Genomic DNA, 48,697 nt, shown 5'->3' with positions numbered 1-48,697 from the left:
GCCAGGGATTCCGGCGCGCGCGTGCTGCTCGGCGGCAACCCGGCCATGGACCAGCCGGGCTACTTCTACCCCACGACGCTGGTCGCCGACATCGACAACGACAACCCCCTCGTGGCCGAGGAACAGTTCGGCCCGGCCCTGCCCATCATCCGCTACCGCACCGTGGACGAGGCCGTCGCCAAAGCGAACGGACTCGACGTCGGGCTTGGCGCCTCGGTCTGGTCCTCCGATCCGGCCCGCGCACGTGCGGTCGCAGCCCGCATCGAGGCCGGCACCGTGTGGATCAACAAGCACGGCGCCGTTGACCCCCGCGTCCCCTTCGGCGGCGCCAAACAATCCGGGTACGGCCTGGAATTCGGCGTCGAAGGCCTCAAAGCCCTCGGCATCCCCCAGGTCATCAACGGCTGAGTTGGCACTTCCCCACTGATCCGGGCTGTCTAGAGCGGCCGGCCGTACGGGTGGTCCACCCACGGTCCGGCACCCTCTTCCGGGCACGCAAGGTCGGCGCCCTTGCGCGTGCTCCAGAAGTCCGCGGGGCAGCGGGCTCCCTGCCCGGACGGCAATCGGCATTTGAGAACTCTTGCCTTCATCATCGCTTGTCCATTGGGTTCAGCCGCCAAGGCGGAGGGTGATCAGCAGGCTGATCAGAGCGACCACGCCGGCCATGAGTATCGCTGCTCCGGGATTGCCGAAGTTCAGGGTCCATCCCAGACCGAACCTGCGCGGAACAAGCAGTGTGTGGTCTTCCCGGTTGATGTAGATCAGGCCACCGCGCCAATACTTGTCGTCGTCCCGGTGCGTCAGGCCGGAGTCGCGCCCGCCCTGGTCCCGCTCCCTGGTCCAGACCCTGACATCCTCCGGCGGGCAAGCCACGGCCATGCCCGTCGACGTCACCGATGAGGACTCGGTGAAGAACCTGCTTGCAGGGATCAGTGAGCGGTTCGGGCGCCTCGACGCCGCGGTGAACAACGCCGCAGGCGGCGGCCGCACTCCGGCGCCCCTGAGCGACTGGGCCAGCGAGGACTTCGACAGCGCAATCGCCGTGAACCTCCGCGGAGTCTTTCTGTGCATGAAGTACGAAATCGAACTCATGCTCGCGACAGGAACCGGTGCGGCGATCGTGAACATGTCCTCCACCGCAGGCGAACAGGGCGTCGCCGGCCTAAGCGGCTACACGGCCAGCAAGTTCGGCGTCGCTGGCCTCACCCGCGTCGCCGCGCTCGACTACGCCGCCCACGGAATCAGGATCAACGCGATCGCTCCCGGACCAGTACTCACCGACCGGCTCGCCGAGGCGGGCCAAGCCGCCCAGGAGCGCGTGGCCGCAACTGTTCCGCTTGGCCGGATCGGCACCCCGGGCGATGTTGCCGCCGCAGCACTCTGGCTATGCTCGGACCAATCCTCGTTCGTCACAGGCACCGTTCTCACCGTCGACGGCGGCAGGCTCGCAGGAACGCCTGCCTTCAACACCAAGAACTGACGGCGCCGAGGAGACGTCACCGAGGCCGACGTCGAAGATGATCTCCGCGGCGAGACGGGGGTCCGCGCAGCCAAAGATGATGAGGCCGGCCCCCCGATTTGGTGTCCTAAGGCAACTTCTGTGCATTCGTTCCGATCTTTTCCCAACTTCCGGTGACCAGAATGGCGTACGTCCCGGGCAATGCCCCGTCAGGCCGAACCGTGGGACGGGCAGCCGGACCAGGCACACGCCCCAAACAGCGCCGGGCCCGGTTACCATCAAGCACGCCTACCAGCCTGAACCATCTGTTCAGCCGACATTGGAGCGCAGCATGATCAAACAGCTCAGCAGGTTTGGGGTTGTCGGAGTCACGGCGGTATCCCTGATTTGGGCGCTGGCGGTGGGAGCCGCTCCGGCCCAGGCGGCAACATGCCAGCCCGGAACCCCTGCCCCCGCAGACACCTATCCGGGGACGGCGGTGATGGCTAATAATCTCGAGTCCGGGACGCTGGCCGGGTTCACGCCAACGACCGGAGGCACGGGAACCGCCACCGTCTCCTCGGCCCAGTCCCATTCGGGAACCTGCGCCGCGTTCCTGCACGCCACCACTGATGCGGGCTCAGTGGCCAAGCTGTCCGTGCCCCTGCCGGCGGCCACAGCCACGGCCTATGCCGACGGCTGGTTTAACATCACCCAGGCCGGGGTGGCAGGCAACGACGTCCCGTACTTCCGTTTTTTCTCCGGCAGCTTACGGGTCGCCGATATTTACCGGTACAACTCCAACGGGCAGCTCTGGCTCCGCGTGACTTCGCCTACCGGATCCTTCGTCTATACCCGGCTGATCCCCTCAAGCATCACGCTCAGCGCCTGGCACCACGTTGCTATGCGGGTGACCGCGAATGGTCTCGGAACCGAAGTGCAGGTGTGGTTCGACGAGACATCCGTGTACTCCAGCAACCAGGTAGCCAGCGCGGCCACCACGCTCAACGCGGTCCAGGTCGGTGCGGAACATTTCCAGCAAATGGGCGACAGCTACATTGACGATGTCATCATCAACGCCTCGGATCAGACCAACCCCACTCCGCCTGCTCCCCCTCCGCCCAGCACCAGTTCATCGATCCGGAGCGCCGCGGACGTCGTGGCGGCCGGCCCTGACGGCGCGCTGTGGGACTACCCGGCAACCGGCCAGGGCGGGTTCCATCCCCGGCAAAAGATCGGCATCGGCTGGTCCGGGCTGGCCAAAGGGTTCGTGGCGGACTGGAACAGCGACGGCGTCTTCGATGTCATCGCGCAGTGGAAGGACGGCCGGCTAAGCTTCTACCCCGGAAAACCCGGCGGCGGATTCGCCGCGGCGCAGGCGATCGGCACCGGCTGGGGCAGCTACCACATCACCGTCGGCCACTGGCGCAAAACCGACCAATATCCGGGAATCCTTGCCTACGACGCCGCCGGGACCCTCTGGTACTACGGCAACAACGCCGGATCGTCGCTGTCACCCCGCATCAAGACCGGGGTCGGCTGGGGAGGCCTGTACCTCACCATGACCGACTTCGACCAGGACGGGGCGCAGGACCTGCTGGCCAAACGCAGCGACGGCAGGCTCGTGCTGTACCGCTCCACCGGAACCGGCGGCTTCGTCTCCGAAGCCAGGCGCACGGCGGGCGCCGGGTGGAACAGCATCAACAGCATCACCAGCGTGGCCGGATTCACCACGGGAAGCTCAGGGCTCATGACCCGGCTCAGCGACGGCCGTCTCGCCCATTACCCCTTCAGCAAGGGCATCTGGGGCGCGCGGACCATCGTCGGCACAGGCTGGAGCAGCTACAACATCTTCCGCTAGGACCACCGCCAGTTCCGGCAGAGCTCCCTCCTGCCGGGACGGGTCTTCGTATCGCCGGAAGATTTCGACGCCCAGCTCGGTCGGTGGCTTCGCAAGGCCTACTGGCCGTCCGTCGTTCCGCACTTCAGGCCGGTCACCACAGCGGCACGGCGACGTCCGGCGGCCCGGCTTTCGGGGAGTCGAGCTCGCCGTGGCGCAGCTCGGCTCCCTGGCCAGTGCATTGGGATCAGGAGGCGGCGAGCCGCGCCTCGGGAATCGTCGGCTCGAATAGTTCGATCGGATTGCCCGACGGGTCTTCGATCAGTACTTGATTTCCGCCCACACCCGTCACGATGTCATTTCGGAACTGCACGCCGGCGTCGCGAAGGGTCCGCACGACTGCCGCGAGGTCTGCCACCTCCAGCGTGAATCGATTCCAGCCGCCCGGGGCGGGAACGGTCCCGTCGGGCATGCTCTGGCCTCCTCCGCCTTGGCCGCTCGGAGCGCTGAGCAGCAGCCTCAGATCACCGCGGTCGAGCATGGCAAAGGGCGGCGCGGGATGCATGACGAGCGTGAATCCCAGATGTTCGCGGTAGAAGTTGACTGCGGCATCGACGTCATCGACGATGTAGCGCACGCTTACGGTGGCGATGGGGAGACCTCCTTGCTCTGAACTCAGAGATACGCGCCACGTCGCGGCGTGTCAACACGCGGAGTGTCTGATATGCCCGCGGGGTCACACTGGATCGATGCCAACCCAGCAGGGTAGGGCAAGATCGGTGATGAGGCGTAGCAGCCAAACGGGCACCGATGGCATGCCCGCTTCGCCCAGTCGATGTTTGCATTGCGCCGCTCTAGCGTGGCGCGCCCGAGGCCCGCCTGTCCCCCATCGGCGGGCCTCCGGTGGCGGGACGAGTGCGGCACCAATCTCGGGTAACTCTTGGATTTGTCCTGCACCTATCCTTTCCAACGGATTCCTACTGTTGAAACATGAAGACAAAAGCAGCCCTCGCACTGACCCTCACCGGCATCCTCCTCTCCGGATCCGATGACAGCGGCGGCCATGGCGGCCACGGCAGCGACGACTGAACTTCCGGCCACCTCCTGACCGCCGCACCATCCCCGCCACCACAGCGCGGCCCTCCTGTACATCACGTACAGGAGGGCCGCGCTCATTTCGATCCGTGCATGAGGCGATCCAGATAGTCCGGCCGGCCAAAGCAAGTACTCACGAGGTGTTACCAGTGGTTGGGGAGAAGTAATTGAGGTACTTGGTACTCATGTGAGAGCTGGGAATCGGGTTTAGCGTTGTCCTACGGTGCCAACCCGGTACGGAAACCATTTTCCGCAGGCCAAACCGGACCCGCACCAGTGAATCAGCGTTGATCGCACTGTGAAGGAGTGATCCTTATGGGGGAAATCCCTGCCCGCAGGTCGGCTACCAACACTCGACCCTGGCGGCTGTCCGCTTTCGTCAACGAAACCATAGCCCGAGCACGCACGGCGGCTGTTCCGTTCAAGGTCGGTGAGGTGGTCGTCGTCGACGATCCCTTCAACGGCCGCAGGGAAGGCCAAGTGGCCGTCAAGAACGGCACTTTGGTGGGCCTGCAAACCGCAGACCGCATCTTCTTCTACGACCATCGGCAGCTGAGACGGCCAGATTAGCTGCCCCTCCACAGTCCTGCCAATCCGCTCAACCATCCCCAACCATCGGCCCGAACCCCGGGAGCCTGATTGAAATGTCCATTGCAAACCTGCACTACCTGACAATTGCCGAAGTGGCCGCGGCCATGCGCGTGTCCAAGATGACCGTCTATCGGCTGGTCCGGGCCCACGCATTGGCCTCGGTGCGCTTCGGCAACTCGTACCGCATTCCCGAAAACGCCGTCGAAGAGTACATAAGGAAGGCCGGTGATTCCGCGGATTCCTGAGACCGATTCGCGGACATTCCGGTCCTGTCTATGGGTCATACTGGGCACAGGGCGGAATTCCACCCCATTCGGCCTAAAAATCATCACTTGGGCCATGGAAGACCTGGACGGCGGCTCTCCTTGGTGATGCTGCGCCGATCAAGCTGGGGAAATAGGGAAAGCCCCTCGGGAGGGGCTTTCATCGGGATTGGACAGTGTTGCTTGGATTGGCCAGCGGTGATGCGCTACTCCTCCCCGGGCTTTCTGTCGCCCATGCCGGTTTCAGTAGAAAAGACTGTAATACGCTCTCCGGATTTCGTCCAACCCCTCTCCGGGCCGCCGTCCGTGCGCGAAGTGCGGGCACTTCAGATTCTGGCCATGGACGGGACGCGAATGCTCATTGACTTCATCCTCCTATTAATCGATATCGCGCTTACGTTCCTGGAGCACCTGTTCCATCACGGATTGCCCGCACGCAAGGGTAAGGTCCGTAAGAGTCTGGAACGCCGGAAGGCTCAACGCTCCGAAAACCCGGAGCGCTGATTCTGCGCAGAGATTCTGTGCGACCTGCGGTTGGCCGGTTGATCGTCTATGTGGACACCCCGGCTGCACTCAAATTCGTCGTCGAGGAAAGCGAGCCCACCGCCTGCAGACGGACGTGCTGATTGCCTACGACGTCGGCCTGGTCACCGCAGCCACCGACGCCGGACTTGCCATTTTCCCCGGGCATACCGCGGCAGCACCCTCCCCACGAAGCCCCGAGGCTCAGCGCTGGCTGCCATCGACGCGGAGACCGCACGGCTGACTGACCAGTCCCGCACCCAGCGGCAGCCGTTCGAAACCTACGCTGCCGCCGCGAAGAACCTGGGACTGCGGCCGCCGGAAGACCGGGTGCTGTTCGACGCGAACCGGGCCCGGCTTGAGGAGGTCGAATCGCAGCTCGGCGCCCACTCCGATGAGCTTCAGGAGAGCCGCACCGCGCTGACCATCACCCGCACCGAACAGACGGCACGGCTGACCGAGATCGGAAACGAACTGCGCAGCCTGCAGTCCCGTCCCAACCTGCTGCCGCTCCCCCAGCTGGAGCTCCGCCGTCGGCTGTGTGACGGCACCGGGATCGCGGAGACTGCGCTGCCGTACGCCGGCGAACTGCTGCGGGTCCGTGATGGTGAAGGCGCATGGGAGGGCGCGGCCGAACGCACCCTGCACGGCTTCGCATTGTCCCTGCTGGTGCCGGCCGAACACTATGCAGCCGTGAGCAGCTGGGTGGATGCCAACAACCTGCGCAGACGGCTGGTCTACCTGAGAATCGGGGAATCGCCGGCACCCAGGGCGGCCGAGCCGGGCACCCTTGCTGCCAAGATCGCCATCAAGCCGGGCACGCCGTTCCGAAACTTCCTGCTGGATGAACTTGCCACCAGGTTCGACCATGTCTGCTGCGATACCGTCGAGGATTTCCGCCGGTATCCCAAGGCGCTGACCGTCAACGGCCAGCTCAAGGGCGGCCGCGGCAGGCACGAAAAGGACGACCGGCGGGAGCTCGAGACGGCCGAGGCTGAGATCGCGTTTGTTGGCAAAGCCCGAGAGGCAAAGCGGTTCCAGGAGCTGGCGGAGTGTCTTGCTGGGCTGGATCCGCAACTGGCCGTTTGGGCGGCGCGGCGCCCGCTGAAATTGCTTGAGCTAGACGATGACGTTCTGTCCGCCGCCCGGGCGGCGCTGTGGCTTCGGGACAATCCCACCCCGGGAATCTACGTCCGGCAACTGGGACTGCCCGGTGTCCACACGAAGTTCATTGAGCGGCACCGGCAGGTTATTGATCAGCTGCTCGCAGGCGTTGCGCCTGGCTCAGATATGGATGAGGTGGAGGCCGACACGGAACCGCCCATGGAGACGCCTGCGCCGGATGTTGCCCTGGACGATGGCGCCGGCCGTACTCCGGCGGCACGCTTCGCCCGCCGGCACGGGTTCCTGCATCCGCCGGAGCTCGTCCGGTTCCGTGTTCTGGATCCCGCGATTCTTGTTCTGGGCGATGCCCGGGACATCACCGTGACCGCCGAGGCATTCAGCGCGCTGCAGCTCCCGGTGCACACCGTGATCGCGACCGAGAACCTGGTCAACTTCCTCGCACTGCCCGAACGGCCCGGCACACTGGCACTCTACGGAGCCGGGTGCGGCTTTTCTTCGCTACGTGATGCCGCATGGCTCCGCGAGTGTGAGGTCCTGTACTGGGGCGATCTGGACACCCATGGCTTCCGGATCCTGGACCAGCTGCGCGCAGTGCATCCCCACGTGGCCAGCGTGCTGATGGACGAGGAGACGTTGCTGGCACACCACGATGCGTGGGGAAGAGAGCCGTCGCCGTCGAGGGCTGCACTAACAAGGCTGACAGCGGAGGAAGCCGCACTCTATGAAGCGCTTGGCAACGACACCTACGGATCCGCCGTCCGCCTCGAGCAGGAGCTGATCCGCTGGGACTGGGCGCTCAAACAACTCAGAGGATGAGCTCGTCGAACCCCCAGCCGGCCGCCTTCAGCAGACTTAACCGACCGGTTGGCTCCCGTCATACCCCAGCGCACGGCTGGCTTCCAGGCCTGCACGGGCCACCACCGGCCCTAGCCGTTCCACGTCGGCAGGCCCGATCCGCTGGGTCGGGAATCCCAGACCCATGGCACAGGCGAGCCGGCCGGCGTGGTCGAATACGGGTGCGCTGATTGAACCCACATCTTCATGCCGTTCCCCGAAAGCCGCATAGAACCCCTGTTCCTTGGCCACCTCCGCTTGCTCCCGGAGCATCTCGACGGATGCCGGGGTGTCGGGGGTGAAGCGGTCAAGGCCGTGGTCCTCCAGGGCGCCCCATGCCTCCGGATCAAAGGCCAGGAAAATCTTGCCCGGCGCCCCGGCGTGTAGCGGCATAACCATGCCCACCAGGAAGGGCCGCATCACCACGTGACGTGTCTCGGCCACGGCGACGATGGTCCGGAACGCCCCGTCCCGGACGTACAAGCATGCCGTTTCGCCGGTCTCATCGCGCAACTGCTGCAAAACCGGCTTCACGAGCCTGACCACGTCCAGCCCGAACGTCCCGGGGGTAGCCCATCGGACCAGCCCGATGCCGATCCTGTACCGGTCCCCGTCGCGGTCCAGGAAGCCCTCCCGCAGCATGTTCTGCACCAGCCGCTGGCACGTGCTGGACGGCAGGCCGGTCTTCCGGATGATCTGCTGCAGTGTCGGCTCCGGAGCCTCGACCGAGAAACAATCCAGGATCTCCGCCACCTTGTGTAGGACCAGCAGGGGTGGGCCCCCGGCTCCCGATTCCGTTGCCACCGTTGACGTCCCTTCACTTCACTGATTGACCTCGAGCAGCCTTCAGCTTAGTCAGCTGGAAGCTGGCCACGGGATCGTGACCTATTTGACATTCTATTCGCGAGACCCACATCATGGAAACCTAACCCACCAAGTGGGTTTCACTCGACCAGGCCCCAGCACAAAGACGTGGAGAAATCATGAGCACACCCCAAAGCACCTGCGAAACCGCGCCGGAACCCAAGCGCCCCGGCTCCTCCAGGGTGGGACTGATCGTTCCCAGCTCCAACACCACTATGGAGACGGAATTGCCGGAGCTGTTCCGCCGGCAGGCCCAGGCAACCGGCCACAACTACACCTTCCACTCCGCCCGCGCCGGCATGAAGAAAGTCACTCGGGAAGAGTTGCTGGCTATGGTGGGCAAGGCAGCCGACTGCGCCGAGGCTGTTTCCGACGCCGATGTGGACGTCATTGCCTACGCCTGCCTGGTCGCCGTGATGGCCCAGGGTCCCGGAGCCCACGAGGGCTCGGAGGAAGTAATCGCGGACGCCGCCGCCGGAAACGGGCACCCTGCCCCGGTGACCAGCAGCGCCGGTGCCCTAGTCCGCACGCTGCAGGAAATCGGCGCGCTTAAGGTGGCCATGATCACCCCCTACATGAAGCCGCTCACCAAGATGGTGGTGGACTACATCGAGGGCTCCGGCATCACCGTACTGGACGCCATCAGCCTCGAGGTGGCGGACAACCTCGAGGTCGGCTGCCTTGATCCGCAGAACCTGCCCGCGCTTGCCCGCAGCCTGCAGCGCGAAGGCGCGGACGCCGTCGTGCTTTCCGCCTGCGTCCAGATGCCGTCGCTGGCTGCGGTCCAGGCGGTGGAGGACGAGCTCGGCCTGCCGGTCATCACGGCGGCCACGGCCACCACCTACGAGATCCTCAAGGCGCTCGGTCACCAGCCCGCCATCACCGGAGCGGGCAGCCTGCTGTCTGGCGCCGGCGTCCTCACCTCCGCGAACTCCTAGGCGGCTGGCACCATGTCCCTATCACTCATCGCATTCCTGGTCCTGGTAGCCGCCTTCGCGATCGGATCCTTCACCAAGATCAACGCCGGCCTGCTGGCCACGGTCGCGGCGTTCGGCGTCGGAACCCTCCTGGCAGGCATGTCCATCAAGGACGTCATCGGCCAGTTCCCCGCCGGGCTGTTCTTCATCCTGGTGGGCGCCACACTGCTCTTCGCCATTGTGCGGATCAACGGGACCATCGACCTGCTGGCCTACTGGGCTGAACGGCTCGCCGGCGACCGGAAGATCCTGGTCCCCATCCTGATGTTCCTGCTGACGGCCGCCTTGGCTTCGGCCGGCGCGTTCACCCCCGCCGCTATCGCCATCGTGGCGCCGGTGGGCCTGGCGCTGGGCATGCGGTTCGGCATCAGCACCCTGGCGATGGGCCTGGTCATCGTCCAGGGCGCCAACGCCGGTGCCTTCTCTCCGGTCAACCCCTTCGGCGTGCTGGCCAATAAGATGCTGGACGGCGCCGGGGCCGCGGACGGTTCCTTCAAGCTTTACGCCTACTGCTTCGTCTTCAATGCCATCCTGGCCGCGATCGCCTACGTCCTGGTCCAGGCCGTCATGAAACGCCGCACGGCTCTGGCGGCAGGTCACCAGGCCGGTGTGGCCGGGGATGCAAAGCACGACGGCGGCGCTGCTGCTCCCGCTGGAAGCAGCGCGTCAGGTCCGTCCGGGTCCGGAACGGCTGTGCTCACCGCCCCGGCGCCCACTTCTGTGGCTGCCGTAAGCACCACCAGGACTGGCCCCGAGAAAGTAGCCGCAACGCCGATGCGGATCCTCACTTTGGTGGGCATCGCCTCCCTTCTGGTTCTCACCACGGTTCTGGGCCTGGACGTCGGAGTCGCTTCGCTGATCATTGCCACAGTGCTGATCGTCCTGGACTCGGGCGTGCAGAAGCCGGCAGTGGAAAGCATGCCGTGGTCTGCGATCATTCTGGTGACCGGCATCGTCACCTACGTAGGCATGCTGGAAAAGATGGGCGCGCTGAAGGATCTTCAGGAAGGTATCACCGGCCTTGGCAACAGTTCGCTTGCCGCCCTGGTCACCAGCTATGTGGTGGCCATAGTCTCGGCCTTCGCCTCAACCACCGGCACCCTCGGCGTCATCAGCCCGGTGGTCGCACCCATCGCTATGGATCCGCTGCTCACCCCCATCGGAGTAGTGACGGCCATCGCCATCAGCTCCTCGGTAGTTGACGTGAGCCCGATGTCCACCAGCGGCGCCCTGCTGATGGCGAGCGCGCAGCCCAAGGACGAGCGGATGTTCTTCCGGGCGCTCCTGCTCTGGGCCATCGCGATGATCGGCCTTGTGCCGCTCGTCGTGTGGTTCGTGTTCGTCCAGTTGGGCCTCGGCTGAGCACCGTACATCGAAGGGAAAGGGGTGTCCTGCGTGGCAGGACATCCCTTTCCCTTCTTAACGCGGCCTGGCTTCAGCGGCGTCCGGCCTTCGGGCGGAAAGGCCCCGGCCAGTCCTTGAGCCGGATCCGTTTGAGGTCCTGGATGGTGCCCAGCGTGCCCCACTCGTCCAGGCCCAGCCGGGTCAGCGGCTCGAGCAGGTCAATCCGAGGGTGGCTGCCGTCCAAAACCGCGTCGCTCACGGCAGCGTGCGTCACTTCGCCGAAGACCAGGATTGAGTCTCCCATCGGCAGGACCGAGTGCAGGCGGCATTCGAGCACCGCCAGCGATTCTTTTACCCGCGGCGCACCCACGGTGAGGCTTGGCTCCCGCGTGAGGCCAGCGGCGTCAAACTCACTGACTTCGGGCGGAAAATTGGTGCCGGTGGCGTTGACCTCCTCCAGCAGCGCGGCCGGGGCGAGGTTCACCACGAATTCTCTGGACTCGGTGATGTTGCGTAGAGAATCCTTTTCCCCCACCGAGGTGAACTGCACGATGGGCGGATTCGTGGACGCCACAGTGAAGAACGAGTGCGGGGCCAGGTTGTCAACGCCCTCCGCCGAGACACTCGATACCCAGGCGATGGGCCGGGGTACCACCACCGCAGTCAGCAGCCGGTAAAAATCACGGGCGGACGTCGCCTTGGGATCGAAATCAGTGCGCATGGTGCCAGACTATCGGGCAGGGAACATGGGAAGGAAACAGGATATGACGATCCAGCCATACCGGTCACCGTCAACCGGGTGCGGGATCCGCGCCGTCCTCTTCGACACCTTCGGCACGGTGGTGGACTGGCGTACCGGCGTCGCCCGGCAGGCGGCCGCCTTCGCCGCGACGCGTGGGCAGCACCTCGACGCCGAGGCGTTCGCCGATGACTGGCGCGCCCTCTACCAGCCGGCAATGGAGGCCATCCGCTCCGGCTCCCGCGAATTCGCCACCCTGGACACACTCCACCGCGAAAACCTGGACCAGGTGCTCCGCCATCACGGCTTCGATCCGGACCGGCTGGACGCAAGAACCCTGGAAGAGTTGAACACATCCTGGCACCGTCTGCCCCCATGGCCGGACAGCTTGGAAGGTCTGTCCGCGATCCGCCGTAGCTACATTGTGGGTCCCCTCTCCAACGGCAACACCTCGCTGTTACTGGACATGGCCAGAAACGCCGGCCTTCCGTGGGACGTGATCATCGGCTCGGACATGACGCGCACGTACAAGCCGCTGCCCAAGGCCTATCTTCGGACTGCGGAGTTCCTGGACCTCAAGCCCGGTGCTGTGATGCTCGTGGCCGCCCACAACAACGACCTGCACGCTGCCCGGGACGCGGGATTGGCGACGGCGTTCATCGCCCGCCCCACCGAATACGGCCCGGGCCAGGTCGCGGACCTGACGCCGGAGAGCGATTGGGACCTCTCGGCATCGAGCATCACCGAACTTGCCGGCGGGCTCGGAGCGGCAGAGGCGGGATGGGCGCCCTCTCGCCGGACGTCGCACCATAATGCTAACGCCCACGGCAAGGCGGCAAATGCCATCGTGAATCACGGGCTTCCGACGTCGTTGTACCCGGCCGCAGCGTCGGGGAACGCAGCGGCTCCCACGAATGGTCAGCCGTCCGGATCGGCAGGACCCTCATCAGCCGGAACATAGTCACCGTGGTGGTGGACGAACTTCCACTCGACAAGATCGAGCCCCGAAGGGCACCACGTCCGGTTCTCCACGGCATTGGCAGGGCCCAGATTCAGTCGCCGTCGTAACGGGCAAGTGCTTCCCTGTAGACGGCGGCGGTTTCATTGTCGCCCCTCGCGGTGTACTTGGCGATGATGTTCGCCAGGTCGCGTTTGATGACCCAATGCGCGTCATACGGTTCACGGGAACGGGGAACGTAGTCGTTCATGATTTCCCACTGCCTTGCGCCTCTTCACGCTCCAGCAGATAAAGCAGAAATGCCGCCTGATTGTCGATTTCCCTCTGTTTGCGCGGGGAAATCCAGTCCAGCAATTCTTGATCGTCAGCCATGATGTCCACTCCTTCCGGCTATGAATTGATGGTGACCCCGTTCGGGCAAGATCGGCGAAAGTTTCACGAAAGATAGGCGAAGGTCTTGCCTGCGGCAGCTTTGGCACGGCCGAACACGACATCGAGGGTGCGCTTTTCCCCAGTGGACGCGTCGCCTACATAGGTCCGCTGGCGTTGTCCAACAAACGCGTCACACCCCGCGGTACGCTGGACTTCCCCGACCAAACGCAAGCGAGGCATAACGTGCACGAGGACGCCGCCAGGTTCCTGTCCCAGCCGGTGGAGGCCAAGCCCGGCTCACCGCTCCGGGTTGCCGTCTACTCCCGCATCGCCGAGGCAATTCGCAACAACCTGCTGACGCCCGGCTCGATGCTGCCCACAGAAACCGAGCTCGGCACGGACATGAAGGTCAGCCGCACCGTGGTCCGCGAGGCGCTCATGCTCCTCGAGGAGGACGGCCTCATCCGGGCCCGCCGCGGCGTCGGCCGGTTCGTCTCCGACACCCTCCCCCGCATCGGCATCGAGCGGATCCGCCCCTTCGAGGAAGTCCTCGGCGGCCCCGGGCAGCACATCGAGATCAAACGCGTGCAGAGGGAGCGGCAGCCCGCCTCCGAGTTCGTCGCCCCCGGCATCGGCGTCGAACCAGGCGCCGACTGCTGGCTCTGGGAATCGGTCCTGATCCGCGACGGCGAGGCCATCGCCCACCTGCAGGAGAACATCTCCGCCGGGCCGGTCAGCTTCGGAAGCGGTTCCGCTGCCCTCTCGCCGTTGGAGCTCGACGACGACGGCGGGACCACGCTGCTCGCGGCGCTCTACAAACGCGGTGGCCGGGTAGTGGGACCCGGTGAATGCCAGATCGGCCTCAGCCAGGTAGGGCCCAGCCGGGCCAAGCTCCTGGACCTGCGGGCATCGGATCCGGTCCTCGTGCTGACGCAGTACGTCAGGCACGCGAACCGGCCCTTCTACCTGGCCAAATGCCTCATCCCGGACCGCACCGGGCACCTCTCGGTGATGCAGTCCCTCCAGTCCTGAGCCCGGCTCGGTCCGATTGAGCTTAGGCCGCCCTGGTCCGCTTGACACACAGGGGCCCCGGCCGTTCATGCGGGCCCCGGCCGTTCATACGGCCGCGGCTAAGGGCAGTTACCACCGACCGCCCTGCAAGCGTTCACGCGGCCATTGGCCCAGTAGGTGCCTGTACCGAAAATCGGGTCAGCGGTTGATTCGACTTTTTCGCGGACTAATGCGTTTGCGGTCCCGGCAGGTGAGCTCCAGACAAGCGCGGCAACGGCGGCGACAATGGGTGAGGCCATTGAGGTACCGCTGGCAATGTCATAACCCATGGACCGGCCGTTCTGCGTACCCAGGACGAAGGGGTGGATCGGGAAGGTCGAGTAGACATTGACACCCGGCGCCGCGATATCCACCCACTTACCGTAGGTTGAGAAGGATGCTTTGTCGTCCTTGTTGTCGGTTGCAGCCACGGCAATAACGTTGGGATACGCACCCGGGTAGATCTTGGCCTGGGTACCGGCGTTGCCGGCCGCAGCAACTATCACTACACCCTTATTCCAGGCGTTATTCACGGCAGTTTCGAGCGTGCGCGAAGAGACTCGCTGTCCGAGACTCATGTTGATCACCTTGGCGCCGTTTACAACCGCCCAGTCGATGCCCTTAGCAATGGCTGAGCTGGAGCCAGACCCGCTGTCGTTAAGCACTTTGGCATCCAGGATGGTGCAGTCCGGGCACACACCGGCGACACCGGTGGAGTTGTGGGCGGCGGCAACGATGCCGGCAACGTGGGTGCCGTGGCCGTATTTGTCGTAGTCCTCAGGATTAATAATTTTCGTATCGCTGAAGTTGGTCCGTGCGACGACCTTCTGCGAGATGTCTTCGTGGTCCATTGCGACACCTGAATCGACGATGGCAACCCTGATGCCGCTGCCGGTCGCGAACGTCCACGCTTCGACGGCGTCCACATCGGCGTCCACGTCACCTGTGGCTATGGTTTGCGTGTTGGCGGTGTTAGTGAATGACTGGCCAACGTTCTGCAGGGCGTACTGGCGGCCGAAATACTGGTCAGCTGTATCGGCAGTAACCAGCTCGTCCGGCTCGGCGTACTCAACTGCCGGGTTCCGGCTTAAGGCTTCGATGAGTTGAAGTTCTTTACCGGCCGGTACCTTGATGAGTTGAGCGCCGGTACTGCCGATACCGGGGCCTTCCTTGAGGCCGTGCTGGCGCAGTACGCCGGCTGCCGCACTCTTGTCGCGGAATTTGATCATGATTTGTCCCGCGATGTGTGACGACTGGGTCGCCTCGCTGCCCGTGGTCACTGCGTTGCTCGGGGCTGCCAATGTGATTGCGCCGCAGCCTATGACTACCGCCGCGAAACTAGCTATAACGATTCTTTTCATGGGGAGTATCTTGCTTCAATCTGCACCGGCTAGATAGTGTCTGCCGCCGCATGACGAAGCGGTCCGGCGACTGGAGCGCCAAACGACAGCAGCGTGTCCACCGGGGCGTACATTGCGGAGCATATCGCCGGGCGGTGAGGTCTGCACTGTCAGATTTGCCTCGAATGCGTTCCCTGAACCCGTCAGGGAGCGAGCAGTCCGTCAGCGACGATCGCAAGCATCGATGCCACTGATTCGGCGGGAAGCTCGCTGTTGTCTGCCACTGCAGCCATCCCGCCAACAAGCCGACTGATTTGCATTGCCTCGACGCCGGGGCGCAGGGCCGAGTCCAACCCGTCAATTAGGCGCTGATTCGCATTGACGTAAGTAGTGCATTTTGCTGCGAATGGAGACCCGGGATCGCCCAGCGCAGCAGTGATCCGCGCGGCTGCACCCTTGTGTTCTGTCAGCATCGCCGCATAGTCGGTCAGCCAGGTCAACAGCTGCTCCCGCGCGGGGGCGTCGAGCGAAAGCGCGCTGTCGACTGCCGCGTTGACCTTCTCCGCCCAGGCCTCAAGGACTGCGTCGTACAGGGACTCTTTGGTCGGGAAGTGCCGGTACAGCGTGCCGGGGCCCACCTCGGCCCCCTTGGCGACCTCGTCCATCGAAACCGCGTCGAAGCCTTTGGCGCGGAACAGCGCACGTGCAACCTCCACGATCCGATTGCGGTTGCGTTGGGCGTCAGCGCGCACAGAAACACCTTTCAAAACATTGTTGCCAAACGGAGAGCGTCTCCGTATAGTTCTAACCGGAGCATCTCTCCTCTTAGTGTACGTCAGCCCATCGGCTAGAACAGGACACCACCCCATGACATCCACAATCGCCACACGGGCGCCCGCCGGGATCGCGCCATCTGGCCGCCGCGCCGGCAGCATTGGCCTCTGGCTGGTCATGCTTGCCCAACTCATGCTTGTCCTCGATGCGACGGTCGTGAACGTCGCACTCCCCCACATCGCCACCGACCTCGATTTCACCCGCGCCCAGCTCAGCTGGGTCCTGAACGGCTACGCCGTCGCCTTCGGCGGCCTCCTGCTGCTCGGCGGACGGATCGGAGACGTCTTCGGCCGTCGCCGCACCTTCCTTGTGGGCGTCGCGGTCTTCACGGTCTTCTCGCTGCTCGGCGGCCTGGCCACCTCACCTCTACTCCTCGTCATCGCACGCGCCCTCCAGGGCCTCGGTGCCGCGTTCGCCGCCCCGAGCGTGCTCGCGCTCATCACCACGAGCGCGCGGGACGACGGCGCGCGGAACCGGGCGCTTGCGTTGTTCTCCGCTGTCGCCTCGATGGGCGGCGCGCTCGGGCTCATTCTTGGCGGCCTGCTCACCGACATGGCCAACTGGCGGTGGACCCTCTTCATCAACGTGCCGATCGGCGTCGTCGTCCTCCTTGCCGTGCCGCGCCTCGTCGCCGAAACTCCCCGGAGACCCGGGCGCTTCGACGTGCTCGGAGCGGTGACCGCAACGGGCGGCGCCGTCGCCATCGTGTGGGCCCTTATCCAAGCGGGCGACGACGGCTGGTCCAGCCCCCGCACGATCGGCGGACTCGTGGTCGGCGCAGCGCTGATCACCGTGCTCGCCTTCACCGAGCGGAGGGTGGCCCACCCCCTGCTCCGCCCGCAGCTGCTCCGCAGCCCGAGCCGGGTGGCGGCGCTGGCGGCAATGGCGGCCACCTATGGCGGGATGCTGGCGATGTTCTTCCTCATGGTCCAGTACCTCGAAAACGATCTGCACCTCACGCCACTGCTGACGGGGCTGGCGTTCCTGCCGATGCCCCTGAGCATCTTCGCGATGTCGCGGATCGTCCCGCGACTGGTCGAGCGCTTCGGGGCCGTCCGCCTCGTCATCCTCGGCGCCGCCCTTCGCGTGGTCGCCTTCCTGCCGCTCACGCAACTGAGTCCGGACACCCCCTTCGTGATCGTCATGGCTGCCCTGCTCTTGACGGGAATCTCAGCCGGCATGACGTTCATGCCGCTCACGACGCTCGCGCTTCGCAACGTCGAACCCGAACACGCAGGGTCCGCCTCTGGGCTTTTCCAGACAATGCAGCAACTTGGCGGCGCCGTTGGACTGGCCATCGTGGCCTCGACCTACGCGGCCTTCGCTGTCCCCGGCGACTTCCTGACCGGCGGACGGGCCGGGTTCTGGTCGGCGACCATCCTGTCCGCCCTCGCGCTGGCAGCCGTCGTCGGGTTGGTCATCAGACCTCGGAAGATGGCATGAGGGCACCCGTTCGCTGGAGACCCTAAGTCCGAAGTCATCGCCGCCAGCCTGCCCATGCGTGGCTGTTGGCCTCCGCCATCCCGGTGTTCAGACCGAAGGCCGACGTATCTGCTGGCTGGGGTGCCTCGAGGCTAGCCTCGGACGGGTCAGAAACGGTCGATATTGACCTGGGGGAAGAGCGAAGCCGGGTGCAATTCTCACCCGGCTCTCCCTTTCTGGTCTAGATCCCGCGTTCTAACCCTTCTGGCCCTCGGCTACCGCGGGGCCTCGCAATGCGTGGAAGCCCGCGCAGCATGGTTACTGGGTGCCGCCCCTGGGTTCGTCCTCGCGGTCCTTAGGTGCCGTGAGATCCATCTCGAGCAGCGGCACCACTTTGGACTTGGTGATGAAGCGGTGAGCCAGCCATAGAACGATGAAGACTGGCAACCCGATGTAGGAGGAAAGCACCTCCATGGTCCGTCCGGCAAGGACAGCCTCGTAGTTCTGTCCCGCGATTACCAGTATCAGCAAGGCGAAGGCCAGCAGTGGGCCAATGGGGAACAAGGATGCTTTGTATGTCAGGTCGCTGACTTTGTTTCCCTGGGCCAGGAAGCCGCGCCTGAAACGGTAGTGGGAGACCGCGATTCCCGCCCAGACGATGAAGCCGCATAGGCCTGACATGTTCAGCAGCCAGGAGTAGGCTGCACCCTGACCGACGATCGCGGAGAGGAACCCGAAGAGTCCCACGGCCGCGGTCGCCAGCAACGCCGGGATCGGCACACCACGCGCATTGGTTCGGCCGAAGATCTTCGGGGCCATGCCGTCATGGGCCATGGCGTAGAGCATCCGGGTGGAGGCATAGAGTCCGGAGTTGCCCGCGGACAGGATTGCGGTCAGGATCACGGCGTTCATCAAGGCCGCTGCGAAGGCGATTCCGGCGCGCGAGAAGACCAGGGAAAACGGCGACGCTGCAATGTCGGACTCGCCGGAGGCCAGCAGGCTCGGATCGGTGAACGGGATCAGGCAGCCGATGATAAAGATGGCACCAATGTAGAAAAGCATGATGCGCCAGAAGACAGTGCGGATAGCCTTCGGCACTTCGCGACGCGGGTTCTTGGCTTCGCCTGCGGCGACTCCCACGAGCTCGGTGCCCTGGAAGGAGAACCCGGCAACCATGAAGACCGAGATGATCGAGACCCAACCCCCGTGGAACACGTCATCCCGGTTTTCCCAGTTGCTCAGTCCCGGAGAGTTATCCCCGAGGATGCCGAAAATCATCAGCACGCCGGCGATCAGGAAGAGCACCACTGCGCTGACCTTGATCAGGGAGAGCCAGAACTCCGACTCACCAAAGGACTTCGCCGAGAGGGCATTGAGCCCGGTCAACACCAGCAGGAAGATCCCGGCCCATACCCATCCTGGGACCCCCGGGAACCAGAAGTCCATGATGATCCCGGCCGCGACCAGCTCGGCGGCCACCGTGATGGCCCAGTTGAACCAATAGTTCCAGCCGATCGCGAACCCAAAGGACGGGGAGACGAAACGGGTGGCAAAGGACTGGAAAGAACCGGCGACTGGAATTTTGGCCGCCATCTCGCCCAGTGACTGCATCAACAGGAATACCATCAGCCCGACCAGCGCGTAGGCGGCCAACGCACCGCCGGGACCCGCCTGGGAAATGGTGCTGCCCGAGGCCACGAACAGCCCGGTACCGATCGCACCGCCGATAGCGATCATCTGCAGGTGGCGGTTGTTTAGCCCGCGCTTGAGTTCGTTGGTGGTTTCGCCGGAAGCGCGATCTGCCCCTATCGCAAGGGAGGGCCCCTGTTGTGCTGTTTCCTGGGGTTTGATGTCTACGGCAGTTCCGCTCGTTGGTGTCATGCAACACCGCCAAGGGAGCTAAGAATCAGTCCTGAACCGGAGCAAAGAGCGGTTTCAGGGGTGGTGCCGGGAGCAATAGCCCGATCACTTTTTTGCGTGTGGGAGCCAAGTCCCATGGTGCCTCCGAAAAGGTAGCTGCGGTGGATTTAAGCCTTCCGGAGCCCCGGGCCGGGAAGGATGGTGATCAAGCTAACACAGGTGAAGGAGGCGACCTTTGGCGTGGCGAATGTTGCACGCCCGACGGGTCAAGTCCTTACGCATGGGCATGGGTTACTCGATTTCAGCGTAAGGGTTGCTGATTTGATCGCACTTGCCGAGTAAGCAGCTCTGTCGATCTGCTATGGCACGCGGCCGGCGTTAGGCGAATGACGCCAGGCGTGTCCGCGAGCCACCCGAACAACGCTGGAGCCCCGGCCTATTCAATCGAGATGCGCGGTTTGTGGGATGCCCAAGGCACCCGACCTTAAGGTCAAGCGCAGGCATAGCAGTGAAGAGACGGCTGCTAGCAAAAGGATTCCTTATGCATGAGAGAATAACCCTTCACGAATGCTTACGCACTGCTAGCTTCTTCAGGAATCCCCTCAACGGAAGGAACGAGCATGTCTGTAATCGCAAACCCGGAAGTGACAACCACCCGGGCAGAAGACCTCAAGGCGCTCCCGGCATGGCAGGCTCTGAAGGCAGCCGTCATCGGGCTGCAGCAGGTTCAAGTGCAGGACGGTTCCGTTCCGGAACCCGCTGACCACGGCCAGGCCCGCCAGTATGTCGGCATCATTACTGACTCAATCAACGACCTGCGCCCCCACCTCCCCCACGATTTGGACTACCTTGAACTGCTCGTGCAGGACTTCCAGCAGTGGGCGTCCGAGGGCTTCGTCGTACCGGATTTCCTCGACTCATTGGTAGCCTTCCACCCCGAGCAGTGGCGCATCGATGGGCTGCCGCACCTGGTTGTGTTCCCCATGTACACGCAGAACGGCAGCACCAACCGCTACTTCGAGGCCGTCCTCATCGAGGTCATTTGGCCCTCTTTCGTCGCTGAACTGGTGGCAGCAAACTACTCCAACAAGCTGTTCGTCCCCATCAGCTTCATCGATTTCACGCCCGGCTATGACACGAACTCCGCAGTTCTCTTCCCCGAGAGCGTTGCGGTCCGGAGCACCCCCTCCTTCACTTGGGGAGGCATTTTCGCGGACCGCGAAGCTGCCCGGTTCCGTCGCGTCCTAAAAGCTGCTGCCGACATCACTTCCCTGGACCTGCCGGCTGACGCCGCGGAATTCATCGACGACCAGCACCTTACGGAGAAGACCTTCGTGATGTGGGATCTGATCCATGACCGGACCCACATGCGCGGTGACCTGCCCTTTGACCCGTTCATGATCAAGCAGCGGATGCCGTATTTCCTGTACTCCCTGGAGGAGCTCCGCTGTGACCTGACCGCCTTCCGCGAATCAGTCCTCATCGAGCGGGACGAAACGGCTTCCGAGGACGCCCGCAAGCACGCCAAGCTGGTCCAGTACGCCGTGATCTTCGACCGCATTTTCCGCTTCGCGATTACCGGGAACCGGGTCCGCAACTACGACGCAGTGGGCGGCCAATTGCTGTTCGCCTGGATGCACCAGCACCGAGTCCTGCACTGGACCGATGGAAAGTTGAGCATCGACTGGAAGGACGTCGCCGGCGTGGTCGTCGAGCTGGGTCTCCGCATCGAGGAACTCTACTGGCGTTCAATCGACCGGCCGAAGACCGCACACTGGCTGGCTGCCTACGAGCTCGTCTCGGAAAGCCTCACCCCCCACCCAGCCTCCGTGTGGGCCAAGGGACCGGAGGCCCTTCCGCTCGAAGGCCCTCCCCGGGGTCTGACGGACCAGATCCTTGATGACGAATTCCCTCTGTCGATGTTCTACGAGGCTCTGGAGAAGAAGATGTCTTCGGTCATTGAATCAACTGCCGGGATCACCGGTCAGAGCCCTGTGAAGACTGAGGGCGAGGCGGGCGCATGAGCCAGGACCTCTCGGGCCGTACGGTCGTCGTCGCCGGTTCGACAAGCGCTGCCGGCGTCGCGGTAGTCCGCACCCTCTCGCAAGCAGGGGCACGCGTGACCGCCGTGGACATTCTTGAGGACCGAGTGCAGGAGCTCTCGGCAGCGTACGACAACGTCACGGGCTATGTCTGCAACCTCGCGGACCTGCAAGCCGTTGAGGACTTGGCGACGTCTGTCCGGAACGATCTGGGTCCCGTGGACGGCCTTATCCATCTTGTAGGAGGGTGGCGAGGCGGTACCGGCATTAAAGGCCAGACGGATGAAGACTGGGGTTTCCTGCACACCAGCGTCCTCACCACCCTGAGGAACACCAGTCGCGCTTTTTACCATGACTTGGCTACCTCCCCTGCGGGTCGCCTGGCCATCGTTTCCGCACAGTCCGCTTCCTCGCCGACAGCGGACGGCGCCGCCTATGCCGCCGTCAAGTCCGCCGCTGAGGCATGGACCCTGGCCGTGGCCGACGGATTCCGGCACCTGCAGGGAGGAAACGAAAGCCCCCTCTCCGCTCAGCACTCAGCCGCCCTGGTCTTCGTCGTCAAGGCTCTGGTCGATGACCGGATGCGCGCAGCCCAGCCCGAACGGAAATTTCCGGGCTTCACCGATGTCAGTGTCCTTGCCGACGCTGTGCAGCGGATCTTCGACCTGGAGGCAGAACAGATCAACGGGCAGCGCTTGCCCCTCACGGCCGGCCACCTCGTGGGCGGCGCACCGGCATGAGCGTCAGCGTTGATACCAAAGCAGGCGTCCCGCACGTACTGGCGGGGCGCCTGCACGACCCGGCATACCGGGGCTTCGCCCTCAGATAACTACGCCGGGGCTCACCCGGAAATCATCGAAGCAGTTCAGGCAGCCAACGAAGGCCACGTCACAGCATACGGCGAAGACGTCTACTCAGCAGCGCTTCAAGAGGTCATCCAGTCCCACTTCGGGACAACTGCTACCGCATATCCGGTTCCATGAAACAGGGGCCAACGTCCTTGCCCTGCAAGCACTGCCCCCGCAAGAGGCCGCGCCCGCGTCATCGTCGGGGAAAAACAAAAGGACGAGCTCTTCGGCCGCGATGTGGGCCCCCGGTCCTGACCAGACCACCCGGAGTGACGTAACAGGGCCGCAGTAGACGCAGCCGGAACTTCATTTCAATTGATACCGTATCGAATGAATCGGCGGCTGTAATGTGGCCTCATGACCCCCGATGCTCCTCGCAAAACCACCGCTTCGCGTGCGACAGACCGCCCCGGTGATAAATCGCCTTTCGCTCTCGGCCTGCTGCTGCGCCAGGCGCACTGGCGCGCGGCCACCGTGATGGCAGAAGCACTTCGGCCGCTCGGCATCGAGTTGCGGCATTTTGCCGTGCTGATCGTACTGGTCGACCGCGGGCCCACAGTGCAGCGGGACCTTGCCGCGGCGACGGGTTCGGATAAAGCGGGAATCATGCGGGTCGTGGACGACCTGGAGCGTAAGGGGCTGGCCGTACGCAAGGCGGTTCCGGGGGACCGGCGGGCGCGGGCGGTGGAGATCACCCCTCAGGGACTCGAGCTTTTCGATGCAGCCCATGTGGCGGCGGAACCGCTCGCAGAACGCCTGGTTGCCGACCTGGGGCCCGGCGAGCCCGAGCAACTGACATCTCTGCTGACCCGGATTGCCTATCCCGCGGGCACTGAGGCGTAAGCGCGCCTGCGCACGGATTGATTGCCACGTGGCGCCCTTCGTCCCATTCAGACTTCGCGGCCAACCCGCCCCTGACAGCTGCAACCATCATCACTACGCCCCGCCATGGCTTCGGGGAGTGCCACTGTCGCCGTCGGAGGCGGCGAAGGCGGCGAAGGCGGCGTGTGACGCCTTGGGTCAAGGCGTCACACGGCGTCCATGGCCCGGGGGTTACACGGCGAGGCGCGCCGCGAGTTCCTTTGCCTTGGTGGTCGCGTCCTCGAAGGCGYGCTGGCGGGAGGCCTCGTAAAGGGGGACGAGTTCCGACATGGCCGGGTTGCGGGTGGCCATGGTGAGTTCCGGGACTATGAAGTCCAGGTCCATGCCGAGGGTGCCCCTGAGCACGGCGTCCAGGTAGTTCAGCACGAACTCGTAGCCCTCGCGCGGAGTGCCCGGCGCGTAGGAGCCGCCGCGGCTGGCGACGACGGTGACCGGGGTTCCCTGCGCGGAGGGGCTCTCGCCCGCGGTACGTCCGAGCAGGATCACGTTGTCCAGCCACGCCTTGAGGGTCGACGGGATCGAGAAGTTGTACATGGGGGCGCCGATCAGCACCGCGTCCGCCTGCTCCAGTTCCTCGATGAGCCTGCCGCGCGCGGCGGACTGCCCCGGGGTGCGCTCGGACGGGGCGGCGAAACCGGCGGTGTGGGCGTCGGCGGTGATGTGCGGGACAGGGTTGGCGGCGAGGTCACGGGAGATCACCGTGCCATCCGGGAACTGCTCCTCCCAGGCTTTGCGGAACGCGTCCGCGACCGACCGGGACGAGGACGCTTCGCCGGGGAATACGGACGAGTCGATGTGCAACAGCGTGGCCATGGATTTTCTCCTAAGAACGGTGCCCGAGGCGGGGAACCAAGGGCCGAGGATTCATACTCGCAGATAGTTATGTACGAGATAGTATTGAATGATACTATCTCGTATGTGACAGAGATAAACACGCTGAGAGATTTGGAGAGAGCCGATCATGGACGTCTATGAAGCGGTCACGAGCCGACGAGCGGTGCGCGGATTCACCGACCAGCCTGTCCCGAAGCACGTGCTAGAGGACGTGCTGTCCGCCGCGGCCTGGTCGCCGTCGTCATCGAACCTCCAGCCGTGGCACGCCTACGTGCTGACCGACGGGCCGCTGGCCCAACTCAAGAAGCGGGCCGGTGAGCGCCTGGCCGCAGGCGACCCCTGGGACGAGCCGGAGTACGAGATGTACCCGCCCGCGCTGAAGTCCCCGTATCACGAGCGCCGATCCGCCTTCGGCGAGCAGCGCTACGGGGCACTCGGTATTCCGCGCGAGGACGTGGAGGCGCGCCAGAGGGCCGCAGCCGCGAACTGGGACTGTTTTGGCGCGCCCGCCGCCCTGTTTTGCTACATCGACCGCGACATGGGCCCGGCCCAATGGGCCGACGTCGGCATGTATCTGCAGACCGTCATGCTGCTCCTCCGCGCCGAAGGGCTGCACAGTTGCCCGCAGATGGCATGGGCGAAGTATCACAAGACCGTCGCGGAGGTCCTGTCACCGCCGGACAAGCTTGTCCTCTTCTGTGGCATGTCGATCGGGTTCCGGGACGTCACAGTGGGCGACGCCCGTACGGGCCGGGCGCCTCTGGACGAGACGGCCACGTTCCTCGATGCTTACTAACACCGAACGCCCTCGGCCGATGTACTCCGACAGAAGTTATCCGAGTTTGGTACATGCCACCCACACGTGGTTCATGCGCCATGTATTGCACATTCTCCCAACGAAAGGCATGTCATGAAGTTCGCAGTCATCGGCGGTACCGGGCTGATCGGGTCGCAGGTCGTCAAGAATCTGAACGCCGCCGGGCACGAGGCGGTACCCCACTCGCAGTCCACCGGAGTCGACGTCATCAGCGGGCAAGGCCTGGACGAGGCCCTGGCGGGAGCCGACGTCGTCGTCAACCTGACGAACTCCCCGACCTTCGACGAAGCCTCCCCGGCCTTCTTCCAAGCCTCGATGGACAACCTTCTGGCCGCGGCCCAGAAGGGCGGCGTCGGCCACTTCGTCATCCTCTCGATTGTCGGCACGGATCAAGTGCCGGAGCTGGACTACTACCGGGCCAAGGCGCTCCAGGAGGACATCCTCGCGGCCGGGCCGATCCCCTACTCCATCGTCCGGGCGACGCAATTCATGGAGTTTGTGGACGCGGTCCTGTCCTGGACCACCGACGGCGACACTGTCCGGTTGCCCGCCACGCCGATCCAGCCGATCGCCGCCAAGGACGTTGCCAATGCGGTGGCGGAGGTTGCCGCGGGCGCCCCACTGAATGGCATCCGCAACATCGCCGGCCCCGAGATCTTCTCCCTGGACGAGCTGGGCCGGATCACCCTGTCCCGCAAGGGCGACAGCGGTACCGTCGTTACCGACCCCAACGCCGGCATGTTCGCCGTCGTCAAGGGGGACGTCCTCACCGACAAGGACGCTCACCTCGCCCCCACCCGCTACGCCGACTGGCTCTCCTGACTCGCTCGCGCCCTCCGGGGCGCGGGGACCGCAGAGAGCCGAACCCTGGCCCATCGTCGGTGATGGCAAGTACTGGAGGGGCGGCCCGATGGCGGCCCCCGCCGCCTATGCCGGTTCAGGCCAGAGCCGGAACGGCTCCGCTTAGCGGCGCCACCGCCAAACCCAGCAGCACCTCCACCAGGTGCGGCGCAAAGTTGCCGTCGAGCGCCAGCACAACCCGGCAGCGGGCGCCGGGCTGCTCCGGGTAGTCCAGGTAGAGTCCGCGAAGGTCGCAGACGGTCTGGCCGCGGCCCGGCCCAAAAGTCGTGTCGACGTCGACCCTCACCACCGGGGCGACGGCGGCTTTGATGCCGCCCACCGCGAGCGCCGCGGCGAGGGGGTCGTGCATGGCGGAGCAGGCCCGGCCGAAGATGCCCTCGTAGAACCGGAAGTAGTAGCCGAGCATCTCCCCCAGCGCCTGCGGAACCGGGTGGCCGGCGGCCAGCAGCTCCTGCCGGTGGCTTTCCTCCAGCACGTTGGACATGGTCACGTCCAGCGGCACCAGGGCGATGTTCCAGTCGGCGGCGAAGACGTCCGCGGCGGCCTCGGGGTCGTTGGCGATGTTCGCTTCCGCCACCGCCGTGATGTTGCCCGGGGCCAGTGCCGCGCCGCCCATGATGGTGATTTCCTCCACCAGCCGGGGAAGCTCCGGGTCCAGCCGGAGGGCTTCGGCGATGTTGGTGAGCGGGCCGATAGCCAGAACCCGCAGCGTGCCGGGGTGTTCGTTGGCGAGCCGCACCAGCATTTCCGCCGCGGTCTCGGACGCGAGTTCAACAGAGGCCGCCTCCAGCGAGACCTCCCCGATGCCGTTGGCGCCGTGGACATGCGGCGCCCCGCCGCGGAATGAACCGCCGAGCGGATCATGGGCGCCGAGCGCGACGGGGATGTGCGCGTGCCCGGCGAGCTGGAGCAGGTCAAGGGTGTTCCGGGCGCCGACGGCGGCACTGACGTTGCCGCTGACGGTGCCGATCCCCCGGACGTCCGCCTGCGGGGAGGCGAGCAGGTAGGCCAGGGCGAGGGCGTCGTCGATGCCGGTGTCGCAGTCGAGGTAGAACGGGCGGCTGGTGGGTGCGGTCATGGCGGTGGTTCTCGTTTCGTTGGTGCTGGGTTTGGGGTGGGATGTCAGAGGGACTCGCCCTTGGGGGCGGCGACGAAGAGGCTGACGATGAACGCGGCCGCCGTGATGGCCACCGAGATCCACAGCGCCGTCGCGTAGCCGGCGGAGGTCGCCTGGGCGGCAAACGGTGCCACGATGACGACGCCGAGGCTCGCGCCAATGCCGAAGGAGGCGCCGTTGATGCCGGGCAGGGCGGCGGGTGCTTCCTTGGGCGAGAGCAGAACCGACAGGCCGTTGATGGCGGTCAGGAAGAAGCCGTTGTAGAAGATGCCGAGCGATGCGACGGCGATCATCACGGCCACCTGGTTGTCGGAGAACGTGGCGGCGGCGATGGCGCAGGCCAGGCTCAGCCCGGTGCCGGCCCGGAGGGTCTTGATCCAGCCGCGGCGGTCGGCGAGCCAGCCGGCGAGCGGTGCCGCGAAGACGCCGATAAGCGCGGCGGGGGTCAGGAACAGCAGTGCGGAGACGGACGCGCTGAGTCCGAAGCCGTGGTGGATGTCCTGGCTGAGCAGGACCACGGTGAAGTTGATGACGGCGAAGATGCCGGCCAGGGTCAGGACGGTGGTGGCGATGACGGGCCAGACCTGCCGGGAGCGCAGGTGGTGGACGGCGATGAGCGGGTGGCTGCGTTTCTTTTCGATCATCCAGAAGGCTGCGAAGGACGCGACGGTGCCGGCGAGCAGGCCCAGGGTGCTGGGGACGGTCCAGCCGGCGGCCGATCCGCCGGAGACGAAGTAGGTGATGAAGACGAGGAACACCGAGAGCGAGCCCGCTCCCCACCAGTCCATGGCGCCGCGGACCCCCCGGGGCCGTCCCTTCGGGACGATCTTGAGGATGCATCCGGCGGCGACGGCGGTCAGCACCAGCACGACGACGAAGATGGACCGGAAACCGAGGGTTTCGGCCATGAGGCCGCCGACATAGCCGTCCACGCCGCCGATGCCTCCGTTGATGGCGGCGATAATCCCCACGGAGGTGCCGAAGAGCCGGGCGTGCAGGTTCTCGCTGAGGACGATGTACGCGAGGGCGAAGACGGCGCTTGAAACGCCCTGGAGGAACCGGCCGGCAATGAGCGCGGGCAGCGTCGGGGCTGCGATGCAGAGTAGGGTTCCGGCGCCCATGATGCCGAGCACCAGCAGCAGCGCGGCGCGGCGGCCGATGAAGTCGCTCCAGCGCCCGATCACCGGTCCCGCGATCGCGCCGGCCAGGAAGAACATGGACTGCACGGGGCCGGCGCTGTCGGCGCTTAGGCCGAAGCTGGCGGCGATCTGGGGCAGCGCCGGGGTGACCATGCTGGCGTTGAGCTGGAAGGACAGCACACCGAGCAGCAGCGTGGAAATGAGGAGGGCGGCACGGCGGCCGGCGAAGCGGGGCTGGTCTGCGTTTGTCTCGATACCGACTACGGCTGGCGGCGAGGTGGTGACCGGGGTTGGGCTGTTCACATCAAACTCCTTTGTTCTGCAGGCGGGGTCCTGCCTTTGGGATGTGAGTTGTTATACAACCATGTATGACGAACAAGTACAACCATGGCGTACACTATTTCCTAATCCAGCCGCCCTGGCTTCACCCGATAGGACTTCCCATGAGCACTCGACTTCCTGCCGTCACCGTCGTCGGCAGCATCAACCTCGACATCATCGCCACCACGGACCGGCTTCCCACCGCCGGCGAGACCATCGGCGGCGGTGTCCTGCAGCAGCAGCCTGGCGGCAAGGGGGCCAATCAGGCTGCGGCCGCCGCTCGCCTAGGCGGGAGTGCCCGGATGATCGGCGCGGTGGGCGACGATTCCCAGGGCCGCCTGATGCTGGAGTCTCTTTCTCAGGCAGGCGTGGACACCGCTGACGTGGCCGTGCTCGACGGCGACGCGACGGGCACCGCACTGATCGTGGTGGACCGGGAGGGCGAAAACCAGATCGTGGTGTGCCCGGGGGCGAACTCCGGGTTCTCCTTGGAGGGCGTGGAGTTCGGGCCGGACGAGACGGTGCTGTGCCAACTGGAGGTCGGCCTGCCTGTGGTGGTGGAGGCGGCGCGGAAGTCCTCCGGGTTCTTCGTCCTGAATGCGGCGCCGGCCATGGACCTGCCAGCCGAGCTCTTGGAGCGCTGCGACCTGGTGATCGTCAACGAGACTGAGTACGAGCTGATTCCGGCGCTGGCTGATGCGAAGCTCGTGGCGGTGACGTACGGTAAGGACGGCTCAGCGATATTCGAGCACGGGCGGAAGGTGGCCGAGGCGCCGGCATCTGCTGTGACGGTGGCCAACACTATTGGGGCAGGCGATGCGTTCTGCGCGGCGTTGGTACTGGCGCTGCGGGCGGGGCTCGCCTACTCCACGGCGCTGGCCGTGGCTAACGCGGTGGGCGCCGATGCGGTGGGCGACCCGTCTTCCCAGCCGGCGTTGGCTCGATTGGAGGAGTACGTTGCCCGGGTGGCTGAAGCCGGGGTTGCTGGGCGGTGAACCTGGTTTTTAGGCAGGCAACGACCGCCGATTCAGAGGTCCGGAGAATCACCCGCGAGGCGTATCTCCATGCTGGGCCTTTCGCCGCCGACCACCCGTATATGCGTGTGCTGGACAACGTGGAACACCGGGCGGAGCATGCCGAGGTTTGGGTGGCCGAGGCTTCCGGCGCAGTGGTTGCGGCCGTGACGCTGACCTTCGCTGGCCAGCCGTACAGCGAGATCGCTCGCGACGATGAGCTGGAGTTCCGAATGCTTGCGGTTGATCCCGCCGTTCAGGGCTGCGGGGTTGGGCGGGCCGTTGTCCGCCGTGTCATCGAACACGCCCGGTCGCTGCCGGCTGTTGGAGCAATCAGCATTACGAGCGCGACGTCCTACGACGGCGCCGACCCCGCCCAGGTGCAGAAGTTCCGCGATGCGTGGGTTGGCGTGCAGGTGGCTGCCGTCCGCGGCTAACCCATTGACACCCTCGCTGCGCAAGTCTTAGCGGGGTGAGGGCCATCTCTGGCCCATGGGCTCAATCTCCAGGCAAACAGAGGCTGGTGGCGACCTCGTAACCGATTCAAGCCTGCAGGCCCAACCTGATTTTGATTCAGGACAGCCGGGACTTGCATAAACGCTGCTACTCGTCCAGCTCGCGGGCGTTGTATTTAGGCACAACACGCCTAATGAGAGCTATTGCCAGCATTCCGGGAATGAGCGCGATTAGTCCTAAGCACCCGCTGCCGCCCTGTTTCGCTGCGGAGCCGCGAGTAGTGGGGGTTGTCCGCTTCGATGAGGACGTCGAGCTTGAGTTCCGGTCTGCAGTCTCTTCTTCGACGTAGGCAGGCGGCACGCTATAGTGCGCGGCTTCAGCCACCAGTGCAGGGAACTCAGCCGGGGCACCGTGGAGCCATTCATCAGATACCTCAGTTGCCTTCGCAGCTTGGACTGTGACCTGGGCCGCGAGGCTTGAACCCTTAATGGTGGCCCAAGCGGCGGGGTGCAGACCAGCCGCCTCAAGGTGATCAACCACTGGAAGGAAATGCGCCGAGGTCGTCGGGCTCAACTGTCCAATTCGCTCCCCATCAATGCGAACTTCGAGAAACGGTTTCTCGGTGCCGTTCTTGAGCTTCTGCAGGTCCTTGTGAAGCGTGACAATGGCCAGCCCGTGTCCCTCTCTCGGGACATGGTTGAACACCACGTCGAAATGGTCCTCTTCGCCGAGAACCTGGACCGCCCCGCCCCAAGGAAGGAGCCGGTGGGCCGATGCCGGCCTGCCGTTGCTCGGGACGAGCAAATGCGGCTCGCTCAGAGCTACGCGGACGCTCGAGAAGAAACGGGCTGGACCCTGGTTGTCATAGCCTTTCCGCACTACAGCCCAGATGCGGGCCGTAGTCGTGGCTTCGTGACCGCTGGCCGCAATCCGGTGAATCGGCTCCCGGTACCGCGCCGAGTCTTCCTTCGATAGGTAGCCGACAACGTGACCTCGCACCCGAACTGAAATGGCATTCGGATCATAGGGATTGTCGGGCTCAGGCACCAATGCTGCTGGAAGGGTCACCTCGACCTCTTTGTCGGCTCGTGGTTTGCCGCCAATTGCGGCGGCAATCTGTTTCTCTCGCCAGCTCTCTCCAACGACCTCAGTGCTTGGAAAGTTGTTCGAGCCGGGCAGTGCGTAAGTGGCCAATGCTTCCCCCAATGTGGCAGCCCCAGAGGCGCGAAGCGGGTTGCCGATCCAAAACCTGCCTTCGGGCTGATTTGCGTTCTTGGATTATTTATCGGAACCTAGCCGCCCGCAACTCTAAAGAGGCGTGTCATCGCGTGAGTGAGCGATCACGCTCGAACCGCCCAAGGCTCAGCATTCCCTCATAGGGCCAATCTGCAGCCTTGGCACCCTGCGGCAATGTCCAGGGATCAGGCTCTCCGATGGGCATGTAGCCCCAGAGCCACCGGTAAACGCGAGCGAACGCCGGTACTCCGGGCCGGCGCTTGAAGCGCCAGACGAGGTACTTGTTAGGCAGCGTCGAAAGAACCCACTTCAAACCCGGAACTTGTGCCAGGAACTGAAAGGCGAGGCACCGGGCTGGCGGCGGCCCGGATTCCTTGGCTAGTGAGCCCGTGCTCGAGACTCGAACCCAGCGAATGCCAGCTGCATCGGTGAAACGGACCACGGCGTAGTCCCATCCGAACTGAAAGTCGCAAATCTCGAGCTCCTGCCCCGGCCTCAACATCGTGTCCGAGAGCCTAAGCGGCTCCGCGTTCATATGCCCAGCCATGGGGGACTCGGCTGGAACACCGCCGAACCAGACCTCGTTTCGGTGAAGGGTTACATAACCCGACAGCGTCACGGGTAGGTCTGAGTCGTTTCTCAGCCGCACGGTGCGCGACTCTCTGTTCATCGTGTTCGGTCCAACAGACACGTAGTTGTCCTGAACGCTCAGGTGTACGCGGCTGGCCTGGACTAGCTCGTCACGGGCACGGCCACGCCGCCTGTCTGCCAAGCCCTGACCGAGCAAGAACAGGGCAGTGGCGGCCACGAGGACATTGCCCATGTCCCCAGCCCTTTGCCAAATTTGAACAACGGGGTCAACAACAGGATCAGCCATGTTCTCATCTTGGACCGGTTCGCCTTCTCGCCGGGCTTATTTGCGCAGAAGTTTCCCTTCAGGCGACCCAGACAAGGGACTCGGCGAACCTTTCTTGTGACCTGATGACAGCATTCCACCAGCTTAGGCTCCCTGCACGTCAAGCCTTCCTCACCTGCATCACTGGTGACAGCACCATTCTGAATGGACGGTGCCGGTACGGCTCAGAAGGAGCTGACCTGAAGAAAATCGCTGAAGGAAAAACATTCTGCGGAGCCCGCAGAGCACTCAAACGAAGCCTCTCCAATGTCCTCTGCCGAGGAATTCTGCACGACCATCACCAAGCCGAAAGGACCGCCGTTTGACACACAGCGGCGCTATGACGCCATACCGCAACCAGGTGAAGCGATCGCGGCCGGGGGGACAGATCAGGTGAAAGACAGAAACTCCAAGAGTCACGTCATGTGGGCAGAGCCACAGAGCCACACCGAACACGCGATCCCTACCACTATTACCCCGGGTAGGAGCACCATCGGGCGGGCGAGAACTGCTCATGATCGGTTGGAAACCGGCGATGCTGGTCCGTCGGTGACCTGTCGACCGATAAGATCGTGTCCCATGACCTTCGTGCAATCGGACCCACCCCCTTCTGACGCTCAAATGGTGGATCTCTTCGCCGGTCCAGGTGGATTGGATGTCGCTGCACGCTGGCTGGGATTGTCCGTAGCCGGTATCGAATGGGACGAAAATGCCTGCGCAACCAGACGGACCGCCGGGCTGGAAACCGTACAAGGTGACGTACGGGAGCATGGTCCGGCCGAGTTCCCCCATGCGACGATCCTGGCCGGGGGGCCTCCGTGTCAGACGTACACCGTGGCCGGGGCAGGTGCCGGTCGTAAGGCATTGGACCAGGTCCTGTCTTTCATTGAGCGCATGGTCGATGGGGACGACGTCACCACCGAGCTAGCCGCGTTGGATGATGAACGAACCGGACTGGTGCTCCAGCCGCTGCGATGGGCGCTGGAGGCCCATCAGGCAGGGAACGCCTACGAGGTGATCGTCTTGGAGCAGGTGCCGGCAGTCCTGCCTGTGTGGGAGGCCATGGCGAGGGTTCTGGAACCACTCGGTTACGAGACCGTGACCGGCATACTTCATGCTGAGGAGTACGGGGTTCCGCAGACCCGCCGCCGGGCGATCTTAATAGCGAACCGGAACCGCACCCCCGAATTACCTGCCCCAACGCACCACAGGTTCAGGAGAAAAGAGATGAAAGTTTCCACGGACGGATCTGCGTTGCTGCCGTATCAGAGCATCGGCAAGACCCTGGACCGGGTAGAGCCCTTCGTAATGGTCTCCAATTACGGAACCGGCGGTGATCCAAAGGCCCGCGGTCGGCGCACTTCCAAGGAACCAGCTTTCACGGTTACTGGGAAAGTCTCCCGGAATCGTCTGTTCTCCAATGAGGGTGAACTTGATCGCCTCAAAGTGTCGGAGGCGGGCCGGCTCCAGACATTCCCTGCCGACTACCCGTGGTCGGGTAAGGACGTCTCCCAACAGATTGGTAACGCAATTCCACCGCGTCTCGCGGCTCACGTCCTGGCTGCAGCTCTCGGTCGCGAATTCGCCCCGGATTTCCTCGACACGATAACAAGAACACGGTGGATCGACACCGACGACGAATTCACGAACATCACCGACGGCGCCCTTAGCCTCGTGTCGTCACAGCTCTGAGCGTCCCCTCAGTGCGAGGATCCCGTGTCTGGAGTCGTTTTTTGGACCTCGCCCACCGTAGATCACCTAGCCCCAAGACGGTCGCTGGTGACGACCACGACGAGGATCAAAACCCGGCAGCGAGCGTCGGGCGGGGAAGTGATGGTACAAACCCGGACGGAAGAACAGGGATTGTCGGGTAGACCCTGATCCCATGAGCGGCGGTATGAGCGGGTTCTGTTGTCCTTTATTGGGTCGCTGTCCGGATGTCGATGCAGCGCCGTCGGGACATCGCTCCGGCGTTGCGTTTGAGGAAACCGTTGTTCCCTCCGGGGGCCTCCGCTATGGGGTCAAAGCGCCACTGCGCGGGATGACCCGGCGTCGTGCTGACTTCCTCGTCCCCCGGAAACACGTGGCGGTGTTTGTCGACGCCTGTTTTCTGGCATTCCTGCCCGCTCCACAGGACATTGCCCCCGCACCAGCATGACACTGGTGGGGCGCGAAGCTCGAAGAGAACATACGCGGGCCGCGGGACCGATACCCATCTGCTGTCCATCGGATGGGTGTCGTCCTGCGCTTCTGGGAGCACGAGGACGTGGTGCTTGCCGGCAGAAGATATCGAGCAGTCCACCGTAAACGTGAGCACCGAAGGCCCACACGGCGCGTCTCAGGGTGGTTTTATGCTTGAAGGCTCCTCGACCTCGTTAGGATCGAGGAGTCGACTTGGGGAAAGGGAAGCAATGACGCACGATTTCTTATGGAGCGAGCCAGATCAAGTGCTCCTGGATTTCCTGGAGACATGGCGCTCGGTGGTCCCGCGGATCTACCGGGAGGATCCGAAGATGCTCGAGGAGCATGTGGGACAGGAGAACTCGTTCCGCACGAGTGGCTACTCACGTCGCCAGGTCACCGAACTAGTCCAGAACGCGGCCGACGCGATTCTCAGGTCGGGAAGAACGGGAAGAATCAAGTTAATTCTGACGGATCGGTACCTCTACTGCGCGAATGACGGTAAGGAGTTCGACAAGGCGGGAATTGATGCGATTACTCATGCCTACCTCAGCGATAAGAGAGGCGAAGAGATTGGTAGATATGGCCTCGGCTTTAAGTCCGTCCTAGCCGTAACCGACAACCCGCAGGTCTTCAGCCGTTCGGTCAGCTTCCACTTTGGGGCACCGGAGGCTCGTGCGATTCTGGCTGGGGTTGGCGCGTGCGAGAAGGACCCGCCGATACTCCGCCTGCCCACGGCCCTGAATGCGGTGGAGGCGATCGACGACGACGTCATATTGCAGGAGCTTACGGAATGGGCGAGCACGGTTGTGCGACTTCCGCTACAGCAGCATGTGGACCTGGAGGCACAACTCCTCGGTTTCCAGACTCAGTTTCTGATCTTCACACCCCACGTCGAGGAACTGTCTATCGCCATAAGACGTGATGGCGCCGACCAGGATGTCCAGCACTTGTGCCGATCATCGGGGCAATCGGTTTATGAACTGACGGGGCCCCGACTCGGTAGCCAGAAATGGGCGATTTTCAAGAGAGAGCACCAACCGTCATTGGCGGCACGACGAGAGGTCGACGATGCAATCGCCCGGAAATCGATCCTCGTCACCTGCGCCATGCCCCTGGACGCGCAAGGCAAAGAAGGCGAGTTCTGGGCCAACTTCCCCCTCTCCGAACGGACCTCCGCCGTAGGGATCTTCAACGCTCCCTGGGCGCTCAGTGAGGATCGCAGTCACATCCTGACCGAGAAGAAGTACAACGCCGAAATTTTCGAAACCCTGGCTCAACTGTTCGTCGATTCCCTGCCGAACCTCCGGACACAGGAACAGCCCGCGCGGCATCTTCGCTATCTCCCCAGTCGACCTCAGGAATCCTACTCCCCAGCGGATAAGGCCTTGATCTCACACATCCACCGCAAGGCCTCGGGAGCGGCTCTTATCCCCGACTCCACCGGCCGGCTACGCCACGGATCCGAGATCATCGCCTTGGACTATGCTGTCGTTCTCCCAGCGAGGGCCATGGCCGAGTGGGCTGCTGCTCCTCATACTCCTGAGAATGTGCCGCATGTGTCGTGTTATCAGGATGAGAAAAGCGGGGCTATCCGGGTACGCCTGCGGGACATTCATCGTAGAGCGTTCGCTGATGCCCGGGCCCTTCTGCAAAGAGATCTTCCCGCGTCAAGCAATGAGCTCGACGCGTCAAAGTGGTTGAGCATGCTCGGCGACGTCGACGATGTGAGGTATTCGGGAACGGCGTTGGAGATCGTTTCGGGTATTGGCTCGGAAACAATTCGTGGAATCGTGGCCTCCGCTCGGATCGTGCCCACGGACAGGGGTCGGCGGGTTGCTCTCAAGGAGCATGGGCAGGTTCATCTTCCTCCTGAGGGCGGCGCCGAGGTGTCGGGGTATGAACTGGTGGTGGATGACATCGTCGCGAGTGCGGTCTGTCGTAGGGTCCTGGGGCAGTTCGGGTTCAAGACGTTGGATGCGGAGCTCGTTTTCGCGTCGACGCTCTCGACTATGGGGCTTGAGTCGACGGATGGTCAGTGGGAGGACTTGTGGGACCTATCGCTGAATCTGGAGCCGCGCCGGTTGGTGCTGCAGTTGGAGCAGTGGCGGCGTGAGGGCAACATCGTCAAGGTCAGGACGAAGGCCTCGACGTGGCGCGATAGTGAGGAAGTCTTCGCGCTTCAAAGCCCTGCCGTAAACCTTCCCTGGCCGGATCGTGTGCTGGCGGCTAATTTCGCCACCCAGGACGTCATCAAGGTCCTGGGGATTGTGACGGGTTTCTCGGCCCGGTACCCGGTGATCGAGGAACCCGAGTTCGCGCAGTATCGTGCCTGGGCGGTGGACGAGGTTCGGAAGGCGCAGGTCGAGGACAGGGATTCAGCGCCCCAGGAGTGGTATTTCGCGGAGGAACGAGGCGCAGGCCCCATAGGTCTGCTTCATAACCTGTCCGCCCTTGGCTCCAGCCTGACCGATGACCTAGTGAAGCTCACCGAAGCCCTGCTCCGGGTGAATGCGACCCGAGAATGGACCCTATACAGCCCTAATGGGTCAGAGACCTTCTCAGTGACAGCCCCGCACCTGTGGGCTGCGCGGGCGTGGGGACTGGCGGACACCTTGCTCGGGGTCGTCGTACCCGCAGCACGCTTGGTGTCACCTGTCCTGCAACCGTTGTTCCCCTGGGTTCCTCTACCCAAGAACTCACACTTCGGGATCCTGCCGTTGCCCGAATCCATCGAGGACGTCGACATCGACATCCTCGTGGAGGGTATGAGAGCAGGCCGGGGCATGCAGGCCACTGGCGCCCTGACCAGTTCTCTTCTGACCTTACTGTCCGCAGTCCTACCGAGGATCCGCGGGGAACAGCGGTGGACAGGTGAGCTCCCGGCCGTACTGGGCCAGGTGATCGATCTGGTCCCGGCACGGCAGATCTTCATCGCATCCGATCAAGAGCAGGTCAACGTCCTGCGGCGATCGAAGAACCCCTACCTCTTCGTAGAAGACGAGACCCTCCGCGACGTCCTCTTCGAGCACGCGGACTTTCAGGATGCCGCAAGCGCCATCCGGTTCGAGGTAATCGCGCAGCAGCCGGCCGAGGCGGTGTTGCTCACGGACTGTGTGCCGACGTTGCAGGGTTTGTTGGACCGGAAGGATCGGCGGCTCACGATCACGGAGTGCGCTGGGATCGTGGCGCGTCATATGACGCCGACCGGTGCGCAGGAGCAGCTCCTGGGGCGGGTGTTTCATGACGGGACGATTTACGTGACCGGCGATCCTTCCGACAGGAGGGGTGTTCATGACCTGTTGACCTGGATCAATCAGGAAGTCGGTCTGGGGCTCAGTGCCTCGGATATCGACGGTGTGGTGCAGGCGCTCGCTGCTGCTGATGCGAATGAGGTGCGAGAACGGTGTCGTGCCGCGGTGTCGAACGAGGACCGGTTGAGGGTGTTGGCGTCGCCGCAGCAGTTGGATGCGAAGCTCCCGGATGGTCTGACGGGGACCCTCGGTGCGATGGGGACCGACGTGCGAGCACAGGACATGGCGCGGTTGTTCCTCGATTCGTACGGTACAGACAGTTTGAGCTATATCACCGATGAGTTGAGGGCTCTGGGGTTGACGCCTCCTGAGAAGTGGGGTGGGTTGGGGCCAGCGCGTCGGTTCGTCACGGATTTGGGATTCACCCCGGATTTCGCGGGGACGTCCAAACCCTCGCGGCCGGCGGCGGAGACCGTAATGGGTAAGCCGGGCCTCGGCGCGTTGCACGATTATCAGAAAGAAGCTTTGCAGCAGCTGCGGTTCTGTCTGCGGTCGAATCCCGGCCACGCCGATAAGGCTTTGTTGGAGTTGCCGACCGGTGCGGGCAAGACCCGGGTGGCTGTGGAGTCGTTGGTCATGGCGTTCTTGAACAACGATTTCGCGGCTGTTGGTCCTGTGTTGTGGATCGCACAGTCGGAGGAGCTGTGTGAGCAGGCGATCACGACGTGGAGCGAGGTGTGGCGAGAACTCTCCGACGAGAGGTCGTTGAGCATTAACCGGTTCTTCGGGACGCACCGGCCGCAGGCACCCGAGTTGGAGTTGAGCGTGGTCGTGGCGACCGACGCGATGCTTTACGAGCACATCGACGATGATTCTTACGACTGGATCTATGCTCCTGTCGCCGTGATCGTCGACGAGGCACATCGGGCGGCGGACAACAAGACGTACAGGAGGCTCTTCCAACGTCTGGGAGTGGATCTCGGGAACCGTGAGCGCCCTCTGATCGGCCTGTCGGCCACTCCTTACCGAGGAAGGAACGCCGAGGCGACGGCTCTGCTGGCCAGACGGTTCGGCAACAACCTCGTGCAGACATTGGGCCCCGATCCGATCAAGGAACTCCAGGATCGCGAGGTTCTGGCACGAATCGATCATCAGGTCCTTCCGGGTACTCGGTTGACCCTTGGTGATTCGGAGAGGAATCGCAACAACCTGTCCCAGGACACGTTGGACAAGGTGGGTGCGGACCGGGAGCGGACCAAGGGCATCGTCAAGCACATTCTGGCATTACCCGAGGACTGGCAGGTCCTGGTGTTCATGCCCTCGGTGCTCTCGGCCCAAGTCCTGGCGACGATCTTGAAGAGCGAGGGCGTCCAGGCCGCGTCGGTGAGCGGCCGGAGCTCGCGTGGTGAACGCTCGAAGGTGATCTCCGACTTCAAGCGCGGATCCCTCCAGGTCCTGGTCAACTGTGACCTGTTGACGCAAGGCTTTGACGCACCGCAGATCCAAGCCCTCTACGTCGCCCGACCGACGTTGAGCGAGAGCCAGTACGTGCAGATGGTCGGTCGTGGACTACGCGGACCCAAAAACCGTGGATCCGAACGGTGCCTGGTGGTGAACCTCGAGGACACCATCGAGAACGTCGACGTGGACTTGGCATACCGAGGATTCACCCAGTACTGGGGGGTTGAGGTCTCATGAGGTTGATCCCACCGACCGAGTACATCGACGCCCAAAGCCGCGCCGAACGCAAGGTCGCCGAATTCCTCACGGCGATCCGCTCCGATGACGGCGTGGCCTACCACTCGGTCCACCTCCCAAGGCACCGCAAACAGGTGATGGGCGAGGCGGACTTCGTGGTCCTGTGGAAGGGGGCGATCCTCGTCCTGGAGGTCAAAGGAGGGCGGATTGGACGGACCGAGGACGGCGTCTGGTACTCCATAGACCGCCAAGGCACCCACCATCCCCTACGACGCAGCCCCTGGGTGCAGGTCAAGGACGCCGCGTTCGCCCTCCTGGACATCCTCACCAGGCACTCGGACGAGGGCGGGTGGCCGTTCGCCTACGCCGTGGTGACCCCAGACCAGAACCTGCCCCCGGACACGGAATGGGTCCCGCAACAACACATCGGGTTGGACAGGATGACCCCGACGGGACTGGAGCGCAGCCTAGACGCGCTGGCCCGCTTGGCCCGCACACCACCCGATGACCCCGAGCACCCCAGACGCCAGGCCCTGCGACCAATGGGGAACCTCTCAAGGGTCATCACCCACCTGCGCCGCGAGGTCGACGCCATGCGCACCGTCCCGGACACCGAGATGCTCATCGACCAGAACATCGTCACCATGACCGACGAACAGGTCGACGCCATGAGGGCCTTCGAACGCAACCGACGGGTCCTGGTCCTGGGCGGGGCCGGGACGGGCAAGACCGTCGTCGCGATCGAAGCGGCACGACGGGCGGTGGCAGACGGCAGCTCGGTCGCCTTCGTCTGCGGCTCACCCGGCATCATCAGGTTCGCCTCTGAGCTGTTGGACGACAGTCCTGTCCAGGTGGTGCCCTTCGATGCGATCCTCGACACCCCCGTCTTCGACGTCGTCGTCGTCGACGAAGCCCAGGACCTACTGAATCTGGAGGACATGAGCCGGCTCTCCGAATCCCTGCGCGGCGGGTTGCAGGAGGGCCGGTGGTGGATTTTTCTGGACCCCAACAACCAAACCCACCTCAACGGGGTCTTCGACGAAGGCGTGTACCAGGAGATCCAGGCCGGTGCGATCATCGTCGACCTGACCAGGAACGTCCGGAACGCCCGCACCGTCGTGACCGCGGTGCAGTCCCATCTCGGGGTGGACCTGGGAAGCCCACGCATCGGGGAAGGACCGGATGCGTCGATCGTGCAGGTCCGCACCCCTGACGAAGCCCACCGTCTCCTGGACGGGCGCCTGACAACCCTCCGGGACAAAGGTGTCGCCCGGAGGAAGATCACCATCATCAGCGCCGCCACCGACCCCTCAACGTCGATCCTTACCGTCGAGGGCCGAATGCCGGCCACCTACACCGCTGGCAACCAGTCCTACGAGGTGGTCACCGCAGCCGACATCAAAGGCCTCGAACGCGAACACGTCATCGTCGTGGACGTCGAGGACCTAGACACAACCAGGGGTAGGGCCGGCGCCTACGTCGCGATGACCCGCCCCAGGTACTCCCTCTACGTCATCAGCTCCCCCGGCGCATACCAGATCATGGGACGGAACGCGCTCCAGTACCTCCAGCAACAAGTAGGAAAGGCCGGTGCCCACAATGCATGAAGCCCTCGGACGCCAACAACGCGTCGTCGAGCACCTCGAACAGCACTACCTCGGCCCGATCGACGGACCGGAGGAACTGCTCAGGAACAAACCGAACGCCACCTACCTCGTCGGAGTCCTCTACCCCGTCGGCATCGGCATCGGCACCGGCACCGAGGACGAGGAGGAGAAGGTACAACTCGCTGTGGAGGCGACCACCGCCGAGGACAGCACCGACGGCACCGAGGAACCTTCCATCGACATGGCGAACGCCTACCAGCCCTCCTCCAGCGCCCTGTCGTTCATCCACGACGGAGACTCCGTGGACATCGACCTGGGATACGCCACCTACACCGAGGAGAGGACCGACACCCACACCGCCTGGCGGCGCCACGGCCACCACCTCACCGGCATCCGCTGGGAGCAAGGAACCGTCTCGGGGGGCCCTGGGGACGGGCGCGTGGCCCTGGACGTACGATGCCGACCGTTCGGCCAGAACAGTTCACTGGTCACTGTGGCCATCAGCAACACCCGCGAAGCCCCGAAGAACGACGAAGGAGTAGGACAACTCCACACCGAGGACGCCCTTTACCAGGTCGGTATGACCGTGCGCTCCGTCGGGGGCCGGATCCTGCCCTACCGGTCGGTCGAAGACCTCCGACTGGATTCAGAACAAGAAGAACTGGCGGTACGTTATCGACACCGACAGGTCTTCGCAGTCGGCCACGGCACCTCGGTGCGCTGGGATCGCGACGACACCGGCGAGTGCGCCTCCGTGTCCCTGGACCCATTACCGCGCTACACCGTCCCGACCGTCGAGGCCAAGAAGAGTACCGCCGACATCTTACGGCTGGGCCGTCTTACCTGGATCCAGGACGACACCGCGAACGTCCTAACCGAACTTCGGACCTTCGTCGACGACTACCGACACTGGACCCAGGAACAACAGGACCAGGCACGAGGGCTCCCCGACCACCACCGTCCGGCGGCCGGTCGGATCACCGACCGACAGAGCGATGCCGTTGCGCGCATGCACGAAGGCATCACCCTGCTCGAGGAATCCTCAAGCGCCAGGGATGCCTTCCGTCTGGCCATGGCCGCCATGCACGAGCAGATGCTCCAATCGAATCGCCCGAAAGCCTCCGGGGCTGAGGAAGACACACCGCGGCGCGAACCGACGTGGCGGCCGTTCCAGTTGGGGTTCATCCTCGTCGCCCTCACCAGCACCGCGGTTGCCGACCACCGGGACCGGGACCTCGTGGACCTGATCTGGTTCCCCACCGGTGGAGGCAAGACCGAGGCCTACCTCGGGTTGGCGGCCTTCGAAATCTTCCGGCGCCGCATCGAGCACGGGATCAGAGGTGGCGGTACGGCCGTCATCACCCGCTACACCCTGCGCCTGCTCACGACACAACAATTCCAACGCGCCGCGACCCTCGTGTGCGCCATGGAACGCCTCCGGGTGACCGATCCACTTGCCCGGGGCATGGCACCGTTCACCATCGGCCTCTGGGTCGGTAACGCCACCACCCCCGGCACGCAGAAAGAGGCGATCAACCGCTTGGAGGCCACCAGGCGACGGGAAATCCCCGACAACCCCTTCCAGCTCACCGAATGCCCCTGGTGTGGGCACCGCATGATGCCTGCGACCAGATCCGAGAACGCCGAGGCCTACGGGGCCGACCACTCGGCCGGAGACATCTGGCTCCGCTGCCCGGACCGAACCTGCCGCTTCCACGACCGGCTTCCCGTCGAGGTTGTCGACGAGAGGATCTACAAGTACCCGCCCACCATCCTGTTGGCGACCGTCGACAAGTTCGCGCGACTGCCCTTCAAGCAGGAGGCGGGGGTCCTCCTCGGCGCTGGCGCCGGGGCGAACGAACCGCCGTCGCTTATCCTCCAGGACGAGATGCATCTACTCTCCGGCCCCCTGGGCACCACGGTCGCGATCTATGACGCTGCCGTCCTGGGCATCATCGGGGAAGTCGGCGGGCGCCCGAAAATCGTCGCCTCCACCGCGACAATCCGTTCCGCCGATGATCAGGTCAAGGGCCTCATGGCCCGGAAGGTCCAATTGTTCCCGCCCTCAGGGCTCAACGAGGAAGACAGCTACTTCGCCCGCCCCACAGAGGACCCCAACGCCCCGGGCAGGATTTACATCGGGCTCATGCCTCAGGCCTTTACTCAATCCACCTCCGTGGTGCGTGCGATGGTCGCCATGCTCGAAGCACCCGCTCGGGCCGCACAAGGACCCCAAGATGTGAGGGGCACCGACGCCTACTGGACGGCCGTGGCCTACCACAACAGCCTGCGCGAACTCGGGCGGACCGTCACCCTCATCCGCGACGACGTTAACAGTCTGCTCGCCACCCGGCGTGGACCCGAAGGCCGCACACGTCAGATCCGTGGTGACGGGATGGTGGAGCTGACCAGCCGCGTGGATGCCGAGGACCTTCCCAAGGCCCTGCAACGACTCGGACGCGGCCTCGACGAAGGTGACGCTGTGGACGTTGTCGCCTGCACGAACATGCTCTCGGTCGGTATCGACGTCCCACGGCTGGCCCTTATGCTCATGAACGGTCAACCCAAGACCACCTCTGAGTACATCCAGGCCACCAGTCGCGTCGGACGCGGCGACGTCCCGGGTGTCATCGTCACGCTGTACCGCGCGACCCGCCCCCGCGATCGCTCCCACTACGAATCGTTCCTGGGCTACCACCAGGCGCTCTACCGCAGTGTGGAACCGACCAGTGTGACCCCATGGTCCACCGCGTCCAGGCACCGCTCCTTAGCAGCGGTCTTGGTGACCATGGTCAGGCACCTGAGCTCATGGCGCGAGGACTCCCAGGCAGTACTCTTCCGAGCCGATTCCAACGTGGTGCGTAACGTCCGGGAAACGATTCTGGAGGTCGTGGAACGTTCGGACCCCGACGAGTACCAGGCCACAGAAGAGCATCTCGACCGGTTAATCGACCAATGGCGCATCCGCACCTCACCGGACCCCGATACCGGAGTATCGACGCTGCGGTACCAGCCCCTACGGGCACAACACGACGAGCCAGCTCTGATGCGCGCCTTCGACGAGGACCGAGAAGGATGGGCGGTCATGAACTCGATGCGTAGCGTCGATTTGAACATCAACATGAAGATCATCGGGGAAAAGGCATGAGTCCCAAAGCCACGGCAGGGCAGGACAACACACCGCAGATGCGTCAGCTCAGACTGCAGGAGACCATATACCCGTTCGGGGTCGGCGCCATCGTCGACATCAAGAGCGAATCGTTCATCGGCATGGACACAGCCACGTGGAACGAGAAGACTTGCGAGCCCTTGTCCTGCCCGCCGCTGGAACGGGCATTGGGGGTCCTGCAGCTGCGTCGCCCCCCGACCGCCGGAGAATTCAGCCGCAACCCGAGCTTCGCCCTGCCCTACCGACGCTTCCCGAAATGGCGTTTCTGCCAGGACTGTACCCTGATGTCCGACCGGGTCCATCACAAGAACGGCGCCAGTACCAACAACTGCTCCCGCTGCTCAGGACCGATGGTCCCGATGCGTTTCATCGCCGTCTGCAAAGCCGGAGGCCACATTCAGGACGTCGATTGGCGGCGGTGGTCCCATTTCCAGTCCTCCAACGACGAGCAACACCAGTGCAGGGACTTCGAGCACCTGGAACTGCGGACCACCCCGGGAGCAGGCGAAGGACTGCGCTCGCTGCGAGTCATATGTCGCTCCTGTGACTCAGCGAGGAACCTCGGGTCGCTGGGTCGGGAGACGTCTTTAGCCGAGGAAGGGTACAAGTGCTGGGGCCGGCAGCCGTGGGAGCCGCAGGACACCACCAAGGAGTGCACCAGTGAACTGCGGGTCGTTCAACGAGGGTCCACCAGCGTCTACCAGGCAGAAACAGCGTCGGCGATCGACATCCCGGAAGTGGAATCGGCTACACAAGCCCTGCGTAACAGCGTTCTCCAGAACGACATGTTCAAGGGCGTCTTCGGGCAGCAGCAGGGCCCGCTGTTCGATCTTGCGGTTCCGCTCATCGCAACCCAGACCGGAGCCCCGGAGCACATGGTCCGCCGACTATTGACGACCGACCCCGCCTCAGACACCTCACACCTGCAGAGCACCCTCCACTCAGGAGAATGGGCGGCGTTCGACAGGGTCCTGGCCGGGGACGCGGATGTGACGAATCCCGACTTCGACGTGCACCCTTCCGACTACCCCCGAGAACCAGGCGTACTGCCGGGACTGGCCGGACTGGTCTCGGACGTCGGGCTGGTCCGTCGACTGCGGGAGGTCCGAGCCCTGCGAGGTTTCCGCCGCTACGAGCAGGAGGACTTCACCCGTGTGGACCTCGGAAGTATCGACGGCCTCAAGTGGTACCCGGCCATCGAACAGTTCGGAGAAGGAATCTTCCTACGCTTCGACGAAGAGGCCCTGCGCACCTGGGAGGCCGAGCCCTCCGTCCAGCGGCGGACACGGCACTGGATTGATCGAGGGGCGAAGCTTGCGAACCGTAGAGTTGTCATCTCCGATCTCCACCCCCGCTACGTGCTCCTGCACACCCTGGCACACCTATTGATGCGCCGATTGGAGTTCCAAAGCGGGTACTCCGCGTCGTCCCTGTCCGAACGTATTTACGCTTCAAACGATGGCCCTGACCCGCAGGGCGGTTTGTTGATCTACACCAGCAGTGGGGATGCCCAGGGCACCCTCGGTGGCCTTGTCCGTTTGGGCGAGGCCCGGTACTTCTCCCGGCTGCTCCTGGGTGCGGTGGAGGACGCAGACCGGTGCTCCAACAACCCCGTATGCGCCGAGAGTCGGGGACAAGGTATGAACAGCCTCAACCTGGCCGCCTGCCACGCATGCAGCCTTACCTCCGAAACCTCCTGCGAGCGCAACAACATCTATTTGGATCGTAAGCTCCTGGTGGGGGATGAGTCCGTGCCCGGCTTTTTCCGCACGGTCCTGATGGATGCCCGGGCGAGCATCTAGGGTGTACTCCGGAGGGATGGGGTGGGGAACTTTGGTGGGTCGGTCCACCTCCCAACGTTCCGGTACTGCGAGGACCTCGGGGTTGGTGGGATCCCCAATCAAGTGTCGGACCCTTTTCGTGAAAGCCGGAGGACTTAGGTTGGGTTTCCACCAGGCTAGTAAGAGGTTCAAGGTGGGCGCGCGGTCGAGTCTAAGACGGCGGTCGTAGCCTCCCACGATCGGACGGAGCTGGCACGACCTACGTGTCACTGGTGGAGGATTGGCTCCACTGAGGGTTTCGCATTCGATGCGAGTATCCCCAACGCCGCGGATTAAGGGGCCCGGAAAGGGCTACCGACATCGGTCCCCAAACGCCTGGACGTCACGTCATCCCCCCGTTTGGAGGATGAGCATTTCCCTGTGCATGTAAGGTGATGGACGATGACTGCTAACGCCTCCAATGACCCGTTCACTCTTTTCGACGACGACCCGCAATGGGCAGCAGAAGAACAAGGGAATGCGGAAGACACTGCTAGATCCCGGAGGACACGACGGGCCCGTCCCACTTCCCCTGACCCGGACAAACGACCCGAACCGGCTCTGAAGTCGCGTCCCCGCAGGACGACAGCTGTTCCACCTGCTCCCGCCCAGGACCCAGAAATCCACCACATGAAGGGCTCGATTCAAGCAGTCGACCCCGAGGGCACTCGGTGCGGCCGTGCTATCCGAAACGCTCTCGACCAAGCCTACGACGGTCGACGGACAGGGCGGTGGGACTTAACCCAGCTGACGAAAGCAGAAACAGCTCATATCGGACCACTCATCGAAGTCTGGCTGCAACGGGTACTTGATCTCGAAGACGGCATCACTACCTCGCTCCAGATCGCCGGGTACGACGTCGCCTGTACATGGAGTGAGCGGATCGACGGCTGGACACTCGACCGCCCCGTCCCCGAACAACGTGAATTGCCATACTTGGTGATATGGGCCAACGAGGAGGTCTCACGATTCAGCCTGGGGATCCTTCGCCCCGGCATTGACTCGCGAGGAGTGGCATCGATGGACCGGGGACGCCCCCGCTTGTCCCAGGTCGGGATCGACCAGGTTCTATGGGTCTTCGACGGTTGTGCCCTACCGGCCAACGTGCTTGTTAAGCATCCCGAAACGGCCATGGCGGCCGTCAGTCAATCCTCGGGCCAGAAAGCCGTCAACATGTTGTTCCGTCATTTACAAGGTGAGCTGGTTCAACATTCCGCCGTGGAGACGGTCGCCCAGCAGATCGACTCCTCGAAGCGGGTCCGTGAGGCTCGCGAACAGCTGAGGAACGAGGGGATCGTCATTCTGGGGCACTATCATCCTCAACCCGAAATCGCGGCCGCACTCGGGCTGCCGTCCCCACGAGCGGGAACCTTCGTGAGTCACCGTTTGGTCCCCATGGAAGCCGGGGAAGTCGGAATCGGCGCGGAGATCGACGGTGGTAGGTGGCGTCTTGCCGTCCCAGGTGATCCGGTCACCATGGCACCGGCGCTCCCCGTCCAAGGCAAAGAAAGAACATGACCCTCACAAGCCTAGGCTTTCACCCGGCTCGGTGACTGGAAACCATCTGGTCGGCGGGAAAAGGGTCGCCGACCAGTTGCGTGGGATGGCAGGAGCCACTCAGGATACTGGCTTCGACCAAATGATTAAGACCTGGACAAGCGTGATCGCCAAGATGAATGGGAACCCGACCAGGCGGACAAGTAAAAGGTCAGTTCTAAACCTCCAAGGGTTTCCTCCCTCCTCAGGCTTTGCAGCCCTTGTGGGGTCCGGACGGTTTAGTTCTCCAGACCTAGGCCTTCCAAGGATTCCGAGTTCCCGCCAACTGGTACCGACGCGAGCATCAGTCCGGGGTAGCTTGAGGACATGACGTTGAAGCTGAACGAATCAGCATCACGGTCTCCTGTCAATAACTACCCGTAACCAGATGGAACTTGGGGGGTGCGTCTCACTGATGATCAGGACAACGCAGAGAACAAGGGGGCCATTTCTTGGAAGGGTGAAGGTACCTTCCACACCTACGGGCTAAAGTCCGTAGTTTCTTGGGTACAGAAGACAAGAGATGGGAGACAGGTCATACACAGCCGTCCAGTACAGGCAGGCTTCCTGGTTCGGGCAGGGACACGACCCTGTCGGGGCTGCCGTAGCAGAGCCCTAAGTGCTGCAGCCCTGCGCCAAGGCTCTTCGCTGCGTGTTTCGATGCAGCCACTCCCAGCTTCACGACCTGGCGAATCTCACGGCACACAAACTCGTAGCCGCGCAGGCAGTCCAGCCCGGCGTCGTACGTCTGAAAACCGCCGCCGTCGTCCCACAGCGTGTAGAACAGCATCCGGGCGAATGTTTGCTCACGCATTCCAAGCTCCGCGTAGCGAGGCGCCTCGGGGCTGACCAGCATCGAGTACGCCTCAGCGGCGTTCCGGGTCGTCCACGTGGATAAGCGCAGCCATGCGGCTCAGGAGCTTCTTCTCATCAGCATCCGCAAGCTCCTGGATCCTCCCGCTGAGGGCCGCCTCCAACGGCGAGAACCCTTCGATCAGCCCCGCCTGTCGAAGGTAACCGGTCCAGGAATCCCTGGTCGAACGGTAGATCGACTTCACATCGTTCCCGGACCGCTCCAGATAGGCCTCCAGCTCGGTCTCCGCATACGAGGCGATGTCCCGGACCAGCTGTGCCCTGTTGAACCGCAGCTGTGCCTTGATGTTGTCCAGCACCACATTCTGCGCCACCCGGTCCAGCACGATCTGGGAGCCCGACGGCAGATATGGGAACTCATCCTCGACTGCTTTCTCCAGCTCCTTGCGCCCGTAGCCGGTGAGCGCCCGGTAGCGCAGTGGCAGATAGCTTTTGTTGGAACTGCTGGTCTGGGTAGTTGGTACCGGGGTTCTGGGGACTTGGTACCGGCCCTTCGCTTGTTTGCTCGGGGCCGGCACCATGTTCTGGGCCGGGTCTATTCCCAGTGGCCCGGTTGCGCCCGGGCCGTATCGTCGCGGAGTCGTCGCATGTCCACGTCGCCGAGGTTGAGTTGGCGGGCGTTGTTAGCGA

General features: G+C 63.9%; 40 protein-coding genes and 1 pseudogene. 24 read left to right on the top strand and 17 right to left on the bottom strand.

Features of this window, described 5'->3' with window-relative positions; translation table 11 throughout:
* Positions 1-408 (top strand): aldehyde dehydrogenase family protein (locus tag AC1D14_RS20095; protein WP_476969084.1); only part of this gene is annotated, 408 nt, incomplete at its 5' end.
* A 201-nt stretch (positions 409-609) separates the two neighbouring features.
* Here the strand turns inward: AC1D14_RS20095 and AC1D14_RS20090 are convergent.
* Positions 610-879 carry a DUF5808 domain-containing protein gene (locus AC1D14_RS20090; protein WP_476969083.1) on the bottom strand — a complete coding sequence of 90 codons (270 nt, stop codon included), beginning with the start codon at positions 877-879 and terminating at the stop codon, positions 610-612.
* Here AC1D14_RS20090 and AC1D14_RS20085 point away from each other — a divergent pair.
* Positions 782-1,480 carry an SDR family NAD(P)-dependent oxidoreductase gene (locus AC1D14_RS20085; protein ID WP_476969082.1) on the top strand — a complete coding sequence of 233 codons (699 nt, stop codon included), beginning with the start codon at positions 782-784 and terminating at the stop codon, positions 1,478-1,480. The genes AC1D14_RS20090 and AC1D14_RS20085 overlap by 98 nt on opposite strands.
* 12 nt (positions 1,481-1,492) lie before the next feature.
* On the opposite strand, the pseudogene AC1D14_RS20080 reads toward AC1D14_RS20085, so the two are convergent.
* Positions 1,493-1,561 (bottom strand): annotated as a pseudogene (locus AC1D14_RS20080) (carbonic anhydrase); the annotation flags it as partial.
* Between the two features lie 229 nt (positions 1,562-1,790).
* Between AC1D14_RS20080 and AC1D14_RS20075 the strand changes: the two are divergent.
* Positions 1,791-3,299, top strand: a complete 1,509-nt coding sequence (locus AC1D14_RS20075) for an FG-GAP repeat domain-containing protein (protein WP_230117325.1) — start codon at positions 1,791-1,793, stop codon at positions 3,297-3,299.
* A 226-nt stretch (positions 3,300-3,525) separates the two neighbouring features.
* On the opposite strand, the gene AC1D14_RS20070 is transcribed toward AC1D14_RS20075, so the two are convergent.
* On the bottom strand, positions 3,526-3,915 hold the full coding sequence (locus tag AC1D14_RS20070) for a VOC family protein (RefSeq protein ID WP_476969081.1): 390 nt from the start codon (positions 3,913-3,915) through the stop codon (positions 3,526-3,528).
* Between the two features lie 773 nt (positions 3,916-4,688).
* On the opposite strand from AC1D14_RS20070, the gene AC1D14_RS20065 reads away from it, so the two are divergent.
* From AC1D14_RS20065 to AC1D14_RS20055, 3 genes are all read left to right on the top strand, one after another.
* Entirely contained in the window at positions 4,689-4,943 is a 255-nt protein-coding gene (locus AC1D14_RS20065; protein WP_230117327.1) for a hypothetical protein, read from the top strand.
* 74 nt (positions 4,944-5,017) lie between these two features.
* The gene (locus AC1D14_RS20060; RefSeq protein WP_230117328.1) at positions 5,018-5,209 is read left to right on the top strand and encodes a helix-turn-helix domain-containing protein; all 192 of its coding nucleotides are present in this window, start codon (positions 5,018-5,020) and stop codon (positions 5,207-5,209) included.
* 870 nt (positions 5,210-6,079) lie between these two features.
* Positions 6,080-7,690 carry a Wadjet anti-phage system protein JetD domain-containing protein gene (locus tag AC1D14_RS20055; RefSeq protein WP_476969080.1) on the top strand — a complete coding sequence of 537 codons (1,611 nt, stop codon included), beginning with the start codon at positions 6,080-6,082 and terminating at the stop codon, positions 7,688-7,690.
* A 36-nt stretch (positions 7,691-7,726) separates the two neighbouring features.
* Here the strand turns inward: AC1D14_RS20055 and AC1D14_RS20050 are convergent, their stop codons facing one another.
* Positions 7,727-8,512 (bottom strand): IclR family transcriptional regulator, encoded by a 786-nt coding sequence (locus tag AC1D14_RS20050; RefSeq protein ID WP_230117331.1) that lies wholly within the window; start codon positions 8,510-8,512, stop codon positions 7,727-7,729.
* 179 nt (positions 8,513-8,691) lie between these two features.
* Here AC1D14_RS20050 and AC1D14_RS20045 point away from each other — a divergent pair, with 179 nt between their 5' ends.
* Together AC1D14_RS20045 and AC1D14_RS20040 are read left to right on the top strand one after the other, a co-directional pair.
* Positions 8,692-9,510: a maleate cis-trans isomerase family protein gene (locus AC1D14_RS20045; RefSeq protein ID WP_476881761.1), complete on the top strand. Its 819-nt coding sequence runs from the start codon at positions 8,692-8,694 to the stop codon at positions 9,508-9,510.
* Between the two features lie 12 nt (positions 9,511-9,522).
* Entirely contained in the window at positions 9,523-10,911 is a 1,389-nt protein-coding gene (locus AC1D14_RS20040) for an SLC13 family permease (RefSeq protein ID WP_476881760.1), read from the top strand.
* Positions 10,912-10,984: 73 nt separating this feature from the next.
* Here AC1D14_RS20040 and AC1D14_RS20035 read toward each other — a convergent pair whose 3' ends face one another.
* Entirely contained in the window at positions 10,985-11,614 is a 630-nt protein-coding gene (locus AC1D14_RS20035; protein ID WP_476969079.1) for a flavin reductase family protein, read from the bottom strand.
* A gap of 43 nt (positions 11,615-11,657) precedes the next feature.
* On the opposite strand from AC1D14_RS20035, the gene AC1D14_RS20030 reads away from it, so the two are divergent.
* Positions 11,658-12,593, top strand: coding sequence for a haloacid dehalogenase type II (locus AC1D14_RS20030; RefSeq protein WP_476875947.1), 936 nt, complete (start codon positions 11,658-11,660; stop codon positions 12,591-12,593).
* Positions 12,594-12,684: 91 nt separating this feature from the next.
* Here the strand turns inward: AC1D14_RS20030 and AC1D14_RS20025 are convergent, their stop codons facing one another.
* The gene (locus tag AC1D14_RS20025; RefSeq protein WP_476969078.1) at positions 12,685-12,840 is read right to left on the bottom strand and encodes a hypothetical protein; all 156 of its coding nucleotides are present in this window, start codon (positions 12,838-12,840) and stop codon (positions 12,685-12,687) included.
* Entirely contained in the window at positions 12,837-12,962 is a 126-nt protein-coding gene (locus AC1D14_RS20020; protein WP_290369711.1) for a hypothetical protein, read from the bottom strand. Before AC1D14_RS20020 ends, AC1D14_RS20025 begins: the two co-directional genes overlap by 4 nt.
* Before the next feature lie 243 nt (positions 12,963-13,205).
* Here AC1D14_RS20020 and AC1D14_RS20015 point away from each other — a divergent pair, with 243 nt between their 5' ends.
* The gene (locus tag AC1D14_RS20015) at positions 13,206-13,994 is read left to right on the top strand and encodes a GntR family transcriptional regulator (RefSeq protein ID WP_476969077.1); all 789 of its coding nucleotides are present in this window, start codon (positions 13,206-13,208) and stop codon (positions 13,992-13,994) included.
* Between the two features lie 98 nt (positions 13,995-14,092).
* Here AC1D14_RS20015 and AC1D14_RS20010 read toward each other — a convergent pair whose 3' ends face one another.
* Both AC1D14_RS20010 and AC1D14_RS20005 read right to left on the bottom strand, forming a co-directional pair.
* Positions 14,093-15,373: a S8 family serine peptidase gene (locus AC1D14_RS20010; protein WP_476969076.1), complete on the bottom strand. Its 1,281-nt coding sequence runs from the start codon at positions 15,371-15,373 to the stop codon at positions 14,093-14,095.
* Between the two features lie 182 nt (positions 15,374-15,555).
* Positions 15,556-16,104, bottom strand: a complete 549-nt coding sequence (locus AC1D14_RS20005) for a TetR/AcrR family transcriptional regulator (protein WP_476875945.1) — start codon at positions 16,102-16,104, stop codon at positions 15,556-15,558.
* 115 nt (positions 16,105-16,219) lie between these two features.
* On the opposite strand from AC1D14_RS20005, the gene AC1D14_RS20000 reads away from it, so the two are divergent.
* Positions 16,220-17,629 (top strand): MFS transporter, encoded by a 1,410-nt coding sequence (locus AC1D14_RS20000; RefSeq protein ID WP_476881757.1) that lies wholly within the window; start codon positions 16,220-16,222, stop codon positions 17,627-17,629.
* Positions 17,630-17,926: 297 nt separating this feature from the next.
* On the opposite strand, the gene AC1D14_RS19995 is transcribed toward AC1D14_RS20000, so the two are convergent.
* Complete coding sequence (locus AC1D14_RS19995) at positions 17,927-19,489, bottom strand: amino acid permease (RefSeq protein WP_476969075.1); 1,563 nt, start codon at positions 19,487-19,489, stop codon at positions 17,927-17,929.
* 599 nt (positions 19,490-20,088) lie between these two features.
* Between AC1D14_RS19995 and AC1D14_RS19990 the strand changes: the two genes are divergently transcribed.
* From AC1D14_RS19990 to AC1D14_RS19980, 3 genes are all read left to right on the top strand, one after another.
* Positions 20,089-21,492, top strand: coding sequence for a DUF6421 family protein (locus tag AC1D14_RS19990; protein ID WP_476969074.1), 1,404 nt, complete (start codon positions 20,089-20,091; stop codon positions 21,490-21,492).
* Complete coding sequence (locus AC1D14_RS19985) at positions 21,489-22,250, top strand: SDR family NAD(P)-dependent oxidoreductase (protein WP_476969073.1); 762 nt, start codon at positions 21,489-21,491, stop codon at positions 22,248-22,250. The genes AC1D14_RS19990 and AC1D14_RS19985 overlap by 4 nt, the downstream gene beginning before the upstream one ends.
* A gap of 465 nt (positions 22,251-22,715) precedes the next feature.
* Positions 22,716-23,201, top strand: coding sequence for a MarR family winged helix-turn-helix transcriptional regulator (locus AC1D14_RS19980; protein WP_476969072.1), 486 nt, complete (start codon positions 22,716-22,718; stop codon positions 23,199-23,201).
* Positions 23,202-23,411: 210 nt separating this feature from the next.
* Here AC1D14_RS19980 and AC1D14_RS19975 read toward each other — a convergent pair whose 3' ends face one another.
* A complete protein-coding gene (locus AC1D14_RS19975) occupies positions 23,412-24,053 on the bottom strand; it encodes an FMN-dependent NADH-azoreductase (RefSeq protein ID WP_476969071.1) in 642 nt (213 codons plus the stop codon).
* Positions 24,054-24,201: 148 nt separating this feature from the next.
* On the opposite strand from AC1D14_RS19975, the gene AC1D14_RS19970 reads away from it, so the two are divergent.
* Together AC1D14_RS19970 and AC1D14_RS19965 are read left to right on the top strand one after the other, a co-directional pair.
* A complete protein-coding gene (locus AC1D14_RS19970) occupies positions 24,202-24,870 on the top strand; it encodes a nitroreductase (RefSeq protein ID WP_476969070.1) in 669 nt (222 codons plus the stop codon).
* Between the two features lie 114 nt (positions 24,871-24,984).
* A complete protein-coding gene (locus AC1D14_RS19965) occupies positions 24,985-25,713 on the top strand; it encodes an SDR family oxidoreductase (RefSeq protein ID WP_476969069.1) in 729 nt (242 codons plus the stop codon).
* A 115-nt stretch (positions 25,714-25,828) separates the two neighbouring features.
* Here the strand turns inward: AC1D14_RS19965 and AC1D14_RS19960 are convergent, their stop codons facing one another.
* Positions 25,829-26,830 carry a nucleoside hydrolase gene (locus tag AC1D14_RS19960; protein ID WP_476969068.1) on the bottom strand — a complete coding sequence of 334 codons (1,002 nt, stop codon included), beginning with the start codon at positions 26,828-26,830 and terminating at the stop codon, positions 25,829-25,831.
* Positions 26,831-26,874: 44 nt separating this feature from the next.
* Complete coding sequence (locus AC1D14_RS19955; protein ID WP_476969067.1) at positions 26,875-28,311, bottom strand: MFS transporter; 1,437 nt, start codon at positions 28,309-28,311, stop codon at positions 26,875-26,877.
* 140 nt (positions 28,312-28,451) lie between these two features.
* Between AC1D14_RS19955 and AC1D14_RS19950 the strand changes: the two genes are divergently transcribed.
* Together AC1D14_RS19950 and AC1D14_RS19945 are read left to right on the top strand one after the other, a co-directional pair.
* Positions 28,452-29,324, top strand: a complete 873-nt coding sequence (locus AC1D14_RS19950; RefSeq protein WP_476969066.1) for a ribokinase — start codon at positions 28,452-28,454, stop codon at positions 29,322-29,324.
* On the top strand, positions 29,321-29,779 hold the full coding sequence (locus tag AC1D14_RS19945) for a GNAT family N-acetyltransferase (RefSeq protein ID WP_476969065.1): 459 nt from the start codon (positions 29,321-29,323) through the stop codon (positions 29,777-29,779). The genes AC1D14_RS19950 and AC1D14_RS19945 overlap by 4 nt, the downstream gene beginning before the upstream one ends.
* Positions 29,780-29,945: 166 nt before the next feature.
* On the opposite strand, the gene AC1D14_RS19940 is transcribed toward AC1D14_RS19945, so the two are convergent.
* Both AC1D14_RS19940 and AC1D14_RS19935 read right to left on the bottom strand, forming a co-directional pair.
* A complete protein-coding gene (locus tag AC1D14_RS19940; protein ID WP_476969064.1) occupies positions 29,946-30,992 on the bottom strand; it encodes an HIRAN domain-containing protein in 1,047 nt (348 codons plus the stop codon).
* A 127-nt stretch (positions 30,993-31,119) separates the two neighbouring features.
* Positions 31,120-31,911 (bottom strand): hypothetical protein, encoded by a 792-nt coding sequence (locus tag AC1D14_RS19935; RefSeq protein WP_476969063.1) that lies wholly within the window; start codon positions 31,909-31,911, stop codon positions 31,120-31,122.
* Between the two features lie 597 nt (positions 31,912-32,508).
* Between AC1D14_RS19935 and AC1D14_RS19930 the strand changes: the two genes are divergently transcribed.
* The 6 genes from AC1D14_RS19930 to AC1D14_RS19905 all read left to right on the top strand — a co-directional run bounded on the left by AC1D14_RS19930 (position 32,509) and on the right by AC1D14_RS19905 (position 47,176).
* Complete coding sequence (locus AC1D14_RS19930; RefSeq protein WP_476969062.1) at positions 32,509-33,621, top strand: DNA cytosine methyltransferase; 1,113 nt, start codon at positions 32,509-32,511, stop codon at positions 33,619-33,621.
* 719 nt (positions 33,622-34,340) lie between these two features.
* Positions 34,341-39,062 (top strand): sacsin N-terminal ATP-binding-like domain-containing protein, encoded by a 4,722-nt coding sequence (locus tag AC1D14_RS19925; RefSeq protein ID WP_476969061.1) that lies wholly within the window; start codon positions 34,341-34,343, stop codon positions 39,060-39,062.
* The gene (locus AC1D14_RS19920; protein ID WP_476969060.1) at positions 39,059-40,669 is read left to right on the top strand and encodes an NERD domain-containing protein; all 1,611 of its coding nucleotides are present in this window, start codon (positions 39,059-39,061) and stop codon (positions 40,667-40,669) included. Before AC1D14_RS19925 ends, AC1D14_RS19920 begins: the two co-directional genes overlap by 4 nt.
* Positions 40,662-43,817 carry a helicase-related protein gene (locus AC1D14_RS19915; protein WP_476969085.1) on the top strand — a complete coding sequence of 1,052 codons (3,156 nt, stop codon included), beginning with the start codon at positions 40,662-40,664 and terminating at the stop codon, positions 43,815-43,817. Before AC1D14_RS19920 ends, AC1D14_RS19915 begins: the two co-directional genes overlap by 8 nt.
* Complete coding sequence (gene drmB, locus AC1D14_RS19910; protein WP_476969059.1) at positions 43,814-45,640, top strand: DrmB family protein; 1,827 nt, start codon at positions 43,814-43,816, stop codon at positions 45,638-45,640. The genes AC1D14_RS19915 and drmB overlap by 4 nt, the downstream gene beginning before the upstream one ends.
* Positions 45,641-46,288: 648 nt before the next feature.
* Positions 46,289-47,176 (top strand): NaeI family type II restriction endonuclease, encoded by an 888-nt coding sequence (locus AC1D14_RS19905; protein ID WP_476969058.1) that lies wholly within the window; start codon positions 46,289-46,291, stop codon positions 47,174-47,176.
* Between the two features lie 553 nt (positions 47,177-47,729).
* Here the strand turns inward: AC1D14_RS19905 and AC1D14_RS19900 are convergent.
* Both AC1D14_RS19900 and AC1D14_RS19895 read right to left on the bottom strand, forming a co-directional pair.
* Positions 47,730-48,008 carry a hypothetical protein gene (locus AC1D14_RS19900; protein ID WP_476969057.1) on the bottom strand — a complete coding sequence of 93 codons (279 nt, stop codon included), beginning with the start codon at positions 48,006-48,008 and terminating at the stop codon, positions 47,730-47,732.
* Positions 48,009-48,060: 52 nt separating this feature from the next.
* Positions 48,061-48,588, bottom strand: coding sequence for a hypothetical protein (locus tag AC1D14_RS19895; RefSeq protein ID WP_476969056.1), 528 nt, complete (start codon positions 48,586-48,588; stop codon positions 48,061-48,063).
* Positions 48,589-48,697 lie beyond the last annotated feature (109 nt).

Source organism: Arthrobacter sp. P1_B11 (genome assembly GCF_056406715.1).
The sequence above is the reverse complement of the archived record's forward strand: the minus strand, read 5'-3'. Positions and strand labels throughout refer to the sequence as shown.

Bases quoted from the DNA above. Each gene is read 5' to 3' on its own strand.
- AC1D14_RS20090 (WP_476969083.1), bottom strand. From the start codon at position 879: ATGGCCGTGGCTTGCCCGCCGGAGGATGTCAGGGTCTGGACCAGGGAG.
- AC1D14_RS20075 (WP_230117325.1), top strand. From the start codon at position 1,791: ATGATCAAACAGCTCAGCAGGTTTGGGGTTGTCGGAGTCACGGCGGTA.
- AC1D14_RS20065 (WP_230117327.1), top strand. From the start codon at position 4,689: ATGGGGGAAATCCCTGCCCGCAGGTCGGCTACCAACACTCGACCCTGG.
- AC1D14_RS20060 (WP_230117328.1), top strand. From the start codon at position 5,018: ATGTCCATTGCAAACCTGCACTACCTGACAATTGCCGAAGTGGCCGCG.
- AC1D14_RS20045 (WP_476881761.1), top strand. From the start codon at position 8,692: ATGAGCACACCCCAAAGCACCTGCGAAACCGCGCCGGAACCCAAGCGC.
- AC1D14_RS20040 (WP_476881760.1), top strand. From the start codon at position 9,523: ATGTCCCTATCACTCATCGCATTCCTGGTCCTGGTAGCCGCCTTCGCG.
- AC1D14_RS20035 (WP_476969079.1), bottom strand. From the start codon at position 11,614: ATGCGCACTGATTTCGATCCCAAGGCGACGTCCGCCCGTGATTTTTAC.
- AC1D14_RS20030 (WP_476875947.1), top strand. From the start codon at position 11,658: ATGACGATCCAGCCATACCGGTCACCGTCAACCGGGTGCGGGATCCGC.
- AC1D14_RS20025 (WP_476969078.1), bottom strand. From the start codon at position 12,840: ATGAACGACTACGTTCCCCGTTCCCGTGAACCGTATGACGCGCATTGG.
- AC1D14_RS20020 (WP_290369711.1), bottom strand. From the start codon at position 12,962: ATGGCTGACGATCAAGAATTGCTGGACTGGATTTCCCCGCGCAAACAG.
- AC1D14_RS20010 (WP_476969076.1), bottom strand. From the start codon at position 15,373: ATGAAAAGAATCGTTATAGCTAGTTTCGCGGCGGTAGTCATAGGCTGC.
- AC1D14_RS20000 (WP_476881757.1), top strand. From the start codon at position 16,220: ATGACATCCACAATCGCCACACGGGCGCCCGCCGGGATCGCGCCATCT.
- AC1D14_RS19995 (WP_476969075.1), bottom strand. From the start codon at position 19,489: ATGACACCAACGAGCGGAACTGCCGTAGACATCAAACCCCAGGAAACA.
- AC1D14_RS19990 (WP_476969074.1), top strand. From the start codon at position 20,089: ATGTCTGTAATCGCAAACCCGGAAGTGACAACCACCCGGGCAGAAGAC.
- AC1D14_RS19985 (WP_476969073.1), top strand. From the start codon at position 21,489: ATGAGCCAGGACCTCTCGGGCCGTACGGTCGTCGTCGCCGGTTCGACA.
- AC1D14_RS19980 (WP_476969072.1), top strand. From the start codon at position 22,716: ATGACCCCCGATGCTCCTCGCAAAACCACCGCTTCGCGTGCGACAGAC.
- AC1D14_RS19970 (WP_476969070.1), top strand. From the start codon at position 24,202: ATGGACGTCTATGAAGCGGTCACGAGCCGACGAGCGGTGCGCGGATTC.
- AC1D14_RS19965 (WP_476969069.1), top strand. From the start codon at position 24,985: ATGAAGTTCGCAGTCATCGGCGGTACCGGGCTGATCGGGTCGCAGGTC.
- AC1D14_RS19960 (WP_476969068.1), bottom strand. From the start codon at position 26,830: ATGACCGCACCCACCAGCCGCCCGTTCTACCTCGACTGCGACACCGGC.
- AC1D14_RS19950 (WP_476969066.1), top strand. From the start codon at position 28,452: ATGAGCACTCGACTTCCTGCCGTCACCGTCGTCGGCAGCATCAACCTC.
- AC1D14_RS19935 (WP_476969063.1), bottom strand. From the start codon at position 31,911: ATGGCTGATCCTGTTGTTGACCCCGTTGTTCAAATTTGGCAAAGGGCT.
- AC1D14_RS19930 (WP_476969062.1), top strand. From the start codon at position 32,509: ATGACCTTCGTGCAATCGGACCCACCCCCTTCTGACGCTCAAATGGTG.
- AC1D14_RS19925 (WP_476969061.1), top strand. From the start codon at position 34,341: ATGACGCACGATTTCTTATGGAGCGAGCCAGATCAAGTGCTCCTGGAT.
- AC1D14_RS19920 (WP_476969060.1), top strand. From the start codon at position 39,059: ATGAGGTTGATCCCACCGACCGAGTACATCGACGCCCAAAGCCGCGCC.
- AC1D14_RS19915 (WP_476969085.1), top strand. From the start codon at position 40,662: ATGCATGAAGCCCTCGGACGCCAACAACGCGTCGTCGAGCACCTCGAA.
- drmB (WP_476969059.1), top strand. From the start codon at position 43,814: ATGAGTCCCAAAGCCACGGCAGGGCAGGACAACACACCGCAGATGCGT.
- AC1D14_RS19905 (WP_476969058.1), top strand. From the start codon at position 46,289: ATGAAGGGCTCGATTCAAGCAGTCGACCCCGAGGGCACTCGGTGCGGC.
- AC1D14_RS19900 (WP_476969057.1), bottom strand. From the start codon at position 48,008: ATGCGTGAGCAAACATTCGCCCGGATGCTGTTCTACACGCTGTGGGAC.
- AC1D14_RS19895 (WP_476969056.1), bottom strand. From the start codon at position 48,588: ATGGTGCCGGCCCCGAGCAAACAAGCGAAGGGCCGGTACCAAGTCCCC.